This is a genomic window from Streptomyces sp. NPDC127119 (genome assembly GCF_042677425.1).
Taxonomy (GTDB): Bacteria; Actinomycetota; Actinomycetes; order Streptomycetales; family Streptomycetaceae; genus Streptomyces.
In genome coordinates this window covers 1-46,434 of the sequence record NZ_JBHXTO010000072.1, presented here as the reverse complement: position 1 = coordinate 46,434, position 46,434 = coordinate 1, and the positions used below count along the sequence as shown (strand labels likewise).

44 protein-coding genes are annotated in these 46,434 nt (G+C 70.5%); 28 read left to right on the top strand and 16 right to left on the bottom strand.

From position 1 onward, the window contains the following. Nucleotides 1-167 precede the first annotated feature (167 nt). From pgl to tkt, 5 genes are read right to left on the bottom strand one after another with little or no spacing between them, the layout of a single operon-like run. Nucleotides 168-950, bottom strand: coding sequence for a 6-phosphogluconolactonase (pgl, locus tag ACFVH5_RS26700; protein WP_385836291.1), 783 nt, complete (start codon nucleotides 948-950; stop codon nucleotides 168-170). Next, nucleotides 947-2,077, bottom strand: a complete 1,131-nt coding sequence (opcA, locus tag ACFVH5_RS26695; RefSeq protein WP_385836290.1) for a glucose-6-phosphate dehydrogenase assembly protein OpcA — start codon at nucleotides 2,075-2,077, stop codon at nucleotides 947-949. Before opcA ends, pgl begins: the two co-directional genes overlap by 4 nt. Next, nucleotides 2,074-3,600, bottom strand: coding sequence for a glucose-6-phosphate dehydrogenase (gene zwf, locus ACFVH5_RS26690; protein WP_384813275.1), 1,527 nt, complete (start codon nucleotides 3,598-3,600; stop codon nucleotides 2,074-2,076). The genes opcA and zwf overlap by 4 nt, the downstream gene beginning before the upstream one ends. A gap of 1 nt (nucleotide 3,601) precedes the next feature. Then, entirely contained in the window at nucleotides 3,602-4,720 is a 1,119-nt protein-coding gene (gene tal / locus ACFVH5_RS26685) for a transaldolase (RefSeq protein WP_384813182.1), read from the bottom strand. A 47-nt stretch (nucleotides 4,721-4,767) separates the two neighbouring features. Next, the gene (gene tkt, locus ACFVH5_RS26680) at nucleotides 4,768-6,855 is read right to left on the bottom strand and encodes a transketolase (RefSeq protein WP_385836289.1); all 2,088 of its coding nucleotides are present in this window, start codon (nucleotides 6,853-6,855) and stop codon (nucleotides 4,768-4,770) included. Nucleotides 6,856-7,210: 355 nt separating this feature from the next. On the opposite strand from tkt, the gene ACFVH5_RS26675 reads away from it, so the two are divergent. The 4 genes from ACFVH5_RS26675 (at nucleotide 7,211) to ACFVH5_RS26660 (ending at nucleotide 10,819) form a co-directional block, all read left to right on the top strand. Continuing rightward, nucleotides 7,211-8,164, top strand: coding sequence for a heme o synthase (locus ACFVH5_RS26675; protein WP_384813278.1), 954 nt, complete (start codon nucleotides 7,211-7,213; stop codon nucleotides 8,162-8,164). A 268-nt stretch (nucleotides 8,165-8,432) separates the two neighbouring features. Beyond that, a complete protein-coding gene (locus ACFVH5_RS26670) occupies nucleotides 8,433-8,789 on the top strand; it encodes a hypothetical protein (protein ID WP_385836288.1) in 357 nt (118 codons plus the stop codon). Between the two features lie 129 nt (nucleotides 8,790-8,918). Further along, nucleotides 8,919-10,025, top strand: coding sequence for an amidohydrolase family protein (locus tag ACFVH5_RS26665; RefSeq protein WP_384813191.1), 1,107 nt, complete (start codon nucleotides 8,919-8,921; stop codon nucleotides 10,023-10,025). 17 nt (nucleotides 10,026-10,042) lie between these two features. Then, nucleotides 10,043-10,819, top strand: coding sequence for a nucleotidyltransferase (locus ACFVH5_RS26660; RefSeq protein ID WP_385836287.1), 777 nt, complete (start codon nucleotides 10,043-10,045; stop codon nucleotides 10,817-10,819). A gap of 11 nt (nucleotides 10,820-10,830) precedes the next feature. On the opposite strand, the gene ACFVH5_RS26655 is transcribed toward ACFVH5_RS26660, so the two are convergent. From ACFVH5_RS26655 to ACFVH5_RS26640, 4 genes are all read right to left on the bottom strand, one after another. Further along, nucleotides 10,831-11,838, bottom strand: coding sequence for a heme A synthase (locus ACFVH5_RS26655; RefSeq protein ID WP_385836286.1), 1,008 nt, complete (start codon nucleotides 11,836-11,838; stop codon nucleotides 10,831-10,833). A 56-nt stretch (nucleotides 11,839-11,894) separates the two neighbouring features. Next, the gene (locus ACFVH5_RS26650; RefSeq protein WP_385836285.1) at nucleotides 11,895-12,710 is read right to left on the bottom strand and encodes an ABC transporter permease; all 816 of its coding nucleotides are present in this window, start codon (nucleotides 12,708-12,710) and stop codon (nucleotides 11,895-11,897) included. Continuing rightward, nucleotides 12,707-13,630 carry an ABC transporter ATP-binding protein gene (locus tag ACFVH5_RS26645; protein WP_107017657.1) on the bottom strand — a complete coding sequence of 308 codons (924 nt, stop codon included), beginning with the start codon at nucleotides 13,628-13,630 and terminating at the stop codon, nucleotides 12,707-12,709. Before ACFVH5_RS26645 ends, ACFVH5_RS26650 begins: the two co-directional genes overlap by 4 nt. A 68-nt stretch (nucleotides 13,631-13,698) precedes the next feature. Then, nucleotides 13,699-14,562, bottom strand: a complete 864-nt coding sequence (locus tag ACFVH5_RS26640) for an aminoglycoside N(3)-acetyltransferase (RefSeq protein WP_385836284.1) — start codon at nucleotides 14,560-14,562, stop codon at nucleotides 13,699-13,701. A gap of 160 nt (nucleotides 14,563-14,722) precedes the next feature. Here ACFVH5_RS26640 and ACFVH5_RS26635 point away from each other — a divergent pair, with 160 nt between their 5' ends. The 8 genes from ACFVH5_RS26635 (at nucleotide 14,723) to ACFVH5_RS26600 (ending at nucleotide 21,355) form a co-directional block, all read left to right on the top strand. Then, nucleotides 14,723-15,511, top strand: coding sequence for a helix-turn-helix transcriptional regulator (locus tag ACFVH5_RS26635; RefSeq protein ID WP_385836283.1), 789 nt, complete (start codon nucleotides 14,723-14,725; stop codon nucleotides 15,509-15,511). Next, a complete protein-coding gene (gene sufB, locus ACFVH5_RS26630; protein WP_385836282.1) occupies nucleotides 15,508-16,932 on the top strand; it encodes a Fe-S cluster assembly protein SufB in 1,425 nt (474 codons plus the stop codon). The genes ACFVH5_RS26635 and sufB overlap by 4 nt, the downstream gene beginning before the upstream one ends. A 69-nt stretch (nucleotides 16,933-17,001) precedes the next feature. Then, entirely contained in the window at nucleotides 17,002-18,180 is a 1,179-nt protein-coding gene (gene sufD, locus ACFVH5_RS26625) for a Fe-S cluster assembly protein SufD (protein ID WP_385836281.1), read from the top strand. Next, nucleotides 18,180-18,500 (top strand): non-heme iron oxygenase ferredoxin subunit, encoded by a 321-nt coding sequence (locus tag ACFVH5_RS26620; RefSeq protein WP_384813213.1) that lies wholly within the window; start codon nucleotides 18,180-18,182, stop codon nucleotides 18,498-18,500. The genes sufD and ACFVH5_RS26620 overlap by 1 nt, the downstream gene beginning before the upstream one ends. A gap of 7 nt (nucleotides 18,501-18,507) precedes the next feature. Further along, complete coding sequence (gene sufC, locus ACFVH5_RS26615; RefSeq protein WP_107017663.1) at nucleotides 18,508-19,272, top strand: Fe-S cluster assembly ATPase SufC; 765 nt, start codon at nucleotides 18,508-18,510, stop codon at nucleotides 19,270-19,272. Further along, nucleotides 19,269-20,543, top strand: coding sequence for a cysteine desulfurase (locus tag ACFVH5_RS26610; protein ID WP_385836280.1), 1,275 nt, complete (start codon nucleotides 19,269-19,271; stop codon nucleotides 20,541-20,543). The genes sufC and ACFVH5_RS26610 overlap by 4 nt, the downstream gene beginning before the upstream one ends. Nucleotides 20,544-20,558: 15 nt before the next feature. Next, the gene (gene sufU, locus ACFVH5_RS26605; protein WP_366785991.1) at nucleotides 20,559-21,026 is read left to right on the top strand and encodes a Fe-S cluster assembly sulfur transfer protein SufU; all 468 of its coding nucleotides are present in this window, start codon (nucleotides 20,559-20,561) and stop codon (nucleotides 21,024-21,026) included. After that, on the top strand, nucleotides 21,023-21,355 hold the full coding sequence (locus tag ACFVH5_RS26600; RefSeq protein WP_107017666.1) for a metal-sulfur cluster assembly factor: 333 nt from the start codon (nucleotides 21,023-21,025) through the stop codon (nucleotides 21,353-21,355). Before sufU ends, ACFVH5_RS26600 begins: the two co-directional genes overlap by 4 nt. A gap of 87 nt (nucleotides 21,356-21,442) precedes the next feature. Here the strand turns inward: ACFVH5_RS26600 and ACFVH5_RS26595 are convergent, their stop codons facing one another. Further along, nucleotides 21,443-22,312, bottom strand: coding sequence for an AbfB domain-containing protein (locus ACFVH5_RS26595; protein ID WP_385836279.1), 870 nt, complete (start codon nucleotides 22,310-22,312; stop codon nucleotides 21,443-21,445). Between the two features lie 390 nt (nucleotides 22,313-22,702). Beyond that, entirely contained in the window at nucleotides 22,703-24,472 is a 1,770-nt protein-coding gene (locus ACFVH5_RS26590) for a hypothetical protein (RefSeq protein ID WP_385836278.1), read from the bottom strand. Nucleotides 24,473-24,680: 208 nt separating this feature from the next. Here ACFVH5_RS26590 and ACFVH5_RS26585 point away from each other — a divergent pair, with 208 nt between their 5' ends. From ACFVH5_RS26585 to ACFVH5_RS26565, 5 genes are all read left to right on the top strand, one after another. Further along, complete coding sequence (locus ACFVH5_RS26585; protein ID WP_107017831.1) at nucleotides 24,681-25,001, top strand: multidrug efflux SMR transporter; 321 nt, start codon at nucleotides 24,681-24,683, stop codon at nucleotides 24,999-25,001. Nucleotides 25,002-25,047: 46 nt separating this feature from the next. Then, nucleotides 25,048-25,584, top strand: coding sequence for a TetR/AcrR family transcriptional regulator (locus ACFVH5_RS26580; protein WP_385836277.1), 537 nt, complete (start codon nucleotides 25,048-25,050; stop codon nucleotides 25,582-25,584). 119 nt (nucleotides 25,585-25,703) lie between these two features. After that, complete coding sequence (gene dapD, locus ACFVH5_RS26575) at nucleotides 25,704-26,696, top strand: 2,3,4,5-tetrahydropyridine-2,6-dicarboxylate N-succinyltransferase (protein ID WP_385836276.1); 993 nt, start codon at nucleotides 25,704-25,706, stop codon at nucleotides 26,694-26,696. A 467-nt stretch (nucleotides 26,697-27,163) separates the two neighbouring features. Further along, nucleotides 27,164-27,745 (top strand): SigE family RNA polymerase sigma factor, encoded by a 582-nt coding sequence (locus ACFVH5_RS26570; RefSeq protein WP_384813281.1) that lies wholly within the window; start codon nucleotides 27,164-27,166, stop codon nucleotides 27,743-27,745. Continuing rightward, nucleotides 27,742-28,953 (top strand): WD40 repeat domain-containing protein, encoded by a 1,212-nt coding sequence (locus tag ACFVH5_RS26565; RefSeq protein WP_385836275.1) that lies wholly within the window; start codon nucleotides 27,742-27,744, stop codon nucleotides 28,951-28,953. The genes ACFVH5_RS26570 and ACFVH5_RS26565 overlap by 4 nt, the downstream gene beginning before the upstream one ends. 14 nt (nucleotides 28,954-28,967) lie before the next feature. On the opposite strand, the gene dapA is transcribed toward ACFVH5_RS26565, so the two are convergent. Continuing rightward, complete coding sequence (gene dapA, locus ACFVH5_RS26560) at nucleotides 28,968-29,894, bottom strand: 4-hydroxy-tetrahydrodipicolinate synthase (protein ID WP_385836274.1); 927 nt, start codon at nucleotides 29,892-29,894, stop codon at nucleotides 28,968-28,970. Nucleotides 29,895-30,069: 175 nt separating this feature from the next. On the opposite strand from dapA, the gene ACFVH5_RS26555 reads away from it, so the two are divergent. The 6 genes from ACFVH5_RS26555 (at nucleotide 30,070) to ACFVH5_RS26530 (ending at nucleotide 34,880) form a co-directional block, all read left to right on the top strand. Continuing rightward, a complete protein-coding gene (locus tag ACFVH5_RS26555; protein ID WP_385836273.1) occupies nucleotides 30,070-30,243 on the top strand; it encodes a hypothetical protein in 174 nt (57 codons plus the stop codon). Next, nucleotides 30,240-30,920 (top strand): hypothetical protein, encoded by a 681-nt coding sequence (locus tag ACFVH5_RS26550; protein ID WP_385836272.1) that lies wholly within the window; start codon nucleotides 30,240-30,242, stop codon nucleotides 30,918-30,920. Before ACFVH5_RS26555 ends, ACFVH5_RS26550 begins: the two co-directional genes overlap by 4 nt. 55 nt (nucleotides 30,921-30,975) lie before the next feature. After that, complete coding sequence (locus ACFVH5_RS26545; protein ID WP_385836271.1) at nucleotides 30,976-31,389, top strand: phage holin family protein; 414 nt, start codon at nucleotides 30,976-30,978, stop codon at nucleotides 31,387-31,389. Further along, nucleotides 31,386-31,817 (top strand): DUF3618 domain-containing protein, encoded by a 432-nt coding sequence (locus tag ACFVH5_RS26540; protein ID WP_385836270.1) that lies wholly within the window; start codon nucleotides 31,386-31,388, stop codon nucleotides 31,815-31,817. The genes ACFVH5_RS26545 and ACFVH5_RS26540 overlap by 4 nt, the downstream gene beginning before the upstream one ends. Nucleotides 31,818-32,085: 268 nt before the next feature. Beyond that, the gene (locus ACFVH5_RS26535; protein ID WP_385836269.1) at nucleotides 32,086-33,705 is read left to right on the top strand and encodes a DHA2 family efflux MFS transporter permease subunit; all 1,620 of its coding nucleotides are present in this window, start codon (nucleotides 32,086-32,088) and stop codon (nucleotides 33,703-33,705) included. A gap of 158 nt (nucleotides 33,706-33,863) precedes the next feature. Then, on the top strand, nucleotides 33,864-34,880 hold the full coding sequence (locus tag ACFVH5_RS26530) for an Lrp/AsnC family transcriptional regulator (RefSeq protein ID WP_385836268.1): 1,017 nt from the start codon (nucleotides 33,864-33,866) through the stop codon (nucleotides 34,878-34,880). Nucleotides 34,881-34,985: 105 nt separating this feature from the next. Here ACFVH5_RS26530 and ACFVH5_RS26525 read toward each other — a convergent pair whose 3' ends face one another. Further along, complete coding sequence (locus ACFVH5_RS26525) at nucleotides 34,986-36,818, bottom strand: endonuclease/exonuclease/phosphatase family protein (RefSeq protein WP_385836267.1); 1,833 nt, start codon at nucleotides 36,816-36,818, stop codon at nucleotides 34,986-34,988. A gap of 332 nt (nucleotides 36,819-37,150) precedes the next feature. Between ACFVH5_RS26525 and ACFVH5_RS26520 the strand changes: the two genes are divergently transcribed. Continuing rightward, nucleotides 37,151-38,599: a hypothetical protein gene (locus ACFVH5_RS26520; RefSeq protein WP_385836266.1), complete on the top strand. Its 1,449-nt coding sequence runs from the start codon at nucleotides 37,151-37,153 to the stop codon at nucleotides 38,597-38,599. Between the two features lie 180 nt (nucleotides 38,600-38,779). On the opposite strand, the gene ACFVH5_RS26515 is transcribed toward ACFVH5_RS26520, so the two are convergent. Beyond that, on the bottom strand, nucleotides 38,780-38,959 hold the full coding sequence (locus ACFVH5_RS26515; protein ID WP_247706305.1) for a hypothetical protein: 180 nt from the start codon (nucleotides 38,957-38,959) through the stop codon (nucleotides 38,780-38,782). Between the two features lie 335 nt (nucleotides 38,960-39,294). Between ACFVH5_RS26515 and ACFVH5_RS26510 the strand changes: the two genes are divergently transcribed. The 4 genes from ACFVH5_RS26510 (at nucleotide 39,295) to ACFVH5_RS26495 (ending at nucleotide 44,560) form a co-directional block, all read left to right on the top strand. Next, nucleotides 39,295-40,764, top strand: coding sequence for an alkaline phosphatase PhoX (locus ACFVH5_RS26510; protein WP_385836265.1), 1,470 nt, complete (start codon nucleotides 39,295-39,297; stop codon nucleotides 40,762-40,764). A gap of 404 nt (nucleotides 40,765-41,168) precedes the next feature. Then, nucleotides 41,169-42,785, top strand: coding sequence for a TROVE domain-containing protein (locus ACFVH5_RS26505; protein ID WP_385836264.1), 1,617 nt, complete (start codon nucleotides 41,169-41,171; stop codon nucleotides 42,783-42,785). An 87-nt stretch (nucleotides 42,786-42,872) separates the two neighbouring features. After that, the gene (locus ACFVH5_RS26500) at nucleotides 42,873-43,517 is read left to right on the top strand and encodes a GntR family transcriptional regulator (protein WP_385836263.1); all 645 of its coding nucleotides are present in this window, start codon (nucleotides 42,873-42,875) and stop codon (nucleotides 43,515-43,517) included. Nucleotides 43,518-43,543: 26 nt separating this feature from the next. Next, entirely contained in the window at nucleotides 43,544-44,560 is a 1,017-nt protein-coding gene (locus ACFVH5_RS26495) for a 1-aminocyclopropane-1-carboxylate deaminase (RefSeq protein WP_384813269.1), read from the top strand. A 235-nt stretch (nucleotides 44,561-44,795) separates the two neighbouring features. Here ACFVH5_RS26495 and ACFVH5_RS26490 read toward each other — a convergent pair whose 3' ends face one another. Then, a complete protein-coding gene (locus ACFVH5_RS26490; RefSeq protein ID WP_385836292.1) occupies nucleotides 44,796-45,998 on the bottom strand; it encodes a TerD family protein in 1,203 nt (400 codons plus the stop codon). Between the two features lie 72 nt (nucleotides 45,999-46,070). Continuing rightward, the gene (locus ACFVH5_RS26485; protein ID WP_384813272.1) at nucleotides 46,071-46,292 is read right to left on the bottom strand and encodes a hypothetical protein; all 222 of its coding nucleotides are present in this window, start codon (nucleotides 46,290-46,292) and stop codon (nucleotides 46,071-46,073) included. Nucleotides 46,293-46,434: the final 142 nt, after the last annotated feature.

Below are 46,434 nucleotides of genomic sequence, written 5' to 3'. Positions count from 1 at the left end.
GCCCCCGCCCCCCCGTGGCGCTGGCCCCCGCGCCCCCAGGGGGTTTCAGGGGCGCGGGGAACTGCGCAAAAGGGGGCGAGGGGGCGAAGCCCCCATGCGTGGACGGGAATGGGTAGGGGCGGCGGGGGCGAAAAAAGCCCCTGCCGCCCCTACCTCCAAGCCACCCGTCAGGGTGAAGCCGGCGGATACAGCGCGCGCGGCAGTTGCGAGGCCGCCGCCGCGTCCAGCAGCCACAGCGTGCGGGCGCGACCCTGCGCCCCCGCGGCCGGCGCCTGGATCTCACCCGCGCCGGACAGCGCGATCGCCGCGGCCTCCGCCTTGTCCTCGCCCGCCGCGAGCAGCCACACCTCCCGCGCGGCCCGGATCGCGGGCAGCGTGAGCGTGACCCGCACGGGCGGCGGCTTCGGCGCGCCGCGCACCCCCACCACCGTCCGCTCGGTCTCACGGACGGCGGGCAGTTCCGGGAACAGCGACGCCACGTGCGTGTCCGGGCCGACGCCCAGCATCAGCACGTCGAAGGACGGGACGGGAGCGTGGTTCTCCGGCCCGGCGGCCGACGCGAGTTCGGCCGCGTAGGCCTCCGCCGCCGCGTCCACGTCGGCACCCCACGGGCCGTCCGACGCGGGCATGGCGTGCACGCGCTTCGGGTCCAGCGGCACCGCGTCGAGGAGTGCCTCGCGGGCCTGGGTGACGTTCCGCTCGGGGTCGCCCTCGGGCAGGAACCGCTCGTCGCCCCACCACAGGTCGAGCCGGCTCCAGTCGACGGCGTCCCGGGCGGGCGCCGCCGCGAGCGCGGCCAGCAGGCCGTTGCCGTTGCGGCCACCGGTCAGGACGACCGAGGCGTGACCGCGCGAGGCCTGCGCGTCCACGACCTTCGTGATGAGCCGGGCCGCGGCGGCCTGGGCCATCAGTTCCTTGTCGCGGTGGACGACCAGCTGGGGAGTGCTCACTGCGGGTCCGCCTTCTTGACCGGGGGCATCTGGGCGGGGGTGGGGCGCCCCGGATCTCCCTCGCCCGCCGAGGCCGAACTGGCTGCCGAAGCGGATGCCCCTGCCGGCTTCGCGGCCGGTTCCGGGGTGTCGTGCACCGGGCGCACCGGGAGTTCCCCCGGCGTCCAGGTGGCTGCCTCGGGCCGCTGCGAGGCCGACTGGATGCCGCCCAGCCGGTCCACCCCGAACCGCAGCGCGGACGCGTACGTGTCGTCCGGGTCGAGCCGGCGCAGCTCCTCCGCGAGCAGTTCGGACGTCTCGCGGCGTTTGAGCGCCACCGCGCGGTCCGGCTGTCCCGGCAGGGCCAGGGTGGCCATCGACCCGTCCGAGCGGTGCAGGGTGATGGGGCCGCCGGTCGTCTCCAGGCGGACCTGGGTCAGCCCGGGACCGGCGGACACGGCACGGCGTACGTGCACGTGGAGGCGGTCGGCGAGCCACATGGCGAGCAGCTCGACGCTCGGGTTGGCCTCCTCGCCCGCCACCTCGACGGAGACGACCTCGCAGTCGATCTGGTCGAGGGCGGCGGCCAGCATGGAACGCCACGGGGTGATCCGGGCCCAGGCCAGGTCGGTGTCGCCCGGCTCGTAGCTCTCGGCGCGGGCCTTCAGCTCCTCGACGGGCTTCTCCGCCGCGTAGCTGTCGGTGACCCGGCGCTGGCCCAGGGCGCCCAACGGGTCGCCCGCCGGATCGCGGGGCGCGTCCACCGACCACCAGACGACGACCGGCGCGTCGGGGAGCAGCAGGGGCAGGACGACGGACTGGGCGTGGTCCGAGACCTCGCCGTACAGCCGCAGGATCACCGTCTCACCGGTGCCCGCGTCCGCGCCGACCCGTACCTCGGCGTCCAGGCGCGACTTCGTGCGGTCGCGGGGCGAGCGCGAGACGCGCTTGATGACGACGAGGGTGCGCGAGGGGTGTTCGAGCGAGGCGTCGTTGGCGGCCTTCAGGGCGTCGTAGGCGTTCTCCTCGTCGGTGACGATGACGAGGGTGAGCACCATGCCGACGGCCGGTGTGCCGATGGCCCGGCGGCCCTTCACGAGCGCCTTGTTGATCTTGCTGGCCGTGGTGTCCGTGAGATCTATCTTCATGGCCGACGCCAGCTCCGTCCGTCTCGCTTGAGCATTTCGTCGGCCTCGACGGGCCCCCACGTGCCCGACTGGTACTGCGCGGGCCTGCCGTGCTTGTCCCAGTACTCCTCGATCGGGTCGAGGATCTTCCAGGACAGCTCGACCTCCTCGGTGCGCGGGAAGAGGTTCGAGTCGCCGAGGAGGACGTCGAGGATGAGCCTCTCGTACGCCTCGGGGCTCGACTCCGTGAACGACTCGCCGTACGCGAAGTCCATCGAGACGTCCCGGATCTCCATGGAGGTGCCGGGCACCTTGGAGCCGAAGCGGACCGTGATGCCCTCGTCGGGCTGGACGCGGAAGACGATCGCGTTCTGGCCCAGTTCCTCCGTCGCCGTGTGGTCGAAGGGGGAGTGGGGCGCCCGCTGGAAGACGACCGCGATCTCCGTCACCCGGCGGCCGAGGCGCTTGCCGGTGCGCAGGTAGAAGGGGACGCCCGCCCAGCGGCGGTTGTCCACCTCCACCTTGATCGCCGCGTACGTGTCGGTCTTCGACTTGGGGTCGATACCGTCTTCCTGGAGGTAGCCGACGGCCTTCTCGCCGCCCTGCCAGCCCTCGGCGTACTGACCGCGGACCGTGTTCTCGCCCAGGTCGCCGGGGAGCTTCACCGCGCCGAGCACCTTGGTCTTCTCGGCGGCGAGCGCGTCCGCGTCGAAGGAGGCGGGCTCCTCCATGGCCGTGAGGGCCATCAGCTGGAGCAGGTGGTTCTGGATGACGTCACGGGCGGCGCCGATGCCGTCGTAGTAGCCGGCCCGGCCGCCGATGCCGATGTCCTCGGCCATCGTGATCTGTACGTGGTCGACGTACGACCGGTTCCAGATCGGCTCGAACATCTGGTTCGCGAAGCGCAGCGCCAGGATGTTCTGGACCGTCTCCTTGCCCAGGTAGTGGTCGATGCGGAAGACCTGGTCCGGGGCGAAGACCTCTTCGACGGTGGTGTTGAGGTCCTCGGCCGACTTGAGGTCGTGGCCGAAGGGCTTCTCGATGACCGCGCGCCGCCAGGAGCCGCTCGTCTGGTCGGCGAGGCCGTGCTTCTTCAGCTGCTGGATGACGACCGGGAACGCCGACGGCGGCACGGACAGGTAGAAGGCGAAGTTGCCGCCCGTGCCCTGTGCCTTGTCCAGCTCGCCGATCGTGTCGCGCAGCCGCTCGAACGCGTCGTCGTCGTCGAAGGTGCCCTGGACGAAGCGCATCCCCTGGACGAGCTGCTGCCAGACCTCCTCACGGAACGGCGTACGGGCGTGCTCCTTGACGGCGTCGTGGACCTCCTGGGCGAAGTCCTCGTTCTCCCACTCACGGCGCGCGAAGCCGACGAGCGAGAAGCCCGGCGGCAGCAGGCCGCGGTTGGCAAGGTCATAAACGGCAGGCATAAGCTTTTTACGGGACAAATCGCCCGTGACCCCGAAGATGACGAGGCCCGACGGCCCCGCGATACGCGGGAGCCGTCGGTCCGCCGGGTCACGCAGCGGATTGCTGCTTGACAAGATTTCAGCCCTCCGAGGGGGCGAGGCGCTGGAGCTCCGCCTCGGTCGACTTGAGCAGGTCGTTCCAGGCGCCCTCGAACTTCTCGACGCCCTCGTCCTCCAGAAGCTGGACGACCTCGTCGTACGAGATCCCGAGCTTCTCGACCGCGTCGAGTTCGGCACGGGCCTGCTCGTACGTACCGGCGACGGTGTTGCCGGTGATCTTTCCGTGGTCCTCGGCGGCGAACAGGGTCGCCTCCGGCATGGTGTTCACCGTGTTCGGCGCGACCAGGTCGTCGACGTACAGGGTGTCCTTGTAGGCCGGGTCCTTGACGCCGGTCGAGGCCCACAGCGGACGCTGCTTGTTGGCCTGCGCCTTGTCCAGGGCGTTCCAGCGGTCCGAGGTGAAGACCTCCTCGTACGCCTGGTACGCGAGCCGCGCGTTGGCGAGACCCGCCTTGCCGCGGGCGGCCTTGGCCTCGTCCGTGCCCAGCGCGTCCAGCCGCTTGTCGATCTCGGTGTCCACCCGGGACACGAAGAAGGACGCCACGGAGTGGATCTTGGAGAGGTCGAGGCCGGCGGCCTGGGCCTTCTCCAGGCCGGAGACGAACGCCTCCATGACCTCGCGGTACCGCTCGAGGGAGAAGATCAGCGTGACGTTGACGCTGATGCCCCGCGCGATCGTCTCGGTGATCGCGGGCAGGCCCGCCTTGGTCGCCGGGATCTTGATGAGTGTGTTCGGCCGGTCGACGAGCCAGGCGAGCTGCTTGGCCTCGGCGACGGTCGCCTTGGTGTTGTGCGCCAGGCGCGGGTCGACCTCGATCGAGACCCGGCCGTCCTGGCCCTGCGTCGCGTCGAAGACCGGACGCAGGATGTCGGCGGCGTCACGGACGTCCGCCGTCGTGATCATGCGGATGGCCTCTTCGACCGTGACCTTGCGGGCGGCGAGGTCCGAGAGCTGCTGGTCGTAGCCGTCGCCCTGCGAGATCGCCTTCTGGAAGATCGACGGGTTGGTGGTGACGCCCACGACGTGCTGCTGGTCGATCAGTTCGGCGAGATTGCCGGACGTGATCCGCTTGCGCGACAGGTCGTCCAGCCAGATCGCGACGCCTTCCTCGGAGAGGCGCTTGAGTGCGTCTGTCATGGAAAATGCATCTCCTACGTGTCGTATGTCAGCGTGAGCTGCCGGCGTCAGCGCTTGGCTGCGGCGAGCGATTCCTTGGCGACGTTCGCGACGTTCTCGGCAGTGAAGCCGAACTCCTGGAAGAGGACCTTGCCGTCGGCCGAAGCACCGAAGTGCTCCAGGGAAACGATGCGGCCCGCGTCCCCGACGAAGCGGTGCCAGGTCAGACCGATACCGGCCTCGACCGCGACACGCGCCTTGACGGACGGAGGAAGCACCGAGTCCCGGTACCCCTGGTCCTGCTCGTCGAACCACTCCACGCACGGCACGGACACGACCCGCGTCGGGGTGCCGGCCGCCTGGAGCTGCTCACGTGCCTCGACGGCCACGTGCACCTCGGAGCCGGTGGCGATCAGGATGACCTCGGGCTCGCCGCCCTCGGCCTCGAAGAGCACGTAGGCGCCCTTCGTCGTGTCCTCGTTGGCGTCGTACGTCGGAACGCCCTGACGGGTCAGCGCGAGACCGTGCGGGTTGCCCTTGCCGAAGACCTTCGTGTAGCGGCGCAGGATCTCGCGCCACGCGATCGCGGTCTCGTTGGCGTCGGCCGGGCGCACGACGTTCAGGCCCGGGATGGCGCGCAGCGAGGCCAGGTGCTCGACCGGCTGGTGGGTCGGGCCGTCCTCGCCGAGACCGATGGAGTCGTGCGTCCACACGTACGTCACCGGCAGGTGCATCAGCGCGGACAGACGCACGGCGTTGCGCATGTAGTCGGAGAACACCAGGAAGGTGCCCCCGTAGATACGGGTGTTGCCGTGCAGCGCGATGCCGTTCATCTCCGCGGCCATCGAGTGCTCGCGGATACCGAAGTGGATCGTGCGGCCGTACGGGTCCGCCTCCGCCAGCGGGTTGTCCGCCGGGAGGAACGACGACGTCTTGTCGATCGTCGTGTTGTTCGAGCCCGCGAGGTCGGCCGAGCCGCCCCACAGCTCGGGGACGACCGCGCCGAGCGCCTGGAGGACCTTGCCGGACGCGGCACGCGTGGCGACGCCCTTGCCCGTCTCGAAGACCGGGAGCTTCTCCTCCCAGCCGGCCGGCAGCTCGCCCGCGGCGATGCGGTCGAACTCGGCGGCGCGCTCCGGGTTGGCGGTCCGCCACGCGGCGAAGCCCTTCTCCCACTCGGCCTTGGCCTCACGGCCGCGGTCGAGCGCCTTGCGGGAGTGCGCCAGCACCTCGTCGGCGACCTCGAAGGACTTCTCCGGGTCGAAGCCGAGGACCCGCTTGGTGGCCGCGACCTCGTCGTCGCCGAGCGCCGAGCCGTGCGCGGCCTCGGTGTTCTGCGCGTTCGGGGCGGGCCAGGCGATGATCGAGCGCATCGCGATGAACGACGGCTTGTCCGTGACCGCCTTCGCGGCCTCGATCGCCGCGTACAGGGCGGCCGGGTCGAGGTCGCCGTTCTCCTGCGGCTCCACGCGCTGGACGTGCCAGCCGTAGGCCTCGTACCGCTTGGGGGTGTCCTCGGAGACGGCCGTCTCCGTGTCGCCCTCGATCGAGATGTGGTTGTCGTCCCACAGCAGGACCAGGTTGCCGAGCTTCTGGTGGCCCGCCATCGAGGACGCCTCGCCGGAGATGCCCTCCTGGAGGCAGCCGTCACCGGCGATCGCAAAGATGAAGTGGTCGAACGGAGAGGTGCCGGGGGCCGCCTCCGGGTCGAACAGACCACGCTCGTAGCGGGCGGCCATCGCCATGCCCACCGCGTTCGCGACACCCTGGCCGAGCGGCCCGGTCGTCGTCTCCACACCGGTGGTGTGCCCGTACTCGGGGTGTCCCGGGGTCTTCGAACCCCACGTCCTGAACGACTTCAGGTCGTCCAGCTCCAGGCCGAAGCCGGCCAGGTACAGCTGCGTGTAGAGAGTCAGGGACGAATGGCCGGCGGACAGCACGAAACGGTCGCGGCCGGTCCAGTCGGCGTCCGCCGGGTCGTGCCGCATCACCTTCTGGAAGAGGGTGTACGCGGCTGGCGCCAGACTCATCGCCGTACCCGGATGGCCGTTGCCGACCTTCTGTACGGCGTCGGCGGCCAGGATGCGGGCGGTGTCGACCGCCCGCTGGTCCAATTCGGTCCACTCGATGTCTGTTGTGGTCGGCTTGGTGCTCACCCTGGGTCAGGGCTCCTCTCCACATGTTGCACATGTCGAATGCCGGTGCACGTGGCGCCCACCGGCTCGCTGTCGAGCCTACCCCCGTGGCAACGCGCATTTTTTCGAGTCATTCCAGACTGCCGGGACTTGCCCTCTTCCGCCTCCCGACCGGCGGGTTCCGTATTCGGCAAGTGAATACGGAGCTGGTGATCCGACTGCTCAATCAGAAGCCGATCAGTCCGTCGCGGGACCCTTTCAACACGACCTGACCCCCGCGAAGGCCGGGGTCTGGGCAACGTCTACAGTGGCGTGGTACGCGCGAGCCTTTACCGGGAGTTCACACCCGGGGCTCGCTGGGATGTCTCTGTCAGGGGTGTGCGTGACGGCCGTTGAATCCCGTCCAGCGGGAGTGCTCGGGACGAGTCAGGGCACGAACCACCGGCCGTTCGGGGCCCGGGTCAAGGCGTTCGTCGCTCTCACGAAGCCACGGATCATCGAACTGCTGCTGATCACCACCGTGCCGGTGATGTTCCTGGCGCAGCAGGGGGTGCCCGACCTGAAGCTGGTGCTCCTCACCTGCCTCGGCGGCTACCTCTCCGCCGGTGGCGCCAACGCGCTGAACATGTACATCGACCGTGACATCGACGCGCTCATGGAACGTACGTCGCAGCGCCCGCTCGTCACCGGCATGGTGAGCCCCCGCGAGTGCCTCGCCTTCGGCATCACGCTGGCCGTGGTCTCCACGCTCCTGTTCGGGCTCACCGTCAACTGGCTGTCCGCCTGGCTGTCGCTGGGAGCCCTCCTCTTCTACGTCGTCGTCTACACGATGATCCTCAAACGGCGTACGTCGCAGAACATCGTGTGGGGCGGGATCGCCGGCTGCCTGCCCGTCCTCATCGGCTGGTCGTCCGTCACGAACTCCATGTCGTGGGCGCCGGTCATCCTCTTCCTCGTCATGTTCTTCTGGACGCCGCCGCACTACTGGCCGCTGTCCATGAAGGTGAAGGACGACTACGCGCGCGTGGGCGTGCCGATGCTGCCCGTCGTCGCGTCCAACAAGGTCGTCGCGCGGCAGATCGTCCTCTACAGCTGGGCCATGGTCGGTGTCTCCCTGCTGCTCACTCCGCTGGGGTACACGGGGTGGTTCTACACGGTGGTCGCCGTGGTGACGGGTGCGTTCTGGTTGTGGGAGGCGCACGGGTTGCAGGCGCGGGCCAGGGGTGGGGCCGTGGGGGCGAAGCTGAAGGAGATGCGGCTGTTCCACTGGTCGATCACCTATGTGTCGCTGCTGTTCGTGGCGGTTGCGGTGGACCCCTTCCTGCGGTGACGCTCCGCGTGGGGCTTGGGGTGGCTGAGGCTCGTTGTCGGGTGCCGGTCCCTCGTGGCTGGTCGCGCAGTTCCCCGCGCCCCTGAAGGCGGTCGTGGCTGGTCGCGCCCACGCGGCGGAGCCGCACATGTCACAGCCCCGCGCCCCTGAAAGCGAAAGACTGCGCCGTTCCCCGCGCCCCTGACGCGGTTCCGGTGGATGTGGTTCGTGGGGAAGGCCACTCGGTCTTGGCGTCGCCCGGTGATCTACCCGTCGGTAGCATCCTCGTATGGCAGACATCCAGCAGGTTGACGAGGGCGCGGGCGCCGAGCCGGGCGCCAAGGCCGAGCGGCGTACCGCCAAGCTCGTCAAGCAGATTTCCTCGTTCGTCGAGGCTCATGGCGGGGCCGAGGGGCAGATCGCGTATCTCGGGCAGAAGGGTGCCCGGATCGTTCTCGTGGGGGAGGACGGCGAGTGGGGCGACCTCGTGGCCCCTACCTACGCCCTCGCCGAGGAAGCCGTGAAGCAGTCCGGCATCACCGTCCACGAGGACTTCGACGGCGACTTCGCCAACAAGGTCAGGACGGGCCCGTACGAGTGGACCCGCATGGCGGGCATCCAGGTGGGCGGCCCCAAGCCCCGTTAGGGGCGCGGGGCTGTGACATGTGCGGCTCCGCCGCGTGGGCGCGACCGGCCCGAGCGGACCCGCACCCGACAACGCACCTCCCCCGTTAGGCCCTGCGCATAGGCGGAGCCGAACGTGGGGGAGGTCCGGATGATCGAAACGCCGTCGCTGGTGGACCAGTACTGCCACGGCGTACTGCGGACGGAGCTGGGCCTCGGCACCTTCGAGGCCCATCTGGCCCGCGGCGAGGGTCCACCCGCCGCCGGCACCACGTTCTTCGACACCCAGACCGGTTTCGCCGTACGCCGCTGGTGCCCCCCGCTGCTCGGTCTCGAACCGCACTGTCCGCCCGCCCGCTACCTGGCCCGCCGCCGCGAACTCGGTGTCCTGGAGGCGGGTCGCAAGCTGCTGCGGGGGAGCGGCATCACGACGTATCTGGTCGACACCGGGCTGCCCGGCGATCTGACCGGACCCGGCGAGATGGCCTCCACGGGTGCCGCCGACGCCCACGAGATCGTCCGTCTCGAACTGCTCGCCGAGCAGGTCGCCGACACCTCCGGCACCGTCGAGTCGTTCCTCGCCAACCTCGCCGAGTCGGTGCACGGGGCCGCCGCGACCGCCGTGGCCTTCACCTCCGTGGCGGGCGTACGGCACGGCCTCGCGCTCGCACCCGAACCGCCGGGACCCGGCGAGGTGAGGGGCGCCGCGGGCCGCTGGCTGGCGGGCCGCCGGGTGGGCGGCCCGCTGAGCGATCCGGTACTGCTCAGACATCTGCTGTGGATCGCCGTCGCCTCCGGCCGCCCGCTCCAGTTGCACGCGGGGCTCGGCGAGCCCGGCCTGCGCATCGACCGCACCGACCCGGTCCTGCTCACCGACTTCGCCCGCGCCACGGCCGGGCTCGGCACCGATCTGGTGCTGCTGCACGGCTACCCGTACCACCGCCACGCGGCGCATCTCGCCGGCGTGTTCCCGCACGTGTACGCCGATCTGGGCGCCGCGCTCGTACGGACCGGCGCGCGGGCGGCGGCCGTGCTCTCCGAGATCCTGGAGCTCGCCCCCTTCGGCAAGCTCCTCTTCTCCAGCGGGGCCCACGGCCTGCCCGAACTCCATGTGGTCGGCGCCCGTCTCTTCCGTGAGGCGCTCGCCCGGGTGCTCGGCGCCTGGGTGGCCGAGGGCGCCTGGTCGCTGGTCGACGCGCAGCGGGTCGCGGGACTGATCGCGGCGGGCAACGCGAAGCGGGTGTACGGAGTGGAGTGAGTGCACAGACTGGGCGCATGACTCGCAGCGACGCGACCGACCGGCTCCTCGACCGCTTCCGCACCGCACTGCGCGGCCTCGACCCGCTGGCCGTGTGGGCACACGGCTCGCTCGGCTCCGAGGGCGGCGGCGACTACCAGGAGGACCGCAGCGACCTGGACCTGATCGTGGTCCTGGACGGTCCGATCACCCCGCGTACGGTCTGGTACGTGGCCCGGCTGCACGCCCGTCTGCGCGACGAACCGCTCGTCGCCAAACTGCACTGCAGCTATCTGACGCCCGGCACCGCCGCAGATCCGGAGCGGCGGCACCTCACCTGGGCGCACCAGCAGCTCTTCCGGCGGCCGGTCACCCCGGTGACCCGGCGCGAACTGCACTCCTTCGGACTGGTCCTGTCCGGCGAACGGCCCGACACCCTGCTGCCACCGGTGACGGACGGCGAACTCGCCGCGTTCGTGGTCCGGGACCAGCGGGACTTCTGGCGCCGCGAGGTGGACCGCGTCGGCAACTGGACCCAGGACGCGTGGGTGGACGTCGGGATGACCACCCACGCGCGCGCCGCGGTCACCCTGGAGGACGGCCGGCTGATCACCAAGCGCGAGGCGCTGGACCTGCTGCCCGGCCTCGGCGCGCCCGTCGAGGTGGTCGCGGACATCCGCGGGCGGCGGTACCCGCGGTCGGGGACGCCGCTCCGGGAGGTTCGGGAGATCCAGGCGTGGAAGGCCCGCAGAGGGCAGCTGACCAGGGACTACCTCGGCCCGGCGATCGACCGCCTCGTGGCCGCGTACATGTGAGCCGTGACGGGTCAGGTGCGGCTGAGCGCCGATTCCGTCGACTGGCCCGGCAGGTCCGCCACGGTCTCCGGACGCTCCCGCAGCGCCAGCAGGACGCGGAGCGTGGCGATCCACACCAGGCAGGAGCCGAACATGTGGAGGCCGACCAGGACCTCCGGCAGATCGGTGAAGTACTGGACGTAGCCGATGGCGCCCTGCGCGAGCAGCACCAGGAAGAGGTCGCGGGTGCGCTGCAGGGGGCCGCGGGGCGCGTCGACGGCCTTGAGGACGAACCACAGGGCGAAGGTCAGCGTCACCACGATCCAGGCCAGGACGGCATGCAGCTTGGTGACGTTCTCCCAGTTCAGCGGGATGCGGTGCACCTCGCTCGAATCGCCGGCGTGCGGGCCCGAGCCGGTGACGACCGTGCCCACCGCGATCAGCAGGACGGTGGCGGTGACCAGGATCCACGCCATCTGCAGCACCGGCTTGCCGACCAGCGGACGGGGTGAGCCGTCACCCTCACGGGTGCGCTGCCACATCAGCGTGGCGACGGCGATCAGCGCGGTGGACAGGAGGAAGTGCGCGGCGACCGTGTACGGGTTCAGGCCCACGAGGACGACGACCCCGCCGAGGACCGCGTTGCTCATGACGACCCAGAACTGCGTCCAGCCGAGCCGGGTGAGGCTGCGGCGGTACGGCTTCTGCGAGCGCGCGGCGATGATCGCCCAGCCGACGGCCGCGCACAGCACGTACGTCAGCATGCGGTTGCCGAACTCGATGACGCCGTGCACGCCCATCTCGCTCGTCGTGGTGAGCGAGTCGTCGGTGCACTTGGGCCAGGTCGGGCAGCCGAGGCCCGAGCCGGTCAGCCGGACGGCACCACCGGTCACCACGATCAGTACCGCCATCACGAGGGCGGCGAGAGCGGCGCGCCGGACCGTCCGGGGGGACGGGGTCCAGCGCCCTGCGATGAAGGCGAGCGGGTTGCGCACGGCTTGAGCGGCGTCCGCTCGGGTCACGTTCGGCACGGGCTCCATCGTAGGGGGCCGCTTGTGCACGCGTTCACGAGGCCCCTCCGGACCGCCGCGTGCCGTCACTCCCAGCGGAAGAACCGTCCGGCCGCCGCCAGGCCCACGACCGCCCACACGGCCAGGATCCCGAGGTTGCCCCAGGGCATCCCGGCGCCGTGCTGGAGGACGTCCCTCAGCCCTTCCGAGAGGGCCGAGATCGGCAGCAGACCGAGGACGTCCTGCGCCCCCTGCGGGAACTTGTCCAGCGGGACGATCACCCCGCCGCCGATGAGCAGCAGCAGGAAGACCAGGTTGGCGGCGGCGAGTGTGGCCTCCGCCTTCAGGGTCCCCGCCATCAGCAGACCGAGCCCCGAGAACGCGGCCGTGCCCAGGACCAGCAGGAGCAGCACGGCGAACGGGTTGCCGTGCGGCGACCAGCCCAGCGCGAGGGCGATCGCCGTCACGAGGATCACCTGGAGGATCTCCGTGACCAGTACGGAGAGGCTCTTGGCCGTCATCAGGCCCCAGCGGGGCAGTGGCGAGACGGCGAGCCGCTTCAGTACGCCGTACCGCCGCTCGAAGCCCGTGGCGATCGCCTGGCCGGTGAACGCCGTCGACATCACGGCCAGCGCCAGGATGCCCGGCGCCAGGAAGTCGACGGCCTTGCCGTCACCGGTGTCGACCACGTCCACCGCGCTGAACAGCACGAGCAGCAGCGTCGGGATGATCACCGTCAGCAGCAGCTGCTCGCCGTTGCGCAGCAGCATCCTCGTTTCGAGGGCCGCCTGCGTCGCGATCATGCGGGGCAGCGGGGCCGCTCCGGGCTTCGGCGCGTAGGTGCCCGCGGCCGTCGACCGGGCGTCCGTTCCCGGTCCCGTTCCCGTCGTTTCCGCGCTCATCCGCGCAGCTCCTTACCGGTGAGCTCCAAGAAGACGTCCTCCAGGGTGTGCCGCTCCACGGAGATCTTCTCCGGCATCACGCCGTGCTGGGCGCACCAGCTCGTGACGGTGGCGAGCAGCTGCGGGTCGATCTTGCCGCCCACCCGGTACGAGCCCGGGGTCAGCTCGACCGCGGTGGAGTCCGCCGGGAGGGCCTTGAGGAGGGAGGCCACGTCCAGGCCGGGGCGCCCGCCGAACCGCAGGGTGTTCTCGGCGCCGCCGCGGCACAGCTCCTCGGGGGAGCCCTGCGCGATGACCCGGCCGGCGTCGATGATCGCCACGTCGTCGGCGAGCTGCTCGGCCTCGTCCATGTGGTGCGTGGTCAGGATCACCGAGACCCCGTCGGCGCGCAGCTCACGGACGAGTTCCCAGGTCGCCCGGCGTGCCTGCGGGTCGAGGCCCGCGGTCGGCTCGTCCAGGAAGACCAGCTCGGGGCGTCCGACGACGGCCATGGCGAGCGCGAGGCGCTGCTGCTGGCCGCCGGACAGCCGCCGGTACGTGGTCCGGCCGCAGCTGCCGAGACCCAGGCGCTCGATCAGGGCGGCCACGTCCAGCGGATGCGCGTGCAGCCTGGCGACGTGCTTGAGCATCTCGTCGGCGCGGGCGCCGGAGTAGACGCCGCCGGACTGGAGCATCACACCGATCCGGGGGCGCAGGGCCGAGGCCTCGCGCACCGGGTCGAGGCCCAGGACCCGGACCGTTCCGGCGTCGGGGCGCCGGTATCCCTCGCAGCTCTCGACGGTGGTCGTCTTGCCCGCGCCGTTGGGTCCGAGCACGGCCGTGATGCCCGCCCGGGCCACCAGATCCAGGCCGTCCACGGCGGTCTTCCCGCCGTAACGCTTCACCAGACCGCTGACCTGGACGACGGGGTCACTTCGCATGGGCGGCCTCACTTCGCATGGTCGCCAAGTCTAGGGACGGCCGGGCGGGCGCATGAGGGCGGGGCGCGTCACGGGCGGCGCGGGACGGCGCGCGCAACGGCGCGTGAGAGGGGCACGTCGTTCGTGATCCACTCCTCGCGCGAACGGTGCACCGCGAGCCACCGCTCCGCGTAGGCGACCGCGTCCGCCAGGGGGAACAGCCGTGCGTCGGCCGCGCCCACCCGGCCCCGTACGACCGGACGGTCCCGCTCGAAGTCCGCGCCCAGGGTGTCGAACTCGTCCGAGCTGATCGCGACCTCCGTGACCGTCTCCCAGCGGGGCCCCTCGGGAGCGAGGACCGGCCGTCCCACCTCGACGCGGGGTGCGGGTATGCGGTACTCGGCCAGGTGGAAGCCGGTGCAGGTGTCGTAGCCCGCGCCCAGCAGCAGGACCCGGGCGCCCCTCTCCTCCAGGCGCGCCAGGGGGCTGTGCTCGCCGAGCCGGCAGTCCGGCGCGTGCTCCTCGACGACCGCCGCCGCGGCCGGGCCGAGGGCCGCGAAGGAGGTCTGCGGATGCGCGCTGCGCAGGGCGCCGGGCCAGGAGCGCACGGTCTCCGGAACCACGCCCACCCCGCGCGAGGGCGTCACGAGCGGGTCGTACGGGGGCATCGTGGCGCGGATCGTCGGCCACCACTCCTCGGGCACCGGCGGGCTGCTCCACAGGGCCGGGTCGGAGAGGTGGCCGGACTGGGTGGGGACCACGAGGGTGCCGTCGGGCCCGAGCGCGTCCAGGAGTCCCTGGACGACGGCGACCGCTCCTCCGTTGACCCATCCGAGGGAACGCAGTGACGAATGTACGAGGAGCGTCTCGCCGGGGCGTACGCCCAGGGCGCGCAGGTCCGCGGTGAGGGTGGCGCGCGTGACGAGAGGGCCGGTGGGAGGGGGTGTCGGCATGGTTCCCCAGTCTTGCCGACGGCCCCGGGCCATGCCACCGAATTGATCGATCAAAGATCGTTCCCGCAGGTCAGATTAGGTTTACCTAAGTGATGCACCGCACCCCATCGGGCGCGGACACGGCTTGTCACTCTCTGAGGAATTACGCAACAATGGTGTTGTGAAATACGTCGGCGAGGCTCAGGAGACCCCCACGGGGGCCCCTCAGGAGGAACTCGCGACCGGGGAGCGCTCCACGCGCAACCGGGTCGCGCGGTCCATCCTGGACCACGGCCCGTCGACCGTGGCCGATCTCGCCGGACGGCTGGGGCTGACCCAGGCGGCCGTCCGCCGGCACCTTGACGCCCTCGTCTCCGACGACGTCGTGGAGCCCCGTGAACAGCGGGTCTACGGCGCTCGTACGCGTGGACGGCCCGCCAAGGTGTTCGCCCTGACCGACTGCGGCCGGGACGCCTTCGACCAGTCCTACGACCAGCTCGCCGCGGACGCCCTGCGCTGGATCGCCGAGCGCGAGGGCGGGGAGGGGGCGCTCGTCGCCTTCGCCCGGGCCCGGATGGCCGCCCAGGCCGGTGCGTACCGCGAGGCGGTCGAGTCCGCCGCTCCCGAGAAGCGGGCCGAAGCCCTGGCCAAGGCCCTGAGCGCGGACGGGTACGCTGCTACGGCGCGCAGCGCACCGGTCGGTGAGCAGCTCTGCCAGCACCACTGCCCGGTCGCCCATGTCGCCGAGCAGTTCCCGCAGCTGTGCGAGGCGGAGACCGAGTTCTTCTCCCAGCTGCTGGGTACTCACGTGCAGCGGCTGGCCACCATCGCCCACGGCGACGGCGTCTGCACGACCTTCATCCCCAAGATTTCCCACAGCCCGAAGATTTCCAAGGCTCCACCAGTTTCCACGCCTTCGAAGACCACTGATAACGCATCCGCACGTACCGCCGGGAGGAACCCCGCATGACGCTCCCCATCGAGGAGACCGCCCACCCCGAGCTTGAGGGTCTGGGCACCTACGAATACGGCTGGGCCGACTCCGACGTGGCTGGTGCCTCTGCCAAGCGCGGTATCAACGAACACGTCGTCCGCGACATCTCCGCGAAGAAGAACGAGCCGGAGTGGATGACCAATCTCCGGCTCAAGGGCCTGCGCCTGTTCGGCAAGAAGCCCATGCCGAACTGGGGCTCGGACCTCTCGGGCATCGACTTCGACAACATCAAGTACTTCGTGCGCTCCACGGAGAAGCAGGCACAGTCCTGGGAAGACCTGCCCGAGGACATCAAGAACACGTACGACAAGCTCGGCATCCCCGAGGCGGAGAAGCAGCGCCTCGTCGCCGGTGTCGCGGCCCAGTACGAGTCCGAGGTCGTCTACCACCAGATCAACGAGGAGCTGGAGGCGCAGGGTGTCATCTTCATGGACACCGACACCGCGCTGAAGGAGCACCCGGAGCTCTTCAAGGAGTACTTCGGCACCGTCATCCCGGTCGGCGACAACAAGTTCGCGTCGCTGAACTCCGCGGTGTGGTCCGGCGGCTCGTTCATCTACGTGCCGAAGGGTGTGCACGTCGAGATCCCGCTCCAGGCCTACTTCCGTATCAACACGGAGAACATGGGCCAGTTCGAGCGGACCCTGATCATCGTCGACGAGGGTGCCTACGTGCACTACGTCGAGGGCTGCACCGCCCCGATCTACAAGTCGGACTCGCTGCACTCCGCGGTCGTCGAGATCATCGTCAAGAAGGGTGGCCGCTGCCGTTACACGACCATCCAGAACTGGTCGAACAACGTCTACAACCTGGTCACCAAGCGCGCCGTGGCGTACGAGGGCGCGACCATGGAGTGGATCGACGGCAACATCGGCTCCAAGGTCACCATGAAGTACCCGGCCGTCTACCTGATGGGCGAGCACGCCAAGGGCGAGACCCTCTCCATCGCCTTCGCGGGCGAGGGCCAGCACCAGGACGCCGGCTCCAAGATGGTCCACATGGCGCCGAACACGTCCTCCAACATCGTGTCGAAGTCCGTGGCGCGCGGCGGCGGCCGTACGTCCTACCGCGGTCTCGTCGAGATCGGCGAGGGCGCCCACGGCTCGAAGTCGAACGTGCTGTGCGACGCGCTGCTCGTCGACACCATCTCCCGCTCGGACACGTACCCCTACGTGGACGTCCGCGAGGACGACGTGTCCATGGGCCACGAGGCGACGGTCTCCAAGGTCAGCGACGACCAGCTCTTCTACCTGATGAGCCGGGGCATGACCGAGTTCGAGGCCATGGCCATGATCGTGCGCGGCTTCGTCGAGCCCATCGCGAAGGAGCTGCCCATGGAGTACGCGCTGGAGCTCAACCGGCTGATCGAGCTGCAGATGGAAGGCGCGGTCGGCTAGGACCCGCCCCCCCCCGGAGCAGTCGCCAGATTTCTGACGTAGACGTAGGAAGAGAGCAGACCGACAGCCATGGCTGAGGCTCAGAACATCCCGGTCGGCAGTACGACCGCCGGCCAGATCGCGGTGGCCGCCGAGTCGACCGTCGCCACGCGCATGAGCGCGCCCCCGTCCTTCGACGTGGCGGACTTCCCCGTCCCCCACGGCCGTGAGGAGGAGTGGCGGTTCACGCCGCTGGAGCGGCTGCGCGGGCTGCACGACGGCACCGCGGTCGCCACCGGCGACGGCGTCAAGGTCGACATCGACGCGCCCGAGGGCGTCACCGTCGAGACCGTCGGCCGCGACGACGCGCGGCTCGGCCGGGCGACCCCGGTCGACCGGGTCGCCGCCCAGGCCTACTCGGCGTTCGAGAAGGCCGGTGTGGTCACCGTCCCCAAGGAGACGGTCCTCACCGAGCCGATCCGCATCGCCGTGCACGGCGCGGGCGGGGTCGCCTACGGCCACCAGGTCATCGAGCTGGGAGCCTTCGCCGAGGCCGTCGTCGTCATCGACCACACCGGTGACGCCGTCCTGGCCGCCAACGTCGACTACGTCCTGGGCGACGGCGCCAAGCTCACCGTCGTCTCCGTCCAGGACTGGGACGACAAGGCCGTCCACGTCGGCCAGCACAACGCGCTGATCGGCCGCGACGCCACCTTCAAGTCCTTCGTGGTCACCTTCGGCGGCGACCTCGTACGCCTCCACCCGCGGGTCGCCTACGCGGGCCCCGGCGGCGAGGCCGAGCTGTTCGGCCTGTACTTCACGGACGCCGGCCAGCACCAGGAGCACCGCCTCCTGGTCGACCACAACACCCCGCACTGCAAGTCGAACGTCGCCTACAAGGGCGCGCTCCAGGGCGACGGCGCCCACGCGGTGTGGATCGGCGACGTCCTCATCGAGGCCACCGCCGAGGGCACGGACACCTACGAGATGAACCGCAACCTGGTTCTGACCGACGGTGCCCGGGTCGACTCCGTGCCGAACCTGGAGATCGAGACCGGCGAGATCGTCGGCGCCGGACACGCCTCGGCGACCGGCCGCTTCGACGACGAGCAGCTCTTCTACCTGATGGCCCGCGGCATCCCGGCCGACGAGGCACGCCGTCTGGTGGTCCGCGGCTTCTTCGCCGAGCTGGTCCAGCAGATCCGCGTCCCCGACATCCAGGAACGCCTTCTCGCCAGGATCGACGAGGAGCTGGAGGCGTCCGTCTGATGACTGCCTTCCAACGCGCCTGTGGGCTGAGCGAGCTGGAGAAGGACACCCCGAAACGGGTGGAACTCGACGGCACGCCGGTCTCGGTCGTGCAGACCGAGGGGGAGGTGTTCGCGATCCACGACATCTGCTCGCACGCGAACGTCTCGCTCTCCGAGGGCGAGGTGGAGGACTGTCAGATCGAGTGCTGGCTGCACGGCTCCGCGTTCGACCTCAGAACCGGCAAGCCGTCCGGCCTTCCCGCGACGCGCCCCGTCCCCGTATACCCCGTAAAGATCGAAGGGGACGACGTGCTCGTCTCCCTCACCCAGGAGTCCTGAGGAACCCATGGCAACGCTTGAAATCCACGACCTGCACGTCACCGTCGAGGCCGACAACGCCACGAAGGAGATCCTCAAGGGCGTCGACCTCACCGTGAAGCAGGGCGAGACCCACGCCATCATGGGCCCGAACGGCTCCGGCAAGTCGACTCTCGCCTACTCGCTCGCGGGACACCCGAAGTACACGATCACCGGCGGCACCGTCACCCTCGACGGCGAGGACGTCCTGGAGATGTCCGTCGACGAGCGCGCCCGCGCGGGCCTGTTCCTGGCGATGCAGTACCCGGTCGAGGTGCCCGGTGTCTCCGTCTCCAACTTCCTGCGCACCTCCGCCACCGCGATCCGAGGCGAGGCCCCCAAGCTCCGCCTGTGGGTCAAGGAGGTCAAGGAGGCCATGCAGCGCCTCAACATGGACCCGGCCTTCGCCGAGCGCAACGTGAACGAGGGCTTCTCCGGCGGCGAGAAGAAGCGCCACGAGATCCTTCAGCTGGAGCTGCTCAAGCCGAAGATCGCGATCCTCGACGAGACCGACTCCGGTCTCGACGTCGACGCCCTGCGCGTCGTCTCCGAGGGCGTCAACCGCGTCCGTGAGAGCGGCGAGGTCGGCACCCTGCTGATCACGCACTACACGCGCATCCTGCGGTACATCAAGCCCGACCACGTGCACGTGTTCGCGAACGGCCGCATCGCCGAGTCCGGCGGCGCCGAGCTCGCCGACCAGCTCGAGGCCGAGGGCTACGACAAGTACGTGAAGGGTGGAGCATCAGCGTGACGCAGTTGCCGGGCCTCCTCACGGGAACATCTCACCTACTTGACGAGGCGATCCGTAAGGACTTCCCCATCCTGGACCGCCAGGTCCACGACGGTAAGAAGCTCGTGTACCTGGACAACGCGGCGACCTCGCAGAAGCCGCGCCAGGTGCTGGACGCACTCAGTGGTTACTACGAGCAGTACAACGCCAACGTCCACCGCGGTGTGCATGTGCTCGCGGAGGAGGCCACGGCGCTGTACGAGGGCGCGCGCGACAAGGTCGCCGCGTTCATCAACGCGCCGAGCCGCGACGAGGTCATCTTCACGAAGAACGCCTCGGAGTCGCTCAACCTCGTGGCCAACATGCTCGGCTGGGCCGACGAGCCCTACCGGGTCGACCACGAGACCGAGATCGTCATCACGGAGATGGAGCACCACTCCAACATCGTGCCGTGGCAGCTGCTCGCGCAGCGCACGGGCGCGAAGCTGAAGTGGTTCGGCCTGACCGACGACGGCCGGCTCGACCTGTCCAACATCGACGAGATCATCACGGAGAAGACGAAGATCGTCTCCTTCGTGCTGGTGTCGAACATCCTGGGCACGGTCAACCCGGTCGAGGCGATAGTGCGCCGTGCGCAGGAGGTCGGTGCGCTGGTCTGCATCGACGCCTCCCAGGCCGCCCCGCACATGCCGCTGGACGTACAGGCCCTGCAGGCCGACTTCGTGGCCTTCACCGGCCACAAGATGTGCGGCCCGACCGGCATCGGCGTCCTCTGGGGCCGCCAGGAGCTGCTGGAGGACCTGCCGCCGTTCCTGGGCGGCGGCGAGATGATCGAGACCGTGTCGATGCACTCGTCGACGTACGCTCCCGCTCCGCACAAGTTCGAGGCGGGCACCCCGCCGATCGCCCAGGCGGTCGGTCTCGGTGCGGCCATCGACTACCTGAGCGCGATCGGCATGGACAGGATCCTCGCCCACGAGCACGCGCTCACCGAGTACGCGGTGAAGCGGTTCGCCGAGGTCCCGGGCCTGCGCATCATCGGCCCGACGACCGCCGAGGACCGCGGCGCGGCGATCTCGTTCACGCTGGGTGACATCCACCCGCACGACGTGGGCCAGGTTCTCGACGAACAGGGCATCGCGGTCCGGGTCGGACACCACTGCGCACGGCCGGTCTGCCTGCGGTACGGAATTCCTGCGACCACACGAGCGTCGTTCTATCTGTACTCCACGCCGACCGAGATCGACGCACTGGTCGACGGCCTGGAGCACGTACGGAACTTCTTCGGCTGAGGAGCTGGCTGAGTCGTGAGGCTTGATTCGATGTACCAGGAAGTCATCCTGGACCACTACAAGCACCCCCACGGGCGCGGTCTCCGGGACGGCGACGCCGAGGTGCACCACGTCAACCCGACGTGCGGCGACGAGATCACCCTGCGGGTGAAGTACGACGGCACGACGATCAGTGACGTCTCGTACGAGGGCCAGGGCTGCTCCATCAGCCAGGCCTCCGCCTCCGTGCTGAACGAGCTGCTCGTGGGCCGGGACCTGGCCGAGGCGCAGAAGATCCAGGAGACCTTCCTGGAGCTGATGCAGTCCAAGGGTCGTATCGAGCCGGACGACGCCATGGAGGAGGTCCTGGAGGACGCGGTCGCGTTCGCCGGGGTCTCCAAGTACCCCGCCCGCGTGAAGTGCGCACTGCTGAGCTGGATGGCCTGGAAGGACGCGACGGCCCAGGCCCTGGGCGAGGCCGGCGCCGAGAGGAAGACGGCATGAGCGAGACCATCGAGATGAAACCGGCCTCCGAGGAAGAAGTCCGCGAGGCGCTGTACGACGTCGTCGACCCCGAGCTGGGCATCGACGTCGTCAACCTCGGACTGATCTACGGGATCCACATCGACGACGCGAACATCGCGACGATCGACATGACCCTGACGTCGGCGGCCTGTCCGCTCACCGACGTCATCGAGGACCAGGCCAAGTCCGCCACGGACGGCATCGTGAACGAACTCCGCATCAACTGGGTGTGGATGCCGCCGTGGGGCCCGGACAAGATCACGGACGACGGTCGTGACCAGCTTCGGGCGCTCGGATTCAACGTCTGAGCGACCCCGTCCCGTCTGTACGTGTGCGGCCCCCGGCGATTGCGCCGGGGGCCGCGTGCGTGAGGGGCCAGTCGGGTCCTGTGCGGCTCAGCCCAGTCCCTTGACCAGGCGGAACGCCGAGTCGGCCTGGTAGAGACGGCTGTTGTCGTACGGGTCCAGGCGCAGCCGGAAGTCACGGTGGCGCAGGAATCGGCCGCGGTAGTTGACCGACTCCAGCATCACGGCGTCGGAGAACGCCGACGGGCGCGGGCAGAAGGTGGCGTCCTTCTTGAACAGCTCGGAGCCGTTGTGGCGGTCGGCGCGCAGCCGGAACCGGGCGTGCCGCAGATAACTGCCGTTCCCCAGCGAGAACGAGACGCAGTCGGCGTCGGCGAGACCCGGGACGAGCTTGAAGGAGGCCTTCTGCCTGGTGCTGGAGGAGCTGCGCCGGTCCACCCGGTCGAGCCGCACGGAGTCGTGGCCCAGACGCCAGTAGCGGTCGGGGTAGTTGACCGCCTGGATGGACTTCCGCGCGGACGACGGCTTGGACGCCGGCGGCTTGTCACCCGACGCGGGCTTCGACTTCGACGCCGACGGTTTCGGTACGGGGTCGGTGCCGGCGCCGCCCTGCTGCTCCGCGGGCGGCGCGGAGCCGTCCGGGGTACTGCCGGAGGGCGACGGGGCGGCCAGCCCGCTCTTTCCGCTGGGAGCGGTGGCGGCGACGGGCGGAGCGGCGACCAGTGGCTTGTCCTGGGCGGCGGTGTTCTGTGTCCGGTCCTCCGTCGAGGTCCCCTTGTCCTCGTCCAGCACGGTGACCGCGGTCACCGTGGAGGCGAGGACCGCGAGCAGCAGCGCTCCGGCCAGCCAGAGCCGGCGTGTCCCGGGTATGGGGGACTGGTCCAGGGTCTCGCCGGTCTCCCACACCTTCGGCAGGTGGGGGGACGGGTCGGGAGCGGACTCGGTGTTTCTTTCGGGCATGCGCGGTTCCCCCCGGCGTCGCCGATGGCGACGCGGTTCGGTCATTGCTCGTGGCACATGAGGAGGCGGAGGTCGCGGGCACACGGGACGGCCATGGCCGGGCGATCCGTGTACGCGACGAGGGGAACATTAGTGGAAGTTGTGCGGGTCGAGTAAGCGTTCCTGAGAGCGGTTTCTGCCCGAACTGGCTTGGCCGGGGGACGAGTTGGCGGCCGGCTCCGGATTCGGCGGCCGGGAAAGATAGTTCAAGGCTTAAGGATTCGAGATCAGGGCCCCGAAGAGGGGATTCGGGCGCCCGAGGGGACGGCTCGGACGCCGGGGCGCGGAGGAAGGGGAAGTTCCGGTCCGGCCGGAGGACTTCCTCTCTGGGCCTCATGGGTCAGGGGCGGATCAGGGGCGCTTCCCGAAGGCGGACAGGAGTGTGGCGATCCGTTCGCGGCTTCCGTCGTTCTGGACCGGGGCCGCGGTGAGGACGTCCAGGTGCTGGTAGCCGGGGAGCACGACCGGATTCTTGTCCGCCGGGACACGGTCCGCCAGGATGCCGTCACCGGCGACGAAGGTGATCACCGGACGGGCGGTCGGGCCCCCGGTGTGCGCCATGTGCCGGGCGATCCGCGCGTCGTCCACCAGCGAGAGATCCGTGACGAGCTTCGTCGGGAAGTAGTCCTCGGTGAAGTCCAGCGGCTGCTCGGAGAGGCTGCGGGCCAGTTCCCCGATGTCCGAGACCTCCTTGGCGGCCGTGGTGAACGGCGTACCGTCCGCCGAGCGGTGCACCGGGTCGTCCGGCGCGCCCACCCGGTCGAAGTCGCGCCAGGTGTAGAGGGGGCCGCCCGGCTCGTCCGGGATCGCCTTCAGCTCCGTACCGAACAGGGCGGGGGAGCCCTGGACGTCGTTCGAGACGGGGAAGTCCTTGTCGGCGAGCCGGCCGCCGTCGAAGAGGCCCACGCTGGTCTGGATGAAGGACAGCGGGGCCGAGTTGTCGTCCATGAAGGCGCCGAGGAGCGCCTCGTTGGTCAGCCGGAAGTCGCGGATCGTCGGCTTGCCGCTCAGGAACACGGCCGCGTTCTTCGAGAACATCGTGCGGGTCGTCGTCTCGATGTTCTCGTTCGCGGGCAGGGCGCTCTGAAGGGTGGACCGCGCGGCGAGACCGCTGATCGCGAGCAGGTTCATGATCTCCGGGTTGATCACCGCGGGCAGCGCCAGGAAGCGGGGCAGGACCCCGGAGCGCAGACCGGCCTGTACGACGGTGTAGCCGAGGCCCGTCTCCGGGACCGTGCCCCGGGGCAGCAGGTCACCGTCGAGTGATCCCGAACCGCCGTTCAGGTCATCGAGGTCGACGGCGATCGTGGTGTCCAGGGCGAAGTAGCCCGCGCACTGGTTGAAGCCCGCGTCCGCCGTCGTCGAGCTGTTCCCGTCGAAGTCCCAGGTGGAGAAGACGCCGGTGAGCACCCCGCCGAGCGAGTGCCCGCCGCACAGCACCTTCTCCTTGCGCAGCCTCTGGTCGGGCAGTTCGGCGGTCAGCAGGTCGTACTGGTCCCGGACGGTCTGCTCCAGGCCGACCTCCCCGAGCCAGCCCACCTGGTCACTCGTCAGGAAGCCGTCGAAAGCGCGCCCGTCGATCTGCCGGCCCTCGTAGTAGTAGCCGACCGCCCGGCTCACACTGCCCGTCGCGACCCCGGCGTTGTCCTCCAGGCAGTTGGAACGCCGGTCCAGCGCCCAGAACTCGATGTGCTCGCCCCGGTCGGCAGCCGCCCGCACGGTGTTGCGGGCCACGCTGTCGAAGGCGCCCGCACCCTCCAGGATGCCGGGCTGGGCGACCAGGATCCGGTCGGCGCCGGCCGACTTCGACGGCCCGTCCGAGGAGCGGTAGCGCAGGTACGCCAGCCGGTCGCAGCGCGCCGGGTGGCTCCCCGCGGCGGCGGGCAGCGGGATCCGCAGGGAGACCTGGGTCTCGGTGACGCCCGCGACCGGGGAGGCGGAGGCCACCGGCGTCTCGGTGCGGGCCGTGTTGGCGGCGGCCAGGGTCGTGCCGGCGTCGGCGCCGGATTCGGCGGGTGCGCCGCCGGCCGAGGGGGCCGCGGTCAGCGCGGCCACGGCGAGCGCTCCCGCGAGGAGGGGGCGAGGCCATCGGGCACGGCGAGGGGGGACTCCTGTGCTCATGATTCTCTCCATCGGGAGGGGTGGAAGGAGGCGGAAAGGGAGGGGAGTCCCGCACGGTACCCAGCGGTAACTCCCTTCTGCCATAAGGGAAATGAGCGAACGAGGGGTGCGTGCCGCGCACATTTCCACAGGCGTCTTTCCACGGGCGTCCCGCGGGCCGGTCCCGTCCTGTGTACGGGCGTACGTATCGATGCGTACACTCGTACGTATGGGATACGTGCTGCTCGCCGGAGCCATCGCCGCGGAAGTGGCCGCCACCACCGCCATGAAGTACAGCGACGGTTTCAGCAGGCTCTGGCCCTCGCTGCTGACCGCCCTCGGCTACGTCGTCGCCTTCCTTCTCCTGGCGCAGACGCTCAAGACCGTGTCCGTCGGCACGGCGTACGCGATCTGGGCCGGGCTCGGCACGGCGGCCATCGTCGTGATCGGGGCGGTGTTCCTCGGGGAGGGGCTGAGCTTCGCCAAGTTCGCCGGTATCGCGATGATCATCGGCGGGGTCGTGGTGCTGAACCTGGGCGGGGCGCACTGATGGCCGCGGGCGGCGGGCACCCGGGCCGCTCGGACGGTGACCGCTGATGGCCAGGCGGTACGACCCCGAGCGGCGGCAGCGGATCATCGACGCGGCGATCCGGGTCGTGGCGGCCAAAGGCATCGCGGGGCTGAGCCACCGCTCGGTCGCGGCCGAGGCGGACGTGCCGCTCGGCTCGACGACGTACCACTTCACGACCCTCGACGAACTGCTGGTCGCCACCCTGCGGCAGGCGAACGAGGGCTTCGCGAAGACCGTCGCCGCACGCGAGGCCCTGCGGGACTCCGGCGCCGACCTCGCCACCGAACTGGCCGGGCTCGTCGGCGAATGGCTCGCGGACGACCGCACGGGGGTGGAGGTGGAGTACGAGCTCTACCTCGCCGCCCTGCGCCGGCCCGTCCTGCGGCCCGTCGCCGACGAGTGCGGCCGGGACTTCGCCGACGTCCTCGCCCACCGCACCGACCCGGTGACCGCGCGGGCGCTGGTCGCGCTGATCGACGGCATCTGCCTGCAGGTGCTGCTGACGGGGGTGCCGTACGACGAGGAGTACGCGCGGGAGGTACTGGCGCGGGTGACGGGTTGAGTGGGCACCGGGTCGAGCGGGCAGCGGGTAACGGGCGGCGCGTCGTGCGGGTGGCCGGTACCTGAGACGGCGGGGGCGCTGGTTGGCTCGGGCGGGGGCCGCCACGTTAGGTTTCTGTCATGACCGACACGACTGCTACACGCACCACCACCGGCGCCGTCGCCGCCGGGCTCGCCACGATCGCCCCCGACGGCACCGTCCTCGACACCTGGTTCCCGGCCCCCGAACTGGCCGCCGAACCCGGCCCCTCCGGCTCCGAGCGGCTGCCCGTCGAACGCGCCGTGGAACTGCTCGGCGAAGGTGCCGTGAAAGCGATCGGCCCGGACGCCCGCCGGGATGTCGAGGTCGTCGCGGTCCGCACGGTCATCGCCTCGCTCGACGAGAAGCCGGTCGACGCGCACGACGCGTACCTGCGTCTGCACCTGCTCTCGCACCGGCTCGTGAAGCCGCACGGGCAGAGCCTGGACGGTCTGTTCGCCCACCTCGCCAACGTCGCCTGGACCTCGCTCGGGCCGGTGGCCGTCGACGACGTCGAGAAGGTCCGGCTGAACGCCCGCGCCGAGGGGCTGCACCTGGCCGTGACGTCCATCGACAAGTTCCCGCGCATGACCGACTATGTGGCGCCCAAGGGTGTCCGGATCGCCGACGCCGACCGGGTCCGCCTCGGGGCGCACCTGGCCGAGGGCACCACGGTCATGCACGAGGGCTTCGTGAACTTCAACGCCGGCACGCTCGGTACGTCCATGGTCGAGGGCCGTATCTCCGCCGGGGTCGTGGTCGGTGACGGCTCCGACATCGGAGGCGGCGCGTCCACGATGGGGACGCTGTCCGGTGGCGGCAATGTCCGCATCACCATCGGGGAGCGGTGCCTCATCGGGGCGGAGGCGGGGGTGGGGATCGCCCTCGGGGACGAGTGTGTGGTGGAGGCCGGGCTGTACGTCACCGCCGGTACGCGCGTGACGATGCCCGACGGGCAGATCGTGAAGGCGCGTGAGCTGTCCGGGGCGTCGAACATTCTGTTCCGGCGGAACTCCGTCACCGGGAAGGTGGAGGCTCGGCCGAACAATGCGGTGTGGGGTGGGCTGAACGAGATTCTTCACAGCCACAACTGAGCTGTGGGGTTGACGTCTTGACGTCTTGACGTCTTGACGCGAACGCCTTTCCGCTGACGCTCGGTGGGAGGGCGTTTGTCGTGTGCGGGTACGGGTGCGTCTTCGGGAGCGTTTTCGGGTGCGGGCCCGGTGGGGGCTTGTCGCGCAGTTCCCCGCGCCCCTAAAAACGGGGCTGCGCCCCTGCTTTTGGCCTTCAGGGGCGCGGGGAACTGCGCGCTCAGCCACATCGGACCGGCACGAGTCAGATAACCGTCACTCCCACTCGCCTCAGGGGCGCGGGGAACTGCGCGACAAGCCCCCACCGGGCCCGCGCGGGTCGTACGGGCGTCACCCCTCACGGGCCCATCGGGCCCGCGCCGTGCGGGTGTGGGGGAGGAATGCTGGGTGTCGAGGCATAGCGGGAGGTCCGGGCAGGCGTCTGTACGGGTGGGAGCGGGGGAGACGCCCGCGGGGAAGAGACGGTGACGATGGATGCCCAGGGGCAAGAGGCGTTCAGGGAGTTCGTGGAGAACAGGTCGACGGCGCTGCTGAAGACCGCCGTGCTGCTCAGCGGCGGCGACCGCCACGCGGCCGAGGACCTGCTGCAGAACGCGCTGATCAAGGCCGCCGGACGATGGCACCGGATCGACGAGCCGGAGGCATACGTACGGCAGATCCTGTACCGCCAGCAGGTGAGCCGCTGGCGGCTGAAGTGGCGTCGGCGGGAGCTGACCGTCGCCGAGCCGCCCGAGACGACGGACGGAGCCGCAGGAGGCACGGCGGGTGGCGCGGACGCGACCTCCGCGACCGAGCTGCGGATCCTGATGCGCGGAGCGCTCGCGCGGCTCACCGCCCGGCAGCGGACCGTGCTCGTCCTGCGGTACTTCGAGGACCTGCCGGAGGCCGACGTGGCCCGCATCCTCGGCTGCTCGGTCGGAACCGTGCGGTCCACGACGCACCGCTCGCTCGCCAGACTGCGCGTGCTCGCACCGGAGCTGACCGCCCTCGGCCCGGCGGACGCCGAGCAGAGCCCTTCCCGTGACTTCTCGCCCGTGGAGGTACGTCCGTGAACGTCGACGAACTGGTGCGCGACGCGCTCCGCGAGACCGCGGCGGACGCCGTGTCCGTCCCGGCGGGGTTCACCGACCGGGTGCTGGCCGTCCGGCGGCGGCGCAGGACCCGCAGGATCGTGGCCACCGCGGGCATCACCGCGGCCGTGGTCGCCGTCGCGGTGGCCGTTCCCCTGCTGGGCGACGGCGACGAGGTGCGGCCCGCGAGCCGGATGAACAGCAGCGCGATCATCGGCCACCCCGACCAGTCGCCTCCGAGGGACCTGATCGCGGCGGGGGACAGCGTGCTCGCCGCGTTCTACGTCACCGAGACCGTCAAGCAGGACAACGGGGACACCCTGCGCACCCCCACGTACGGGCTGCTGAACCAGAAGACCGGCAAGTACGAGAAGACCAAGAAGTGGGCCTTCCTCGACGTCGCCCCCGGTGCGCGCACCGCCGCCGTGCTGGAGCAGGAGCTGCCGGCCAAGCGCATCGGACTGCTCGACCTGATCACCGGCAAGGTGGACCGCTGGATCAAGGTCGATCACGGAGTCGGCGGCGTCGCCTTCTCGCCCGACGGCAAGAAGCTGGTCGCGACCACGTACGCGAAGAATCCCGACCGCAACTACGTGGACCATCCGATGAAGGTCAACGGCAAGAGGCAGCCCGGCCCCTTCCCCAGCAGGACCGGCTTCTCCGTCGTGGACGTGGCGTCCGGCGAGTCCGACTGGCACGAGGTGCCGCAGCCGGAGGACGAGTTCGGCTTCTCGTCCATGAATTCACGTGATGACTTCGACTGGAGTCACGACGGTTCGCTGGTCTTCGCGAGTCTCTCGTCGGAGCCTTACCGTCAGTACTACGACCTGAACGGCGACGAGACCGGTGTGCCCGTCGACGAGAAGCACGTCGGCCATCCCGAAGCAGGGCTCTCGCCCGACGGGAAGCTCGTCGCGGGGGACTTCGCGGGCGGCGTCAAGACCACCGCCACCGAGATCAACGACCCCCGCACCGGCAAGCGGCTCTACAAGATCCCCGGGCAGCAGCTGCTCGCCTGGGCCGACAACAAGCGGCTCATCGCCTGGGACATCGCGCCCGGTACGAACGAGTTCCACAACCGGCTCGTCCTCGTCACGATCGGCAACAAGAAGACCGTTCCGCTGAGCGGTTTCCGCCAGGGCAACGACGGCGCGGGCGGGCGCTGGGTGCCGATCTTCGCCACACGCTGATCAGTCGGCCGGGATCAGCCGGCGGCCATCAGGCGCTCGTACGCGGTCAGCAGTCCGTCGGTCGTCTCGCGGCCGGCGGGCTGCAGCGGCGCCCTCACCGGACCGGCCGGCAAACCCAGGGCGCCCAGCAGACCCTTCGTCGTCACCGTGCCGGGGAGTCCGGACGCCATCATCAACTCGGTCAGTGGGATGGCGAGTTGCTGCAAGCGGGCCGCCTCGTCCGTCTCGCCCCGGTCGAACGCGTCGATGATCGACCGGAAGTGACGTGGGATCACATTCGCCACCGTGCTGATGTATCCGGCGCCGCCGATCGCGTACAGGGCGAGTACGTATTCGTCGCAGCCCGTGTAGTACGCCAACTCCGTTGTGGCCAGCACCTTCTGCGTGCCCAGCAGGTCGTACGCGCAGTCCTTCACCGCCACGATCCGCGGGTGCTCCGCGAGCCGCCGCATCGTCTCCGGCTCGATACGGGTGCCGGTGCGGCCCGGGATGTCGTACAGCGCGAGCGGCAGTCCGGACGCGTCCGCGATCGCCCGGAAGTGTGCCTCGACGGCGTCCTGCGGAGGCCTGCTGTAGTACGGCGTGACGGCCAACAGGCCGTCCGCGCCCGCCTTTTCGGCCTCCAGTGCGAGCTGCACGGAGTGGCGGGTGTCGGCGGTCCCGATGCCCGCGACGACCACGGCGCGGTTTCCGACGGCCTCGGCCACCGCCCGCACCAGCGCGGACCTCTCGGTGTCGGTCAGCGTCGGTGACTCCCCGGTGGTCCCGGACAGCACCAGTCCGTCGCAGCCCTCGGAGACCAGCCGCTCGGCCAGCCGCTGGGCACCGTCCAGGTCGAGCGGTCCCTCGTCGGTGAAGGGCGTGACCATCGCGCACAGCGCGCGGCCGAAGGGGCGGGGGCGGGAGCGAGGGCGGAGGGGTGGGGGTGAGGTCTCGGTCATGGGGGTAGTCTCGGGGCGCCGACTCGGAAGCTCCACTTAATTCTTCTGTGATGTACAGGTAAGAGATGCTACTGGGTTGTTGCTCGGGGGCGCCCTAGGCACCTGCTCCGGTTTGCGTCACCATGACGGGGACGGCAGTCGGTGATATCGGTCAAGATCGGTCACGGGAGGCGTTATGAGGCTCGGCAAGGCGCTCGCCACCGGAGTCGCGGAGGAACGACCGCGGGCGACGGACGACGAACTTCCGCTCGGCGAACCGGTCGATGAGACCGAGAGGGCCGAGGCGACCGAGGAGGTCGAGAGGTCGGTGTCCGCGTCCGCTTCCGAAGAGGTTCCGGTCGCGCGATGAGGGTGCGGCTCCCCGAGGAACGTCCGGCGGAGCCGCCGACCGGATTCAAGATCGCCCACCCGATGCTGTCCCAGGACGGCGGCCGGGCCGGGTTCACCGGCGTGTCGCTGGGCGGCGCGCTGCCGTACGGGGTCCTCGACGAGGCGCACTGCGTCTACGGCCTGCGGCACCGGGCGCCGCACCGCCGCTGCGACTGCGGCTTCCACTGCGTGCACGACCGCCCGGCCGCCGAGGCGATGCTGTGCACGGCCGAGCACCGGGCCGCCGTACTCCTCGAAGTGACGGTCCTCGGCGCGTACATCCGCTTCGAACTCGGCTTCCGGTACGCGCGGCAGCGGGTGCGCGCCGCCACGGTCGGACCCTGCGCGTGCGGCACGGTCGCCGTCGCGCTGGCCGACGCCGGCTGGGGCAGACCGGGCTGGCGGGGTCTGGCCGCCTCCTGCGCCGGATGCGTACGGGGGCGCACGGCCGTGTCCCTGGCGACCTTCGCCCGGCTGGGCGGGGAAGGGCTGCGCGTACGGGCCGGAGGCGGGGCCGTGGAGTCCGCCGGGGCCGGGCTGCCCGAAGGGATGGGTGTCTCCGAGCTCGTCGCCGAGGCCGCTCTGCTGCAGGCCCGGCTCGACTGGTTCCAGAGCCAGCTGGCCCGGCTCGGCGAGCGGGGCTCCGGGAAGGGGTAGTGGCGGCCCAGCCGGGTACCCGGGCGTTCCCCCGGACGAAAGGAGGCGGAACGCCATGACCGGGACCACGGACCGGCGGCCGGACGAGCAGCACTCGGTGGGTGAACTCGTCGGGCAGGCCACAGAACAGCTTTCCGAACTCGTACGACAGGAAGTGCGGCTCGCCAAACAGGAGCTGACCGAGAAAGGGCGGCGCGCGGGGCGCGGGGGCGGGCTGCTCGGCGCGGCCGGCGCCGTCGCCTACGTGGGGCTGATGGCCCTCTCCGCGACCGGCGCCGCCGCGCTCTCCCTGGTGCTGCCCGTGTGGGCGGCGGCGCTCGTCGTCACCGCCGTGCTCTTCGTGGTCGCGGCCGTGCTGGCGAAGACCGGCCGCGCGCAGCTCGGCCGCGCCACCCCTCCGATGCCCGAGAGGACGCTCGACAGCGTGCGGGCCGACGTCGACGAGATCAAGGAAAGGGCACACCGATGAAGGACACGAACGGTCCGGTCGAGATCGGCGGGGCCTCGGACAAGCCCGCCGCCGGGGCCGAGGGGCCGGAGGAACTGCGGCGCCAGATCGCGGAGACGCGTACGCGACTCGGCGACACGGTGGAGGAGTTGGCGGCGAAGGCCGATGTGAAGGGTCGGGCGAAGGCGCGGGGGGTGGAGCTGAAGGACAAGGCGTCCGAGGCGGGGCACTCCGTGCAGGGGGCGGCGGTGCAGGCGGGGCATGTCGTGCAGGAGAAGGCCACCGAGGTCGGGCACGTCGTGCAGGAGCGTGTGCCTCAGCCTGTGCGTGATGCTGTGACCGGTGTCGTTCGGGCCGGGTTGCGCAACCCCAAGCCTGTTCTTCTTGCCGGGGCTGGAGTCGTGGTCGCGGCCGGGGTGTTGCGGTGGCGTCGCAACGGCCGTCGGTGAGGGGCTCCGTCGGGAGCGCCGTGATGCGTCCGCGGGGCGGTGGGGGCTTGTCGCGCAGTTCCCCGCGCCCCTAAAAGACGGGTCGGTTCTGTGCCTGCGGGGCGGTGGGGGTCACCCGCGCAGTTCCCCGCGCCCCTTACGGGGGTTCGGGAAACCGTGTGGGATGTGGGTCCGGTGTCGGATTTCCTGGGAAACGGGGTCCTGGCTGGCTCCGGTTCGGTGGTGGTGTCGAGAGTGGGCGCCGTAACAGCCGACCGGGGAGAGTTTTGTGAACGTCACCACTACGGCGAGCATTCCGCAGGGCAGGCGGGCCGCCACGCTCGTCATGGCCTGCGTGGGCGTGTTCGTCGCCTATCTGCCGGTCACCACCGTCTCGGTGAGCCTGCCGGCCATCCAGCGGGCGATGCACGCCTCGACCGCCCAACTGGCCTGGGTGTCCGACGCCTTCGTCCTGCCCATGGCCGCCCTCATCCTCACCGCCGGAGTCGTCGGTGACGTCCACGGCCGCAAGAAGGTCTTCCAGGCGGGCCTGGCCTTCTGCGCCGCGGGCGCGGCCGTGGCCCTGTCCGCCCAGTCGATCGAGGTCCTCTGGATCGGTCAGGCCCTCGCGGGCATCGGGGCCGCGGCGCTGCTGCCCACGACCCTCGCGCTGATCAGCCATGTCGTGCCCGACCACCGGGAACGCGGCAAGTTCATCGGCCTGTGGGCGATGTCCCTGCTGTCGGCCCTGGCCCTCGGCCCGATCATCGCCGGGCTCGTCCTCGAACACTTCGCCTGGCGGTGGATCTACCTGCTGGCGGTCCCCGCCTCGCTCGTCGCCATGGTCGTCGCGGCCCGGCTGCTGACCGACTCCCGCGCCGCCGGCTCGCGCAGGCTCGACTGGCCCGGCCAGCTCACCGCCGCCCTGGCGATCACCGCACTCGTCTACGGGGTCATCGAGGGCGGCGCCGAGTCCTTCACGGACCCCAAGGTGCTGGTGGCCCTGTTCACGGCCGTCGTCGCCGGTGTCGCCTTCGTGCTGGTGGAGCGGCGCAGCGACAGCCCGATGCTCGACCTGAAGCTGTTCCGCAGCGCGGCCTTCAGCGCCACCACCCTGGTCGCGATGATCAGCTTCCTCGGCCTGATCGGGTTCTTCTTCGCCCTCAGCCTCTACTTCGGCATGGTCCAGCAGCTCACCACCCTGGAGGCGGGCGCCCGGCTGGTCACGGTCAGCCTCATGGCCATCCTGGTGGGAGCGCCGGTCGGCCGTCTGATGCACCGGGTGTCGGCACGCCTCCTGATCACCGGCGGCCTGCTCGTCAGCGCTGCCGCCCTGCTCTCCCTGACCACGATCGACGCCGACACCTCGTACGTCTCGCTGGTCTGGCGGCTGGCGCTGCTGGGCCTCGGCATGGGCCTGGTCATCACGCCCATGACCGCCACCGCGGTCGCCTCCGTACCGCACCACCTGGCGGGTATGGCCGCCGCCGGGAACAACGCCTTCCGGCAGGTCGGCGGCGCCCTCGGCCCCGCCGTCCTGGGCGCCCTGCTCACCAGCCGGGCCACCGACTCCCTGTCCGGACACCTCACCGACGCGGGGCTCACGGGGGCACAGCGGCAGAGCGTCCTGTCGGCCGTGGACGAGGGCGGACTGGGCGCGGTCGCGCGGATGGACCTGGGACCGGCCCAGGGGCGTGCCCTGGGCGCGCTGTCCGAGGCCTTCCTCGACGGCCTCCACCTGTGCCTCGTCGTCTCCGCGCTGCTCACCTTGCTCGCCGCGGCGGTCGCGGCCGTCCTGCTGCGCAGCCCCCGGCGGACGACGACGCCGGTGGCGGCCGGTTCCGGGGCGGGATCCGCGACCGGCCCCGCCCCGGGCGTCGAAACCGGAACCCGGTCGACGGTGGGATGAACCCGCAACGGTGATCCGGCGTCTTACCGGGTGCCCTCCGTGGGGACGGGACGGGCGCCGGTGCGAGGCCCGGACCCAGGAACACACTCCTGGGTCCGGGCCTCACTGCTCGCTCCGCAACCCTGCTCGATGGGATGATCGTCGGCGGTTCCCCGTCCATGCCGTCCCGGCCAGAGAGCGGAAGCGCGCCCGTGGAGTCCCGCACGACCGACCCCCTCGACCCACTCGATCTGAAGCTGCTGCAGGCGCTCCAGCTGGACGGCCGTGCGCCGTTCAGCCGGCTCGCGGAGGTGCTCGGCGTCTCCGACCAGACCGTCGCGCGACGCTACCGGCGTCTGCACACCACGGTGGGTCTGCGCGTGCTCGGCATGACCGACGAGAGCCGGCTCGGCAGACAGAGCTGGGTCGTCCGGCTGCGCTGCACGCCCGACGCGGCGGAACAACTGGCCGCCGCACTGGCCCGGCGCCCCGACACCTCGTACATCGGGCTGTTCTCGGGAGGCACCGAGCTGATGTGCGCGATGAAGCCGCGGTCCAGCCAGGAACGGGACGAGCTGCTCTTCGACCGGCTGCCGCGCACTCCGCGTGTCATCTCGGTCAGCGCGCACTGCCTGCTGCACTCCTACTACGGCGGCCCGCTCGGCTGGCTCAACAAGATGCGGGCCCTCGATCCCCACGAGGAGGCCGCCCTCACCCCGCCGCCCGTCGCGACGCCCGCCGACCCCGTCACCCTGGACGCGCAGGACGAGGCGCTGCTCGCGGTGCTCCGGCGCGACGGCAGGACCCCGCTCACCGAACTCCAGAGCCGTACCGGGCAGACGGAGTCGGCGGTCAAACGGCGTCTGGACCGGCTGCTCGCCTGCGGGGTCCTCTACTTCGACGTGCAGCACGACCGCCAGTCCCTGGGGCACTCCACCGACGCGATGCTCTGGCTCACGGTGGCGCCCTCCGCCCTCGCCGAGGTCGGGCGCGCGCTGGCGGGGCACCCCGAGGTCGGTTTCGCCGCGGCCGTCACCGGCCGGGCCAACATCGTCGCCGCCGTCCTGTGCCGCGACACCGGCGCCCTGTACACGTATCTGAGCGAGCGGATCGGGGGCCTGGCAGGCGTCCAGGCCGTGGAGACCGTCCTCACCCTGCGCCAGATCAAACAGCTCACCTACGAGCCCGGCCGCTGACGGCCCGCCGTCCCGCGCCCGGACACGACCGAGCCCGGCCCCCCTGACATCGGGGCCGGGCTCGGCGGCGTACGGCCGGAGCGACTCCGGCAAGCACCTGGACGGCTACGGGCGGAACCGCAGCACCTGCGGGTCGTGGTCGCTGATCTGGTCGGAGAACTCCGAGTTGATGTGCACGCTGTCGAAGGTGAAGTCGCGGTCCTTGCGGATCGACGGGCTGATCAGGATCTGGTCGAGGACCTGGCTGTTGCCCTGGTAGTCGTAGCTGTAACGCTCGCTCCTCGGCAGGGACTTGACGGCGGACCAGAGGGCGCCGTCGGCCTCCAGGAGCTTCGTCGTCGTCGAGAACTCGAAGTCGTTGATGTCGCCGAGCGTGACGACGTCCGCGTTCCGCTGCTTCGCCAGGATGTCCTTGACGAAGGCGTTCACCGCGGTCGCCTGGAGGTGGCGCTGCGTCTCCGAGCTGCGTACCGGCGGCTGGAACTGCGAGTGCAGCGACTGGTCGCCGCCCTTCGACGCGAAGTGGTTCGCGATCACGAAGACCGGCTTGCCGCGGAAGGAGAACTCGCCCGCGAGCGGCTTGCGGCTGTTCGTCCAGGCCGCGTTCGCCGGGTCGACACGGCCGGGAGAGGCCGTCAGCTGCGCCTTGCCGCGCACCTTGGTGACCCCGACGGCGGTGGTGGCGTCGCCGCCCGGCCGGTCGACGAAGGAGACCCGCGCCGGGTTGTAGAGGAACGCCTGGCGGATGTTGCCGCCCGGCTCACCGCCGTCCGCGAGGTCCACCGGGTCGATGGACCGCCACTCGTAGGCCGGTCCGCCGGCGGCGACGATCGCGTCGGTCAGCTTCTTCAGCGTCAGGTCGGCGGCGACCGTACCGTCGTTCGTCGCGCCGTTGTTGTCCTGGATCTCCTCCAGGGACACGATGTCGGGCGACTGCAGGTGGTCCACGATCGCGGCCGCGTGATCGGCGAACGTACCGTCGCCCGGGTCGAGGTTCTCGACGTTGTACGTGGCGACCGCCAGCTCCGTGCGCGACTGCTTGCGGGTCGTCTCGCGCTCCAGGCCGCCGGCCTCGACCGTGCCGATGGTGCGGGCGGTCAGCGTGTAGCCGCCGAACTGGTTGTAGTCGAGGGGGCCTTCGGTGGTGCCCTTCAGGGTGTCCCCGACGTTCGCCGCCGGGAACGGCTGCGTGGCGGTCGGGATCAGCGACTGGATCTGCAGTCGGCCGGTGTTCTGCGCGGCGTACGAGCCGTAGACCGTGCCGCCGCGGCGGTTCGGGTTCTCGTGCGGCTTCACCGTCACCCAGAGTTCCGCGTACGGGTCGGTCGCGGTGACCACGCGCGACGAGCCGATCGCGACGTTCATCCCTTCCAGGGACTCGTAGAAGTCCAGGGCGTACTTCTTCGGCCGCAGCGTGAGGTTGTTCGTCGAGCCGGCCGCCGCCGTGTCGCCCTCGGGCGCGTACGCGGCGGGTACGGAACGGCTGTTGACGACGGTGGCCGCGGGCAGCGCGTTGCCGCTCGACACGACCGTCACCGTCGGACGGGTGATCTCGGTGACCGACTGGTTGCCGGTCGAGGCACCGCCCGGCACGAACTCCGTGACCGTGCCCGAGACGGTGACCGAGTCGCCGACGGCGACGTTCGGCGTGGAGCTGGTGAAGACGAAGACGCCCTCACTGGTGGCCGGGTCGTCGTCCGGGGTCGGCCCCTGGATCCAGAAGCCCCGGGACGAACCATAGGTCCGTACGCCCGTGACGATTCCGGCCACATCCGTGACCTGCTGACCCGCGAGCGGGGAGGTCCGGGTGGAGCCCTGGATGTCGTGGACGGCCACGCTGTCCGCGTGGGCGGGCGACGTGACGACCACCGAGGAAACCGTGGAACAGACGGCGGCGACGGTGAGCGCGGCGATGCGTGCGGAAGACTTGCTCGGCAACGAAATCCCTCCGGGGACGTGCGTGGGCGCCGGGACGAGGGTGGGGCAAAGGTGGGGCGAGGGTGGAATCTACGCGCGTCAATCTCGTGCCAGGCCACGGCACTTGTCAAGGTTTCCTGGCTGAACACTTCTGACAGGTTCATGAACCGGGCGGCATGGGCCCAAATCCGTCTAGGCTGAGGTCGTGTTTCCGGGCGGCCGGAGGGTGTTCTCCCGGCGGCCCCGGGACGCCGCGTCGTGCGCCCGGACGGGCGCCGGAAACGCGAGGTGCGTCCAGCAGGACGCCGACACACGAGATCGACGTCCGACGTTCGTCCTAGGAGAACCAGCCGATGTCAGACAGCTCCCCCCTGCCGCCGGTGCGTCTGCGCTCCGAAGCGGAACTCGCACGGGACGCGCTCGCCACGCCGCTCCTGTCGCGTGCCGTGCGGCTCGCCCGCTGGGCAGGCCCGGACACCCGGGTCGGCGCCGGAGGCGAACTCGTCGAGGAACAGCTGCCGGCCGCCGCCGCGGAACTGTCCCTCGACGGCGACGACGCCGCGGCCTACGCCAGTGAGGCCTGGCGGGTGGCCGTGGACACCGGGCTCGTCGCGGTCGTGGACGAGGAGGAGGGCACGGTCGCCGCCGGCGCCGATCTGACCCTCGTCCTGTCCGGAGCGCCGCAGGACGTCCTGGGGCTGTGGCTCGGCGCCCTGGAGACGGTCCTGGCCGACGCGAGCGTGCCCGACCTCGACGACCTCGTGGACGCCATGGACGAGGGCGGCGAGATCGACTTCTCCACGCTGGACTGGGATCCCGAGGCCGAGGCCGAGTTCCTCGACGGGGTCCTCGGCAACCTCTATCTGCTGACCGCCAGCGAGGACGGGCCCGGCGACGGTCCGGTGCCGCTGCCCGCGCTCGCCGCGTCGATGATCGTGCCCGACGACATGGGGGAGCCCACCAACGACGTCCTGGAGCAGGTGTCGGACGCGATGATGCGGCTCGACGACCAGTTCCGGCTGCTGGAGCCGGTGGGGCTCGTCGACTTCCAGCCGGTCGACGAGGCGCTCATGGCCGAGGCGGGGGAGGAACCCGCCGCCTCGGCCGCCTCGTCCGACGAGGCCGTGGACGATACGGACGTCTCCCGGTACGGGATGGTGCGGCTCACCCCGCTCGGGGTGTACGGCATCCGGGCGCGGCTCCTGGAAGCCGGATTCGCGGCGCCCGCGGTGGGCGACCTCGCGGACAAGGGCGCCGACGTGCTCCTCGACAGCACGTCCGCTTTCCCGCCCCTGGCCGCGCAGGCGGAGACCGAGCAGTGGCTCGCCCGGCGTGAACCCCTCGCCGCCGCACGGGAGTTGCTCGCCGCGGCGCGTGGGGCCGACACGGGGGCGCCGCTGCGGCGGCTGCGCTGTCAGCAGGAGCTGTCCCTCGTCGGGACGGAGGCCGCGCCCGCGCTGCACGAAGTGCTCGACGACGGCGAACTGGGCGGGCTCGCGCGGGTCTGGCTCGCCGAGCGGGGCGTTCCGGACGTGCCCCCGCCGTCCGAGGAGATGGTCTTCTGGCTGACCGTCGACACGATCGCCGCGCAGCTCGCCGCGGAGGGGAACTCCGAGGAACTGCAGGCGCTGGTGGAGGGGCTCGCGGCGCAGCACGGGTCGTTCTTCGCCGCGGCCTGGCGGGTGGAGCATCCTGCCACGCCGGATGTGCTGGAGGCGATGGGGCGGTTGCATCCCGACAAGAAGGTGGCGAAGGAGGCGCGGAAGGCTGCGTTCAAGGCTCGGTCGCAGCAAGGTCAGTGACGCGGGGGCCCGGCCCCCGGGCCCCCGGTCCTCAGACGCCGGACGGGCTGGGTGCTTGTCCGCGGGTTCGGTGGGGGCGGGCCCAAAGGATTGCGCAGTTCCCCGCGCCCCTGAGGCTTTCAGCCCGTCCGGCGTTTGAGGACGAGCGTGGAGCGCGATCACGGGGCGAGGAGAAGTGGGTCAGGGGTCGGACGGGTCGTCCATGGAGAGGACCCGTACCGGGATGCCCTCCAGGGCGTCCGGGATCGTGTCCTCGGGGCGGAGCCCGTCGCGGGGAACCTTGCGCGTGACGAACACGACGACGACATCCTCGCCGGACTCCTCGTCACGCCCCGTCCCGACCCCACTCACATTGGCCATCGCCAGCAACCGCTCCTCATGAAGATGGCGTGCCTGACGTGCGTCCACTTCAGCTCGCCTCCCATGCGCCGTACGGTTCGTGCCGGTCCCTGGTACCGAGATTATTCCGGTCCGCGGTGCGGACGCGAGGGCTGATGGGCCGTATGGGGGTCGTGGGGCCGCTGGGACGGATCGGGGCGCGTTCACACAACGGGGGCCCGGAAAGTCGGGTGGCGTTCAACCGGCGTTAAGTCACGGGCGGGACCGTGTGGCCGACCCCCGGGTCCGCCGTTCCTCGCTCCTCGCCCGCCGCTCACTGCTCGCCACGGTCACACTCCACCGTCACAGGAGACAGCATGTCGCTCACCCGCAGGGACTTCGCCAGACGATCCGCGATCACCGGTGCCGGTGTCGCCCTGATCGGCAGCGTCGGCACACTCGCCACCGCGCCCGGCGCCCTCGCGTCCACGGACACCGAGACCTCGGGCGACGACGGCCACGGCGAAGGTGACGCCGGCGAGCGGCACGGCGGGGCCGTCGGGTACGGGCCGCTGCTGGCCGACCCCAAGGGCGTCCTCGCGCTGCCCGCCGGGTTCTCGTACCGCGTCGTCACCCACAGCGGGAAGACCAAGCTGGAGTCGGGCGAGTACACCCCCTCCAACCACGACGGCACGGCCACCTTCGACGGTCCGCGCGGCACGACCCTCCTCGTCAACAACCACGAGCTGAAGGGCCCGCGCGCCAACTGGAAGTACCCGGTGCCGCTGACCGAGGGCCTCGTCTACGACCCGGCCGCCTCCGGTGGCTGCACGGTCGTCGAGGTGCGTCCCGGCGGCGCGGTCGCCGAGTGGGTCGGCATCGCGGGCACGTCCACCAACTGCGCGGGCGGCAGCACCCCGTGGGGCACCTGGCTCACCTGCGAGGAGAACTCCGACCGGGCCGGCGAGAACGGCATGACCAAGGACCACGGTTACGTCTTCGAGGTCGACCCGGGCGACCGCCGCGCCAACCGTGACCCCAAGCCCCTGAAGTTCTTCGGCCGGTACGACCACGAGGCCGTCGTCATCGACCCCAAGCGCGGCCACGCCTACCTCACCGAGGACGACTCCGAGCCCAACGGCCTGTTCTTCCGCTGGAAGCCCCCGCACGGCTTCACCCACGGCCGCGGCAAGTTCCGTACCCTCGCCGACGACGCGGGCGTGCTCCAGGCCCCCAAGTGCTATGACTCCGGCGGCCGTTACGTCGACGACCTGTCCCGCGCCACGAAGATCGGCACGGTGTACGGGGTCGACTGGATCGACGTGCCCGACCGCGACGGGAAGACCGTTCCGGTGCGCGAGCAGTTCGACACCGGCGAGGTCACCCGCGCCCGCAAGCTCGAAGGCATGTGGTGGAGCGACGGCGGCACGTACATCGTGTCCTCGTACGCCCGTGACGAGAGCCCCGTCCAGCACGACGGGCAGGTCTGGTTCTACGACCCCAAGCGCCGCACGCTGACCCTGAAGGTGCTGCTCGGGGTGAACCCCGACCCGTCGAAGGACGGCGCCTTCGACGGCCCGGACAACATCACCGTGTCGCCCTACGGCGGTCTCGTCATCGCCGAGGACGGCGAAGGCGTCTCGCACCTCTTCGGCGCGACGGACAGCGGCCGTACGTATCCCATCGCCCGCAACGACCTGAACATCGGCACCGCGGAGGAGCCCGAGTTCAGCGAGTTCACCGGCGTCACCTTCTCGCCCGACGGAAAGACCCTGTACGCCAACATTCAGGTGCCGGGCATCATGGTCGCGATCAAGGGACCCTGGAAGCGGCAGAAGCGTCGCTGAGTGCTTTCCGCGAAGGGGTGAATTAATCGCTCGCCCGGCTCGTGGCATGCCTTCTACAGTGGACAACGTCCAGGTGTGAAGGCGGGATCTGCGTCGACCGGCCCTGGACACACAATTTCATGCACCTCCCGGTGCGATGGCTGCGGCTACTTCTCTTCCAAAGAATCCAGGCCGCAGCCGACTTGATCTCGGGAGGCGCAGCAAAAGGTGTGTGCCCGGTGCGCAGGCAGCGGTTACTTCATTTGATCGGACTGTTGCGGGTTCAAGTCCCGTCACCGGCCTCGGGCCGGTGTAGCTCAATTCGGTAGAGCATCTGGAAAAGTCCGCCGCCGACCCTTGAACTCGGGCACGCTCCCTTTGCTGCGCCTCCCTCCGGAACATTCATGAATTCGGGGGAATTCACCATGGCGCGGTTCAACACCAAGGCGGCGAAGGCCCGGGGCACCTCGCGTGTCACTTCCACGGGGCGGGTGCTGCGGACGTACGAGGGCGGGCGGGGGGCCGAGCGCGACCCGCGTTCCGAGCTCTTTCTGCTGTCCATCGCCAACTTCGTCGCGCAGAAGACCTTCTACGAGAGCGGCGAGGCGCGCGACGACCGGTTCGCCGCACTCGTACGGCAGCTCGCCGTCGCCGACCCGTCGTGGACGGCCGCCCTGCTCGACTGGCTGCGCGGCGAGGGCAACATGCGGACCGCGTCGCTCGTGGGCGCCGCCGAGTACGTCAAGGCGCGTCTCGACGCGGATGCCACGGACGGGCCGGCGAACCGGCAGGTCGTCGCGTCCGTGCTGCGGCGCCCGGACGAGCCCGGTGAGCTGCTCGCCTACTGGACCTCGCGGTACGGGCGTGCCGTGCCCAAGCCCGTGAAGCGCGGGATCGCCGACGCCGTACGGCGGCTGTACGGGAGCAGGTCGCTGCTGAAGTACGACACGGCGTCCAAGGGATATCGCTTCGGCGACGTCCTGAACCTCGTGCACGCTTCGCCGGATCCGCAGAAGCCGTGGCAGGGCGAGCTGTTCCGGTACGCGCTCGATCGTCGGCACCACCCCGACACCGCCGTGCCGCCCGCGTCCGACCGGGTGCTCACCGCTCACCGTGAGTTGATGGCCGTGCCGGTGGAGGAGCGGCGGGGCGTGGTGAGCTCCGAGGGCGGTGCCGGGCGGCTCGCGGAGGCCGGGATGACCTGGGAGGCGCTGGCCGGATGGCTGCAGGGGCCGATGGACGCCGCTGCCTGGGAGGCCGTGATTCCATCCATGGGGGCGATGGCTCTCGTGCGGAACCTTCGGAACTTCGATGAGGCCGGGGTCTCGGACGAGGTGGCTGCTCTGGTTGCGCAGAAGATCAGTGATCCGAGCGAGGTCGCGCGGTCCCGGCAGTTTCCGTTTCGGTATCTCGCCGCCTATCAGCACGCGCCCTCGCTGCGGTGGGCCCATCCGCTGGAGCAGGCGCTCGGACACTCGCTGGCCAACGTGCCGGCGCTGGGCGGGCGGACGCTCGTCCTCGTCGACCGGTCCGGGTCGATGTTCCACTCGCGGATGTCCGACCGCTCGGAGCTCAACCGGGCCGACGCGGCGGCCATCTTCGGCGCGGCGCTCGCGCTGCGGGCCGAGAAGGCCGATCTCGTCGAGTTCGGCACCAGCAGTGATGTGGTGCCGTTCCGGCGGAGTGAGTCCGTACTGAAGGTGCTGGGGCGGTTCGGTGATCTGGGCGGCACCGACACCAGTGAGGCCGTGCGCAAGCACTACCGGAAGCACGACCGGGTGCTGATCGTGACCGACGAGCAGGCCACGTACAGCCACTACGGGGATCCGACCGAGCAGGTTCCGGCGCATGTGCCCGTGTACACCTGGAATCTCGCGGGGTATCGGGCCGGGCATGCGGCGTCGGGGGGCGGGGTCGGGGCGGCCGGGGGCGGGGCCGGGGTGGGGAATCGGCATGTGTTCGGAGGGCTCTCGGACGCTGCTTTTCGGATGGTTCCGCTGCTCGAGTCCGCTCGGGATGCCGATTGGCCCTGGGCTGTCTGAGGTGTTGTGAGTGGGTCCGTGCTTGGGTGCGGGCCCACTCGTGCTCGGGGCTTGTCAGAGCCTTGAGTGACATCTAACATTTTAGTTATGACTATTCGGCCGGTGTCTCGGACGCTCCTTCGGGATCAGGCTTACGCGTCCCTTCGTGACGCCATCGTGGCCGGGGAGATCGAGCCCGGCGCGGTCGTGCGCGACGCCGAGCTCGCCGAGCGGCTCGGGCTGTCCAGGGCGCCCGTACGGGAAGCCTTCGCGCGGCTCGTCGACGAAGGGCTGCTGGAGAGCAAGCCGCAGAGCTATACGCGGGTGACCGCGGTCGTCGCCGCCGATGTGCGGGACGCGGCGGCCGTCGTCGGGGCCATGCACGAGCTGGTCGTGCGCGTCGCCGTGCCGCGGCTGGGTGGGGCGGATGTCAATGCCATGCGGTCGGCGAACGCGCGGTTCTCGCATGCCGTGCGTGCGGGGGATGTCGATGCCGCCCTGCGCGCCGACGACGAGCTGCACGACGTGCTGGTGCGGGTGAGTGGCAATCGGGCTGCTGCGGCCACCGTTGCGCGGTACACGCCGTTGATTCGGCGGCTGGAGCGGCGGCGGTTCGGTGAGGGGGGCAACTGCCGCTCGGCCGGGCTGCATGAGCGGCTCATCGAGGCGTGCGCGGAGGGTGACGTGGATGGCGCGGTTCGGGTCACCTCGGAGATCTGGCGGGGGCTCGAAGGGCTTGTCGACCTTGACTGATCTGGCTGTGTGACCTTGGAGGATCCATGTCTCTGGACTCGTTCGAGCGGTATCCCCTTCTGTTCGGGCCGTCGCCCGTGCATCGGTTGGAGCGGTTGACCGCGCATCTCGGTGGGGCCTCGCTCTGGGCCAAGCGGGAGGACTGCAACTCCGGTGTCGCGTACGGGGGCAACAAGACCCGGAAGCTGGAGTACCTCGTCGCGGACGCGCTCGCCAAAGGGTGCGACACGCTCGTGTCGATCGGTGGGGTGCAGTCGAACCACACCCGGCAGGTCGCCGCCTGTGCCGCTCGGGCCGGGCTCAAATGCGTGCTCGTGCAGGAGAGTTGGGTGGACTGGCCCGACTCCGTGTACGACAAGGTCGGCAACATCCTGATCAGCCGGCTGGCCGGGGCCGATGTGCGGCTCGTGCGGGCCGGGTTCGGGATCGGGTTCAAGGAGAGCTGGGAGCTGGCGCTGCGGGAGGTCGAGGAGGCGGGTGGGAAACCGTACGCCATTCCCGCGGGGGCCTCCGATCATCCGCTCGGTGGGCTCGGGTTTGCCGGGTGGGCTTATGAAGTCGCCCAGCAGGAGGCGGAGTTGGGGGTTTTCTTCGACACCGTTGTTGTGTGTTCCGTTACCGGATCCACTCAGGCGGGGATGGTGGCCGGGTTCCGTGCGCTGGAGGAAGCTGGGGGGCGGGGGCGGCGTGTTGTCGGGATCGATGCGTCTGCCGCGCCCGATCGGACCCGGGAGCAGATTTCTCGGATCGCTCAGAACACCGGGCGGCTCATCGGTGTGCGGGCTGAGTTGACCGAGGCTGATGTCGAGTTGGACGGGCGGTATCACGGGGGGACTTATGGGATTCCCGATGACGTGACGTTGGAGGCCATGCGGCTTGCCGCTCGGACCGAGGGCATGGTCACCGATCCCGTGTACGAGGGGAAGTCCATGGCGGGGATGGTCGATCTGGTGACTCGCGGGGAGATCGGGCGGGAGTCTGTGGTGTTGTACGCGCATCTGGGTGGGCAGCCTGCGTTGAATGCGTACAGCGCTTTGTTCTGACGGTGGTTGTTCTGAGGCGCGCCTGCGGTGGGGGTGGCGGTGCCTGTGGGGGTGGGGGCGGGGCCGTGCCGGTGTGTCCGTTCGCAGCCTCCCGTGCGCACGGCCCTGTGTTTCCACGGGGGTGGGCGTTTCCAGCGGGAGCCGTACGCTGCGAACGTGACACACCGGCACGGCCCCGCCCCCGGTTCGTCGGCGGCTGCGGCTGCGGCGCGGTGGGGCCGGTGCGGTTTGCTGTCTACAGTGCTTGGGCCGACGGCTTGACCATGCCTCGGACCGTGCGGGACTTGACGAAGTTGCCGAGGGCCGTCATCTCCCATTCGCCGGAGAACTGCTTGATGAGCTTGGCCATCATCACGCCGGTCTGGGGCTCCGCGGAGGTGAGGTCGAAGCGGACCAGCTCCTCGCCCGTGGCCGCGTCCAGGAGGCGGCAGTAGGCCTTCGCCACTTCGGTGAACTTCTGGCCGGAGAAGCTGTTCACCGTGAAGACCAGGCCCGTCACCTCTTGGGGGAGACGGCCGAGGTCCACGACGATCACCTCGTCGTCACCGCCGCCCTCGCCCGTGAGATTGTCGCCGGAGTGCTTGATCGCGCCGTTCACGATGGAGAGCTTGCCGAAGTAGCAGCTGTCGATGTGGTTGCGGTTCGGGCCGTAGGCGATGACGGAGGCGTCGAGGTCGATGTCCTTGCCCCGGTACGCCGGCTCCCAGCCCAGGCCCATCTTCACCTGGGCGAGGAAGGGGCTGCCGCCCTTGGTGAGGGAGACTGTCTGGTTCTTCTGGAGGTTTACTCGGCCCTTGTCGAGGTTGATCTTGCCGGTGCCCGGGGCGGGGGCGGCGGGGGGTGCCGGGGGCGCCGGAGGCACGGGCGGGGCCGCCGGTGTGGTGACCGGGGGTGCCGGCGGGGGCTGGTGGAGGGTGGGGGCGGCCACCGGGGCCGGGGCGGCCGGCTCCTCGACCGTCACGCCGAAGTCCGTGGCGATGCCCGCCAGGCCGTTCGAATATCCCTGGCCGACCGCGCGGGCCTTCCACGCGCCGTTGCGCAGGTAGACCTCGACGATGACCAGGGCCGTCTCCGCGCCGAGCTGGGGCGGGGTGAAGGAGGCGAGGACCGAGCCGTCGTCCGCGTTGCGGATCGTCGCCGTCGGCTCGATGCCCTGGAACGTCTGGCCCGCCGCGTCCGGGCTCGCGGTGACGACGATCTTCTCGATGCCCTGGGGCACGGCGGTCGTGTCGACCGTGATCGAGTCGGGGGAGCTGCCGCCGCCGGAGCGGTACGTCACGCCCTGGCCGGCCGGCTGGTTGTAGAAGATGAAGTCGTCGTCGGAGCGCACCTTGCCGTCGGCGGTGAGCAGCAGGCCCGATACGTCGAGCCGCACCGGGGCGGCGACGTCCACCGTCACGCGGGTGACGGGGAGAGGGATGTTCGAGCCGGGGGTCATAGCTGTCATGCCGGGTGAACGAGCGGACCGGCTTTGCCGTTCCCTTACCAAGCGGGGAATCGGCCGACCGGGTCAGTGGCGGTTGCGGGGGTGGTTGCGGGCGGTTCGTTCGTTGCCGTGTTTGTAGTTGCCCGTCCAGCGGGCCATGACGAGCTGGGGGTCGCCCTTCTCCACCTCCGCGAGGAATTGGGTGGCTCTCGGGCCGCGGAGGGTCGTTGCGGGGCGGGGGCCGTGAGTGATCGTGACCGTGTCGTCGGGGTGCTGGGTGTAGGTGAAGCCGTTTGGTTTGGGCATGGGGGGATGGTAGGGCCGGGGGTGGGGGGTGGCCTAAGGGTTTTCGCCCCCGCCGTTCCGGGCCCTGTGGGCGTTGTTCTTGGGTGCGGGTGGGTGGGGGCCGGTCGCGGGGGGGGGGGGGGCCCGGGGGGGGGGGGGGCCC

What these genes read in the sequence shown, in the direction of transcription:
- ACFVH5_RS26515 (WP_247706305.1), bottom strand. Translation starts at nt 38,959, where the DNA reads ATGGCCAATGTGAGTGGGGTCGGGACGGGGCGTGACGAGGAGTCCGGC.
- ACFVH5_RS26620 (WP_384813213.1), top strand. Translation starts at nt 18,180, where the DNA reads ATGACTGCCTTCCAACGCGCCTGTGGGCTGAGCGAGCTGGAGAAGGAC.
- ACFVH5_RS26665 (WP_384813191.1), top strand. Translation starts at nt 8,919, where the DNA reads ATGATCGAAACGCCGTCGCTGGTGGACCAGTACTGCCACGGCGTACTG.
- ACFVH5_RS26580 (WP_385836277.1), top strand. Translation starts at nt 25,048, where the DNA reads ATGGCCAGGCGGTACGACCCCGAGCGGCGGCAGCGGATCATCGACGCG.
- sufD (WP_385836281.1), top strand. Translation starts at nt 17,002, where the DNA reads ATGGCTGAGGCTCAGAACATCCCGGTCGGCAGTACGACCGCCGGCCAG.
- ACFVH5_RS26555 (WP_385836273.1), top strand. Translation starts at nt 30,070, where the DNA reads ATGAGGCTCGGCAAGGCGCTCGCCACCGGAGTCGCGGAGGAACGACCG.
- ACFVH5_RS26495 (WP_384813269.1), top strand. Translation starts at nt 43,544, where the DNA reads ATGTCTCTGGACTCGTTCGAGCGGTATCCCCTTCTGTTCGGGCCGTCG.
- ACFVH5_RS26500 (WP_385836263.1), top strand. Translation starts at nt 42,873, where the DNA reads ATGACTATTCGGCCGGTGTCTCGGACGCTCCTTCGGGATCAGGCTTAC.
- ACFVH5_RS26485 (WP_384813272.1), bottom strand. Translation starts at nt 46,292, where the DNA reads ATGCCCAAACCAAACGGCTTCACCTACACCCAGCACCCCGACGACACG.
- dapD (WP_385836276.1), top strand. Translation starts at nt 25,704, where the DNA reads ATGACCGACACGACTGCTACACGCACCACCACCGGCGCCGTCGCCGCC.
- ACFVH5_RS26655 (WP_385836286.1), bottom strand. Translation starts at nt 11,838, where the DNA reads ATGGAGCCCGTGCCGAACGTGACCCGAGCGGACGCCGCTCAAGCCGTG.
- ACFVH5_RS26600 (WP_107017666.1), top strand. Translation starts at nt 21,023, where the DNA reads ATGAGCGAGACCATCGAGATGAAACCGGCCTCCGAGGAAGAAGTCCGC.
- ACFVH5_RS26530 (WP_385836268.1), top strand. Translation starts at nt 33,864, where the DNA reads ATGCCGTCCCGGCCAGAGAGCGGAAGCGCGCCCGTGGAGTCCCGCACG.
- sufC (WP_107017663.1), top strand. Translation starts at nt 18,508, where the DNA reads ATGGCAACGCTTGAAATCCACGACCTGCACGTCACCGTCGAGGCCGAC.
- ACFVH5_RS26505 (WP_385836264.1), top strand. Translation starts at nt 41,169, where the DNA reads ATGGCGCGGTTCAACACCAAGGCGGCGAAGGCCCGGGGCACCTCGCGT.
- ACFVH5_RS26585 (WP_107017831.1), top strand. Translation starts at nt 24,681, where the DNA reads ATGGGATACGTGCTGCTCGCCGGAGCCATCGCCGCGGAAGTGGCCGCC.
- ACFVH5_RS26670 (WP_385836288.1), top strand. Translation starts at nt 8,433, where the DNA reads ATGGCAGACATCCAGCAGGTTGACGAGGGCGCGGGCGCCGAGCCGGGC.
- ACFVH5_RS26590 (WP_385836278.1), bottom strand. Translation starts at nt 24,472, where the DNA reads ATGAGCACAGGAGTCCCCCCTCGCCGTGCCCGATGGCCTCGCCCCCTC.
- ACFVH5_RS26640 (WP_385836284.1), bottom strand. Translation starts at nt 14,562, where the DNA reads ATGCCGACACCCCCTCCCACCGGCCCTCTCGTCACGCGCGCCACCCTC.
- ACFVH5_RS26520 (WP_385836266.1), top strand. Translation starts at nt 37,151, where the DNA reads ATGTCAGACAGCTCCCCCCTGCCGCCGGTGCGTCTGCGCTCCGAAGCG.
- tal (WP_384813182.1), bottom strand. Translation starts at nt 4,720, where the DNA reads ATGACAGACGCACTCAAGCGCCTCTCCGAGGAAGGCGTCGCGATCTGG.
- sufB (WP_385836282.1), top strand. Translation starts at nt 15,508, where the DNA reads ATGACGCTCCCCATCGAGGAGACCGCCCACCCCGAGCTTGAGGGTCTG.
- ACFVH5_RS26645 (WP_107017657.1), bottom strand. Translation starts at nt 13,630, where the DNA reads ATGCGAAGTGACCCCGTCGTCCAGGTCAGCGGTCTGGTGAAGCGTTAC.
- ACFVH5_RS26510 (WP_385836265.1), top strand. Translation starts at nt 39,295, where the DNA reads ATGTCGCTCACCCGCAGGGACTTCGCCAGACGATCCGCGATCACCGGT.
- ACFVH5_RS26550 (WP_385836272.1), top strand. Translation starts at nt 30,240, where the DNA reads ATGAGGGTGCGGCTCCCCGAGGAACGTCCGGCGGAGCCGCCGACCGGA.
- ACFVH5_RS26660 (WP_385836287.1), top strand. Translation starts at nt 10,043, where the DNA reads ATGACTCGCAGCGACGCGACCGACCGGCTCCTCGACCGCTTCCGCACC.
- ACFVH5_RS26650 (WP_385836285.1), bottom strand. Translation starts at nt 12,710, where the DNA reads ATGAGCGCGGAAACGACGGGAACGGGACCGGGAACGGACGCCCGGTCG.
- ACFVH5_RS26570 (WP_384813281.1), top strand. Translation starts at nt 27,164, where the DNA reads ATGGATGCCCAGGGGCAAGAGGCGTTCAGGGAGTTCGTGGAGAACAGG.
- ACFVH5_RS26595 (WP_385836279.1), bottom strand. Translation starts at nt 22,312, where the DNA reads ATGCCCGAAAGAAACACCGAGTCCGCTCCCGACCCGTCCCCCCACCTG.
- dapA (WP_385836274.1), bottom strand. Translation starts at nt 29,894, where the DNA reads ATGACCGAGACCTCACCCCCACCCCTCCGCCCTCGCTCCCGCCCCCGC.
- ACFVH5_RS26540 (WP_385836270.1), top strand. Translation starts at nt 31,386, where the DNA reads ATGAAGGACACGAACGGTCCGGTCGAGATCGGCGGGGCCTCGGACAAG.
- ACFVH5_RS26545 (WP_385836271.1), top strand. Translation starts at nt 30,976, where the DNA reads ATGACCGGGACCACGGACCGGCGGCCGGACGAGCAGCACTCGGTGGGT.
- ACFVH5_RS26490 (WP_385836292.1), bottom strand. Translation starts at nt 45,998, where the DNA reads ATGACCCCCGGCTCGAACATCCCTCTCCCCGTCACCCGCGTGACGGTG.
- opcA (WP_385836290.1), bottom strand. Translation starts at nt 2,077, where the DNA reads ATGAAGATAGATCTCACGGACACCACGGCCAGCAAGATCAACAAGGCG.